Origin of the sequence: Mesorhizobium amorphae CCNWGS0123 (genome assembly GCF_001686985.1) — a bacterium.
Lineage (GTDB): Bacteria > Pseudomonadota > Alphaproteobacteria > Rhizobiales > Rhizobiaceae > Mesorhizobium > Mesorhizobium amorphae.
On record NZ_CP015318.1, the window covers coordinates 1,915,324 to 1,972,994 of the forward strand.

41 protein-coding genes (2 of these 41 only partly in view) are annotated in these 57,671 nt (G+C 63.9%); 18 read left to right on the forward strand and 23 right to left on the reverse strand.

Annotated features, from left to right (window positions below; all coding sequences use genetic code 11):
• The 3 genes from A6B35_RS09010 to A6B35_RS09020 form a co-directional block, all read right to left on the reverse strand.
• Positions 1 to 200 carry the beginning of an ABC transporter substrate-binding protein gene (locus A6B35_RS09010; protein WP_006200892.1) on the reverse strand. Its footprint begins 988 nt before the window's first position, so only the first 200 of its 1,188 coding nucleotides appear in the window; the start codon lies at positions 198 to 200; the stop codon falls past the left edge of the window.
• A 31-nt stretch (positions 201 to 231) separates the two neighbouring features.
• Positions 232 to 600, reverse strand: coding sequence for a hypothetical protein (locus A6B35_RS09015; protein ID WP_040582361.1), 369 nt, complete (start codon positions 598 to 600; stop codon positions 232 to 234).
• Between the two features lie 76 nt (positions 601 to 676).
• Positions 677 to 9,085, reverse strand: coding sequence for a DUF5801 repeats-in-toxin domain-containing protein (locus A6B35_RS09020; protein WP_065518171.1), 8,409 nt, complete (start codon positions 9,083 to 9,085; stop codon positions 677 to 679).
• Positions 9,086 to 9,508: 423 nt separating this feature from the next.
• On the opposite strand from A6B35_RS09020, the gene A6B35_RS09025 reads away from it, so the two are divergent.
• Positions 9,509 to 10,399 (forward strand): transglutaminase-like cysteine peptidase, encoded by an 891-nt coding sequence (locus A6B35_RS09025; RefSeq protein WP_006205968.1) that lies wholly within the window; start codon positions 9,509 to 9,511, stop codon positions 10,397 to 10,399.
• Positions 10,400 to 10,424: 25 nt separating this feature from the next.
• Here A6B35_RS09025 and A6B35_RS09030 read toward each other — a convergent pair whose 3' ends face one another.
• The 5 genes from A6B35_RS09030 to A6B35_RS09050 form a co-directional block, all read right to left on the reverse strand.
• Entirely contained in the window at positions 10,425 to 11,021 is a 597-nt protein-coding gene (locus tag A6B35_RS09030; protein ID WP_006205969.1) for a ribbon-helix-helix domain-containing protein, read from the reverse strand.
• 34 nt (positions 11,022 to 11,055) lie between these two features.
• Positions 11,056 to 12,345 (reverse strand): HlyD family type I secretion periplasmic adaptor subunit, encoded by a 1,290-nt coding sequence (locus A6B35_RS09035; RefSeq protein ID WP_006205970.1) that lies wholly within the window; start codon positions 12,343 to 12,345, stop codon positions 11,056 to 11,058.
• A gap of 46 nt (positions 12,346 to 12,391) precedes the next feature.
• Positions 12,392 to 14,524: a type I secretion system permease/ATPase gene (locus tag A6B35_RS09040; RefSeq protein ID WP_083209833.1), complete on the reverse strand. Its 2,133-nt coding sequence runs from the start codon at positions 14,522 to 14,524 to the stop codon at positions 12,392 to 12,394.
• Positions 14,525 to 14,554: 30 nt separating this feature from the next.
• Entirely contained in the window at positions 14,555 to 16,012 is a 1,458-nt protein-coding gene (locus tag A6B35_RS09045; protein ID WP_006202738.1) for a TolC family protein, read from the reverse strand.
• A gap of 409 nt (positions 16,013 to 16,421) precedes the next feature.
• Complete coding sequence (locus tag A6B35_RS09050) at positions 16,422 to 17,195, reverse strand: SDR family NAD(P)-dependent oxidoreductase (RefSeq protein WP_006202739.1); 774 nt, start codon at positions 17,193 to 17,195, stop codon at positions 16,422 to 16,424.
• 199 nt (positions 17,196 to 17,394) lie between these two features.
• Here A6B35_RS09050 and A6B35_RS09055 point away from each other — a divergent pair, with 199 nt between their 5' ends.
• Entirely contained in the window at positions 17,395 to 18,711 is a 1,317-nt protein-coding gene (locus tag A6B35_RS09055) for an NAD(P)H-dependent oxidoreductase (protein ID WP_006202740.1), read from the forward strand.
• Positions 18,712 to 18,714: 3 nt separating this feature from the next.
• Here A6B35_RS09055 and proC read toward each other — a convergent pair whose 3' ends face one another.
• From proC to A6B35_RS09070, 3 genes are all read right to left on the reverse strand, one after another.
• Positions 18,715 to 19,530, reverse strand: coding sequence for a pyrroline-5-carboxylate reductase (gene proC / locus A6B35_RS09060; RefSeq protein ID WP_006202741.1), 816 nt, complete (start codon positions 19,528 to 19,530; stop codon positions 18,715 to 18,717).
• 73 nt (positions 19,531 to 19,603) lie between these two features.
• Positions 19,604 to 20,920: an O-antigen ligase family protein gene (locus tag A6B35_RS09065; RefSeq protein WP_006202742.1), complete on the reverse strand. Its 1,317-nt coding sequence runs from the start codon at positions 20,918 to 20,920 to the stop codon at positions 19,604 to 19,606.
• Positions 20,889 to 21,887: a glycosyltransferase family 2 protein gene (locus tag A6B35_RS09070; protein WP_006202743.1), complete on the reverse strand. Its 999-nt coding sequence runs from the start codon at positions 21,885 to 21,887 to the stop codon at positions 20,889 to 20,891. The genes A6B35_RS09065 and A6B35_RS09070 overlap by 32 nt, the downstream gene beginning before the upstream one ends.
• Positions 21,888 to 22,057: 170 nt before the next feature.
• Between A6B35_RS09070 and A6B35_RS09075 the strand changes: the two genes are divergently transcribed.
• Genes A6B35_RS09075 through A6B35_RS09085 form a run of 3 tightly spaced genes read left to right on the forward strand, consistent with a single transcriptional unit; the run spans position 22,058 to position 24,947 of the window.
• Positions 22,058 to 23,230, forward strand: a complete 1,173-nt coding sequence (locus tag A6B35_RS09075; protein ID WP_006202744.1) for a glycosyltransferase family 4 protein — start codon at positions 22,058 to 22,060, stop codon at positions 23,228 to 23,230.
• Positions 23,227 to 24,021: a WecB/TagA/CpsF family glycosyltransferase gene (locus tag A6B35_RS09080; protein WP_006202745.1), complete on the forward strand. Its 795-nt coding sequence runs from the start codon at positions 23,227 to 23,229 to the stop codon at positions 24,019 to 24,021. The genes A6B35_RS09075 and A6B35_RS09080 overlap by 4 nt, the downstream gene beginning before the upstream one ends.
• Entirely contained in the window at positions 24,018 to 24,947 is a 930-nt protein-coding gene (locus tag A6B35_RS09085; RefSeq protein ID WP_006202746.1) for a DUF6492 family protein, read from the forward strand. Before A6B35_RS09080 ends, A6B35_RS09085 begins: the two co-directional genes overlap by 4 nt.
• Here the strand turns inward: A6B35_RS09085 and A6B35_RS09090 are convergent.
• The gene (locus tag A6B35_RS09090; protein ID WP_006202747.1) at positions 24,944 to 26,239 is read right to left on the reverse strand and encodes a lipopolysaccharide biosynthesis protein; all 1,296 of its coding nucleotides are present in this window, start codon (positions 26,237 to 26,239) and stop codon (positions 24,944 to 24,946) included. The two genes, A6B35_RS09085 and A6B35_RS09090, sit on opposite strands and share 4 nt — an antisense overlap.
• A gap of 200 nt (positions 26,240 to 26,439) precedes the next feature.
• Between A6B35_RS09090 and A6B35_RS09095 the strand changes: the two genes are divergently transcribed.
• From A6B35_RS09095 to A6B35_RS09110, 4 genes are all read left to right on the forward strand, one after another.
• Positions 26,440 to 28,818 carry a GumC family protein gene (locus A6B35_RS09095; protein WP_006202748.1) on the forward strand — a complete coding sequence of 793 codons (2,379 nt, stop codon included), beginning with the start codon at positions 26,440 to 26,442 and terminating at the stop codon, positions 28,816 to 28,818.
• A 208-nt stretch (positions 28,819 to 29,026) separates the two neighbouring features.
• Positions 29,027 to 29,926, forward strand: a complete 900-nt coding sequence (folD, locus tag A6B35_RS09100; protein WP_006202749.1) for a bifunctional methylenetetrahydrofolate dehydrogenase/methenyltetrahydrofolate cyclohydrolase FolD — start codon at positions 29,027 to 29,029, stop codon at positions 29,924 to 29,926.
• Between the two features lie 17 nt (positions 29,927 to 29,943).
• Complete coding sequence (locus tag A6B35_RS09105; protein WP_006202750.1) at positions 29,944 to 30,942, forward strand: GlxA family transcriptional regulator; 999 nt, start codon at positions 29,944 to 29,946, stop codon at positions 30,940 to 30,942.
• Positions 30,943 to 31,032: 90 nt separating this feature from the next.
• The gene (locus tag A6B35_RS09110; protein ID WP_040582921.1) at positions 31,033 to 32,697 is read left to right on the forward strand and encodes a vWA domain-containing protein; all 1,665 of its coding nucleotides are present in this window, start codon (positions 31,033 to 31,035) and stop codon (positions 32,695 to 32,697) included.
• 68 nt (positions 32,698 to 32,765) lie between these two features.
• On the opposite strand, the gene edd is transcribed toward A6B35_RS09110, so the two are convergent.
• The 3 genes from edd to zwf all read right to left on the reverse strand — a co-directional run bounded on the left by edd (position 32,766) and on the right by zwf (position 36,828).
• Positions 32,766 to 34,589 (reverse strand): phosphogluconate dehydratase, encoded by a 1,824-nt coding sequence (edd, locus tag A6B35_RS09115; protein WP_006202752.1) that lies wholly within the window; start codon positions 34,587 to 34,589, stop codon positions 32,766 to 32,768.
• A gap of 71 nt (positions 34,590 to 34,660) precedes the next feature.
• The gene (gene pgl / locus A6B35_RS09120; protein ID WP_040582922.1) at positions 34,661 to 35,377 is read right to left on the reverse strand and encodes a 6-phosphogluconolactonase; all 717 of its coding nucleotides are present in this window, start codon (positions 35,375 to 35,377) and stop codon (positions 34,661 to 34,663) included.
• The gene (gene zwf / locus A6B35_RS09125) at positions 35,359 to 36,828 is read right to left on the reverse strand and encodes a glucose-6-phosphate dehydrogenase (RefSeq protein WP_006202754.1); all 1,470 of its coding nucleotides are present in this window, start codon (positions 36,826 to 36,828) and stop codon (positions 35,359 to 35,361) included. The genes pgl and zwf overlap by 19 nt, the downstream gene beginning before the upstream one ends.
• A 280-nt stretch (positions 36,829 to 37,108) precedes the next feature.
• Here zwf and A6B35_RS09130 point away from each other — a divergent pair, with 280 nt between their 5' ends.
• Positions 37,109 to 37,855 carry an SDR family oxidoreductase gene (locus A6B35_RS09130; RefSeq protein ID WP_040582923.1) on the forward strand — a complete coding sequence of 249 codons (747 nt, stop codon included), beginning with the start codon at positions 37,109 to 37,111 and terminating at the stop codon, positions 37,853 to 37,855.
• Between the two features lie 67 nt (positions 37,856 to 37,922).
• Here A6B35_RS09130 and A6B35_RS09135 read toward each other — a convergent pair whose 3' ends face one another.
• The 3 genes from A6B35_RS09135 to A6B35_RS09145 form a co-directional block, all read right to left on the reverse strand.
• A complete protein-coding gene (locus tag A6B35_RS09135; protein ID WP_244897078.1) occupies positions 37,923 to 38,615 on the reverse strand; it encodes an SH3 domain-containing protein in 693 nt (230 codons plus the stop codon).
• 438 nt (positions 38,616 to 39,053) lie between these two features.
• On the reverse strand, positions 39,054 to 40,340 hold the full coding sequence (locus tag A6B35_RS09140; protein ID WP_006202758.1) for an NAD(P)/FAD-dependent oxidoreductase: 1,287 nt from the start codon (positions 40,338 to 40,340) through the stop codon (positions 39,054 to 39,056).
• A gap of 6 nt (positions 40,341 to 40,346) precedes the next feature.
• Positions 40,347 to 41,783 carry a glutamine synthetase family protein gene (locus A6B35_RS09145; protein WP_006202759.1) on the reverse strand — a complete coding sequence of 479 codons (1,437 nt, stop codon included), beginning with the start codon at positions 41,781 to 41,783 and terminating at the stop codon, positions 40,347 to 40,349.
• A gap of 157 nt (positions 41,784 to 41,940) precedes the next feature.
• On the opposite strand from A6B35_RS09145, the gene A6B35_RS09150 reads away from it, so the two are divergent.
• The gene (locus tag A6B35_RS09150) at positions 41,941 to 42,657 is read left to right on the forward strand and encodes an HAD family hydrolase (protein WP_006202760.1); all 717 of its coding nucleotides are present in this window, start codon (positions 41,941 to 41,943) and stop codon (positions 42,655 to 42,657) included.
• A 42-nt stretch (positions 42,658 to 42,699) separates the two neighbouring features.
• On the opposite strand, the gene A6B35_RS09155 is transcribed toward A6B35_RS09150, so the two are convergent.
• From A6B35_RS09155 to aceA, 3 genes are all read right to left on the reverse strand, one after another.
• The gene (locus A6B35_RS09155; RefSeq protein WP_006202761.1) at positions 42,700 to 43,161 is read right to left on the reverse strand and encodes a DNA-binding transcriptional response regulator; all 462 of its coding nucleotides are present in this window, start codon (positions 43,159 to 43,161) and stop codon (positions 42,700 to 42,702) included.
• A 244-nt stretch (positions 43,162 to 43,405) separates the two neighbouring features.
• Positions 43,406 to 43,648: an SMc00767 family acetate metabolism repressor gene (locus A6B35_RS09160; RefSeq protein ID WP_006202762.1), complete on the reverse strand. Its 243-nt coding sequence runs from the start codon at positions 43,646 to 43,648 to the stop codon at positions 43,406 to 43,408.
• Between the two features lie 56 nt (positions 43,649 to 43,704).
• On the reverse strand, positions 43,705 to 44,994 hold the full coding sequence (gene aceA / locus A6B35_RS09165) for an isocitrate lyase (RefSeq protein WP_006202763.1): 1,290 nt from the start codon (positions 44,992 to 44,994) through the stop codon (positions 43,705 to 43,707).
• 246 nt (positions 44,995 to 45,240) lie between these two features.
• Here aceA and A6B35_RS09170 point away from each other — a divergent pair, with 246 nt between their 5' ends.
• From A6B35_RS09170 to A6B35_RS09195, 6 genes are all read left to right on the forward strand, one after another.
• Positions 45,241 to 46,689 (forward strand): helix-turn-helix domain-containing protein, encoded by a 1,449-nt coding sequence (locus A6B35_RS09170; RefSeq protein WP_006202764.1) that lies wholly within the window; start codon positions 45,241 to 45,243, stop codon positions 46,687 to 46,689.
• Positions 46,690 to 46,836: 147 nt separating this feature from the next.
• Positions 46,837 to 47,787, forward strand: coding sequence for a DMT family transporter (locus A6B35_RS09175; protein WP_040582927.1), 951 nt, complete (start codon positions 46,837 to 46,839; stop codon positions 47,785 to 47,787).
• A 361-nt stretch (positions 47,788 to 48,148) separates the two neighbouring features.
• A complete protein-coding gene (locus A6B35_RS09180) occupies positions 48,149 to 49,246 on the forward strand; it encodes a polyamine ABC transporter substrate-binding protein (protein WP_006202767.1) in 1,098 nt (365 codons plus the stop codon).
• A 76-nt stretch (positions 49,247 to 49,322) separates the two neighbouring features.
• A complete protein-coding gene (locus A6B35_RS09185; RefSeq protein ID WP_006202768.1) occupies positions 49,323 to 50,462 on the forward strand; it encodes an ABC transporter ATP-binding protein in 1,140 nt (379 codons plus the stop codon).
• 9 nt (positions 50,463 to 50,471) lie between these two features.
• On the forward strand, positions 50,472 to 51,443 hold the full coding sequence (locus A6B35_RS09190; RefSeq protein ID WP_065518173.1) for an ABC transporter permease subunit: 972 nt from the start codon (positions 50,472 to 50,474) through the stop codon (positions 51,441 to 51,443).
• Positions 51,440 to 52,258: an ABC transporter permease gene (locus A6B35_RS09195; protein WP_006206211.1), complete on the forward strand. Its 819-nt coding sequence runs from the start codon at positions 51,440 to 51,442 to the stop codon at positions 52,256 to 52,258. The genes A6B35_RS09190 and A6B35_RS09195 overlap by 4 nt, the downstream gene beginning before the upstream one ends.
• A 53-nt stretch (positions 52,259 to 52,311) precedes the next feature.
• On the opposite strand, the gene A6B35_RS09200 is transcribed toward A6B35_RS09195, so the two are convergent.
• On the reverse strand, positions 52,312 to 54,165 hold the full coding sequence (locus tag A6B35_RS09200; RefSeq protein ID WP_040584157.1) for an AsmA family protein: 1,854 nt from the start codon (positions 54,163 to 54,165) through the stop codon (positions 52,312 to 52,314).
• 223 nt (positions 54,166 to 54,388) lie between these two features.
• Here A6B35_RS09200 and A6B35_RS09205 point away from each other — a divergent pair, with 223 nt between their 5' ends.
• Complete coding sequence (locus A6B35_RS09205; protein WP_006206213.1) at positions 54,389 to 56,347, forward strand: acetoacetate--CoA ligase; 1,959 nt, start codon at positions 54,389 to 54,391, stop codon at positions 56,345 to 56,347.
• A gap of 301 nt (positions 56,348 to 56,648) precedes the next feature.
• On the opposite strand, the gene A6B35_RS09210 is transcribed toward A6B35_RS09205, so the two are convergent.
• Positions 56,649 to 57,671 carry the 3' end of a histidine kinase dimerization/phospho-acceptor domain-containing protein gene (locus A6B35_RS09210; RefSeq protein WP_040584158.1) on the reverse strand. It continues 2,844 nt past the right edge of the window, so 1,023 of the gene's 3,867 nt are visible here — the last part of the coding sequence; its start codon lies off the right edge, out of view; it ends in the stop codon at positions 56,649 to 56,651.

Consider the following 57,671-nt stretch of genomic DNA (forward strand, 5'->3'; position numbering starts at 1 on the left):
ATGGTGATCTTCGTCGAGCCCGTGCCGAGCGATTGCGTCGCCTGCGGCGGGCCGGCCGCAGCGATGCCCGCCGGCGCATTGGGCGCTGCGATCTGGGCCGGGTCGAGCACCTCGCTCACGCTGCCTTTCGACTGGCAGCCGGACAGGGTCGCCGCGAGCGCCAGCGCGATCGCCCTCGACAGCTTTTTCTTGGCTCTCATCGACTGCTGGCCGGTGTCCTGGCCTTTCCGGTCAGTTCATGTATTCGACCATGCGGTCGTGAAAGCACTCGCATTTGTTGAGATAGTCTTCGTCGCGGTAGTTCGTCTTCAGATAGCCATAGGCCTTGCCGCAGGCGACCTTGGCTTCCGATGCCCAGACGAAGGCCGGGCGGGTCGAATGGATCCACTCCGAGCTGTTGGCGACGGCGACCGATTCGTCCATCAGCTTGACCACTTCGGCCTTGAGATCGACGATGTTTTCGGTCAGCACCAGATTGGACGTGCCCACGACACGGCAATAGTCGCCCGTCGGTCCGTCGATGATGTCGGCGGCAAAGCCCGTCGATCCGGCCAGCAACAGCGCGGCGGTGGAAACCAATAGTCTTGCAGAACGCTTCATCATGAATGCCCCTCCATATCCCCAATATATGACCGTGCTAATACATAGCACGGTCCAATGGCTTAGCGCCACGCCATTAGACCAGATTTGCTGTGGTCGTGTGCGTGGTTGTTCCGTCGTCGTAAAGCAGCGTGATCGTGTTGGCCGCGGGCAGGTTCTGCAGCGTCGCGACGTCGACGAAATTGGCGCCGTTGGCCGTGCCGTCGGTATCGACGCTGAGCGTGCCCGTTCCCGCATTGTAGTTCACGAAGTCGCCGACATTGGCGCCGCCGGGTGCCGTGTCGAACAAGGCCGACAGGTCGATCTTGTCGCCGTGCCCGCCAAGACCGCTGTAGTCGACGATGAGATCCTTGATGTCCAGGCCGTCGAGCTTGAACGTGTCGGCTCCCGCGCCGCCGGTCATGGTATCCTGGCCGAGACCTCCGATGAGAAGGTCGTTGCCGTCGCCGCCATTCAGAATATCGGCTCCGGCAAACCCTTGCAGGATATCGTTGCCGCCGTTGCCGGTCAGCGTGTCGCCACTGGCCGTGCCCTGCATGGTCTCGGCATCCGCCGTGCCGGTATAGGTAACACCGTTGACAACGTGAACGTCGAGTTGCTGTGCAGGTGATGTATCGCCGTCCGCGTCTTTCACGGTGACGTTGAAGGTCAGATCGGCATTCTGGGCCGTCGTCGTGGTGCTGACCAGACCGATATCGGAGATCTTGAACCCGAGATCATTGGCATCGGAGCTCAGGTTTTGGGTTGTGGTGCTCGCCCCGCCGGCGCCGATGGCACCGTTGAGATTGATGGCCGTGCCGGTGATGCCTTCATCGGTCGGTGTGACTTGTGCGCCCACCAGCACATAGTGCTGACCAGCAGCGTTGTAATCATTCGATTCGATGATCAACAGACCGTCATTGTTGTCGAGGGTTACACTCGAGTAGGCGCCAGGACCGGAGCCCGGGCCCCTGAAGATGTCGGCGTTCTCTACGAACATTGCCTTGGTTGTGTATTCGTTGGTCGTCGGATCGTAGAGTTTCAGGATGACGATGAAGTCTTCCGTGTTCCCGATGCCATCGAACTTCAGGAACATCGAACTCACCTGGGCGTCGGGCGTCAAACCCGTAAATCCAGTCGGGTTCGTGGTGAAGAAGTCCATGTCGATGACTTCTCCCTTGCCCATTGTATCGCCGGCGACGCCATTTGCCGTGCCGGAGATGGACACGAATGCCGAACTCTGGGTGAGCAGTTCTCCGTTCACATAAGTAAGCGTGCTGCCGTCAATCGAACCCGATTGCAGGTTGTTGGCTCCGGTGCCGGCACCCGGTTCGGCATAGCCGGTGAACTGGATGAACAGGTTTGTATTGACCTGGGCCACCGCCACATCCGGCTGGCTGTTGTCAACCGTCGAGGATCCCGGCTGATAGCCGACGATAGAAGACGAATTGCTCACTGTGCTGATCGTTACAGCAGAGATCGGGTCGGCCAGATCCACAGTGTAAGTTCCGGCCACCTTGTCGAAGGTGATGGTGCCGGTTTCCTGGGTAGACACGCCGCCGGTGAGATAGCTGAAGCTGACGTTGAAGACAGCCTCTGTTGACGTCTCGGAAGCCCAGGTTACGGTCGGCGACGTGATCGCGTTTCCTGCCACGGTGCCGGCCAATGTGATGGCGGCAAAGTCAGAATTGACGCTGCTGTACGACGTACGTCCGTCAGCACCGATGGAGTAGTCGAACACACCGGTGCCGCTGACGGTCCCGCTGTTGGCGAAATAGAGATCCGTCTTGTCGAGAACCGTCGGGCCGTCGTCGAGGAAGGTCAGGTTCTGGCCGATGTTGAGGGTGGCCGCGGAGCTGTCGCCGTCCTTGTCGGTGATGGTTGCCGTCAGCGTCACCAGATTGTCGGCGGTCAGGCTGACCGGCTCGTTCGGGTCCGACGTCGGATGGACGACCGCTCGTTGCTGGTCGAGCGTCACATTGCCCGAGGCATCGGTCGAGACCGTGAACACGATCGCGCCGCCGGCGCCCGCCCGGCCGATCACCTGGCCGGCCTCGAGGCTCAGCACCACCGCCTGGCCGCTCAGCGTGTCGACCAGTCCGGTCGACCCGGCATTGAAGCCCAGTGCATAGGTGATCGCGCCGGCGCCGTCGGCGCCGTAGCTGGAGGTGAAGGCGCTGGCGAAGGCCTTCGTGTCGTTGGTCAGGAGAACCGTCTCGTCCACCGTCAGCGACGCGCTGGTGCCCGGCGCCGAGATCGTCGGGCCGTCGTCGAGGAAGGTCAGGTTCTGGCCGATGTTGAGGGTGGCCGCGGAGCTGTCGCCGTCCTTGTCGGTGATGGTTGCCGTCAGCGTCACCAGATTGTCGGCGGTCAGGCTGACCGGCTCGTTCGGGTCCGACGTCGGATGGACGACCGCCCGTTGCTGGTCGAGCGTCACATTGCCCGAGGCATCGGTCGAGACCGTGAACACGATCGCGCCGCCGGCGCCCGCCCGGCCGACCACCTGGCCGGCCTCCAGGCTCAGCACCACCGCCTGGCCGCTCAGCGTGTCGACCAGTCCGGTCGACCCGGCATTGAAGCCCAGTGCATAGGTGATCGCGCCGGCGCCGTCGGCGCCGTAGCTGGAGGTGAAGGCGCTGGCGAAGGCCTTCGTGTCGTTGGTCAGGAGAACCGTCTCGTCCACCGTCAGCGACGCGCTGGCGCCCGGCGCCGAGATCGTCGGGCCGTCGTCGAGGAAGGTCAGGTTCTGGCCGATGTTGAGGGTGGCCGCGGAGCTGTCGCCGTCCTTGTCGGTGATGGTTGCCGTCAGCGTCACCAGATTGTCGGCGGTCAGGCTGACCGGCTCGTTCGGGTCCGACGTCGGATGGACGACCGCCCGTTGCTGGTCGAGCGTCACATTGCCCGAGGCATCGGTCGAGACCGTGAACACGATCGCGCCGCCGGCGCCCGCCCGGCCGACCACCTGGCCGGCCTCCAGGCTCAGCACCACCGCCTGGCCGCTCAGCGTGTCGACCAGTCCGGTCGACCCGGCATTGAAGCCCAGTGCATAGGTGATCGCGCCGGCGCCGTCGGCGCCGTAGCTGGAGGTGAAGGCGCTGGCGAAGGCCTTCGTGTCGTTGGTCAGGAGAACCGTCTCGTCCACCGTCAGCGACGCGCTGGCGCCCGGCGCCGAGATCGTCGGGCCGTCGTCGAGGAAGGTCAGGTTCTGGCCGATGTTGAGGGTGGCCGCGGAGCTGTCGCCGTCCTTGTCGGTGATGGTTGCCGTCAGCGTCACCAGATTGTCGGCGGTCAGGCTGACCGGCTCGTTCGGGTCCGACGTCGGATGGACGACCGCTCGTTGCTGGTCGAGCGTCACATTGCCCGAGGCATCGGTCGAGACCGTGAACACGATCGCGCCGCCGGCGCCCGCCCGGCCGATCACCTGGCCGGCCTCGAGGCTCAGCACCACCGCCTGGCCGCTCAGCGTGTCGACCAGTCCGGTCGACCCGGCATTGAAGCCCAGTGCATAGGTGATCGCGCCGGCGCCGTCGGCGCCGTAGCTGGAGGTGAAGGCGCTGGCGAAGGCCTTCGTGTCGTTGGTCAGGAGAACCGTCTCGTCCACCGTCAGCGACGCGCTGGTGCCCGGCGCCGAGATCGTCGGGCCGTCGTCGAGGAAGGTCAGGTTCTGGCCGATGTTGAGGGTGGCCGCGGAGCTGTCGCCGTCCTTGTCGGTGATGGTTGCCGTCAGCGTCACCAGATTGTCGGCGGTCAGGCTGACCGGCTCGTTCGGGTCCGACGTCGGATGGACGACCGCCCGCTGCTGGTCGAGCGTCACATTGCCCGAGGCATCGGTCGAGACCGTGAACACGATCGCGCCGCCGGCGCCCGCCCGGCCGACCACCTGGCCGGCCTCGAGGCTCAGCACCACCGCCTGGCCGCTCAGCGTGTCGACCAGCCCGGTCGACCCGGCATTGAAGCCCAGTGCATAGGTGATCGCGCCGGCGCCGTCGGCGCCGTAGCTGGAGGTGAAGGCGCTGGCGAAGGCCTTCGTGTCGTTGGTCAGGAGAACCGTCTCGTCCACCGTCAGCGACGCGCTGGCGCCCGGCGCCGAGATCGTCGGGCCGTCGTCGAGGAAGGTCAGGTTCTGGCCGATGTTGAGGGTGGCCGCGGAGCTGTCGCCGTCCTTGTCGGTGATGGTTGCCGTCAGCGTCACCAGATTGTCGGCGGTCAGGCTGACCGGCTCGTTCGGGTCCGACGTCGGATGGACGACCGCCCGTTGCTGGTCGAGCGTCACATTGCCCGAGGCATCGGTCGAGACCGTGAACACGATCGCGCCGCCGGCGCCCGCCCGGCCGACCACCTGGCCGGCCTCGAGGCTCAGCACCACCGCCTGGCCGCTCAGCGTGTCGACCAGCCCGGTCGACCCGGCATTGAAGCCCAGTGCATAGGTGATCGCGCCGGCGCCGTCGGCGCCGTAGCTGGAGGTGAAGGCGCTGGCGAAGGCCTTCGTGTCGTTGGTCAGGAGAACCGTCTCGTCCACCGTCAGCGACGCGCTGGCGCCCGACGCCGAGATCGTCGGGCCGTCGTCGAGGAAGGTCAGGTTCTGGCCGATGTTGAGGGTGGCCGCGGAGCTGTCGCCGTCCTTGTCGGTGATGGTTGCCGTCAGCGTCACCAGATTGTCGGCGGTCAGGCTGACCGGCTCGTTCGGGTCCGACGTCGGATGGACGACCGCCCGCTGCTGGTCGAGCGTCACATTGCCCGAGGCATCGGTCGAGACCGTGAACACGATCGCGCCGCCGGCGCCCGCCCGGCCGACCACCTGGCCGGCCTCGAGGCTCAGCACCACCGCCTGGCCGCTCAGCGTGTCGACCAGCCCGGTCGACCCGGCATTGAAGCCCAGTGCATAGGTGATCGCGCCGGCGCCGTCGGCGCCGTAGCTGGAGGTGAAGGCGCTGGCGAAGGCCTTCGTGTCGTTGGTCAGGAGAACCGTCTCGTCCACCGTCAGCACCGGCTCTGCGGCCGTCGAGGGCGCCGCCGACGGGGCATCGTCATTGAAGGTGATGGTCAGCGTGCCCGGTGCGGTCGAACCGTCGGCGTCGGTGATGACGTAGCCCAGATTGAGCGTCGCGTTGTTCTCGTCATTGGGGCCCTGCGCCTGCAGCACGTTGTCGAGCAGCGTCACAGTGTAGGCGCCGGTCGCCGGGTCGGTTACGTGGACCGTGAACAGCGGGGTACCGATGCGATCGCCGCTGGTGGTCGTCGCCGTCAATGTGTTGGTGCCTGCGTCCCAGCTGTAGGTGACGTTCTCCTGGCCGACCGTGCCGCCGGTGCCGTTGAGCGTCGCGAACGAGAAGCCGTTGGCGCCGGCGCCGTCGCCGCCGAGGCTGCCGCCGAGCGTACCCGAGAACGTCGCTTCGTTGTTGTCGCCATCTGTGTTTGGAACCGCGATATCGCCCGTCGTGCTCGCCGCATTGCCGCCGGTAAGCGCGTCATCGTCGACAGAGGCGGCCGCTGAGCCGCTCGTTGGCGTATTGGCGTCGGTCACTACAAAGCTGATGCCGGCCGTCGCGGTATCGCCGTCGCCGTCCGTCACCGTGTAGGTCGCCGATGCCGCGCCCGTACCGGCAACCGGACTGTTGGCGGTGAACGAGTAGCTGCCGTCGGCCTTGACCTTGATGAAGCCATCGCCGATGTCGATCGCCTGCGAGTAGTTGCTGTCAGCAGGATTGAACACCAGTGCCGTGCCGTCGATATGCGTCACCGTGGCGCCGTCGGCGCCGGCGACGAAGTCCAGCGTGCCGGTCAGCGTCGTGCCTTCGGCAACGTTCTGCGAGGCTTCCGTGCTTGCGGTGGGAGCATCGTCATTGAAGGTAACCGTCAACGTGCCCGATGCCGTCGAGCCGTCGGCATCGGTGATGACGTAGCCCAGGTCGGCCGTCGCGTTGTTTTCGTCATTGGGACCCTGTGCCTGCAGCACGTTGTCGAGCAGCGTCACCGTGTAGGCGCCGGTCGCCGGATCGGTCACATGAACCGAGAAGAGGTCGCCGCGCGGGCCCGTCGCCGTCAGCGTATTGTTGAGGGAGTTCCAGCTGTAGGTGACGTTCTCCTGGCCAACCGTGCCATTGGTGCCGTCCAGCGCTGCAAATGAGAAGCCGCCGGCGCCGTCGCCGCCGAGACTGCCGCCGAGCGTGCCGGAGAAAGTGGCTTCGCTGTTGTCGCCATCGGTGTTCGGAACCGCGATGTCGCCCGTCGTGCTTGCCGCATTGCCGCCGGCAAGCCCGTCGTCGTCGACAGAGGCCGCCGCCGTGCCGGTTGTCGGATGGTTGGCATCCGTCACCGCAAAGCTGATGCCGGCCTGCGCCGTGTCGCCGTCGCCGTCGGTCACCGTGTAGGTCGCCGATGCGGCACCCGTGCCGATGACCGGATTGTCGGCGGTGAACGAGTAGCTGCCGTCGGCCTTGACCTTGATCGAACCATCGCCGATGTCGATCACCTGGGAGTAGCCGTCGCCCCCGAAGATCAGTGCCGTGCCGTCGATATGCGTCACCGTGGCGCCGTCGGCGCCGGCGCCGAAGTCCAGTGTGCCGGTGATCGTCGCGCCCTCGGCGACGTTCTGCGAGGCTTCCGCACTTGCCGTCGGCACATCGTCGACAATGTTGGCGACGAGCGTGCCGTTGACGCTCTGGCCGTCCTGGTCGGTCAGCGTGACGGTTAGGTTTTCGAACAGGCTGTTCTGGTCGAGGGCGTTGGCATGCGCCTCATTGTCGTTGAGCGTGTAGGTGTAGCTCACTTCGCCTGTAGCTTGATTGTAGGCCGTCACCGACAGCGTGTTGCCGAGCGCGGTCGTGAACGAGCCGGCGGTGAACGCCCCGTTGGTGATGAAGTTGTGGCCCTCGATTGTCAGCGCGGCGATGCCGTCCGGCGAGGAGATCGTGAAGGTGCCCGCACCGGTCTCGGCCGTGCTTGCCGGATTGGAGCCGGGTCCGCCCGGCGTGCCGACGTTCAATGCCTCTTCATCCACCGTCACGTCGCCGCCACCGGCTTCCGGCGTCAGGTCGGTGATCACAGGCGGTGAGTTGCCGATCGAGATGGTCAGCGTGGTGTGCGAGGTGTCGCCGTCGCCGTCCTTGATCGTATAGGTGAAGACGTCATTGACGCCGCCGGCGGTGCCGGCGTCGCGGACATAGGAGTAGGTGCCGTCGGCATTGAGCGTCAGCTTGCCGTAAGTGCCCTGGATCTGCACGCCGAGCGTGGCAGCATTGTCGACATCGGTATTGGTGTTGCCGGCCGCAACGCCAACCACGGCCGCGCCATCGGCGCCCTCGGTATCGGCATTGCCGTCCGTTGCGTTGGCGTCGGCGCCATCGGTTCCGCCGGCCAGCACATTGCCGGTCGCCGGGTCGAACTGGCCGGCCGCGATGCTGTCGATGTCGGCGACCGCTGTCGGCACGTCGTCGATGATGGCGACGGCAAAAGTGGTGCTGGCCGAATCGCCGTCGACATCCGTAACCGTGATGCTGAAATTGTCCGGAACCGTATCGTTCGGATCGAATCCGTTTGTCTGCTCGGGATGGGTGACTGACTCGGTGACAGTGTAATTGTATTCGATAGCACCGGTACCCGGATCGAAGGACACGATCGTGATGTAGCCGAACTGGCCCGGGATCTGCTGCCCGACGCCGGTCACGGTGACGCCGTTGATGACGATCGAGCCGATACCATCCGGCGCATTGATGTTGATCGTTCCGACGCTGGACGTTTCCGCGTCGCTCGGTGCGTCGCTACCTGGCGATTGGGCCGGGCCCCCGTCCAGGCCGGTTTCGCTGGCCGCCTCGTCCGGGGCAAGCAATGACGTGGCCACCACGGAGACCTGCTTGTCGACAACAGACGGGAAGAGCTCGCGCCGGTCCAATAGCCCAAACTGCAAGGCAGTCGGAGGCAGCAATGCCGAGAGGTCGAACCCGTCGCCGATGCCGCCCGGAGGAACCGCGAAGTTTCCACCGGCGCTGTCCGGGCCGTTGCCAGGTCCTGCCGAAATCGAGCCATCGGCGCCGAAGGCGACATCGACATGGCTTGCTTCCAGCGCTGCGATCAAGGCAACGCGCGGCACCTCGACATCGCCGAGGATGAAGGTCGGCACGTTCAGGGCGCCGTCCTTGATGACGATCACCGACCCATCTGGCTGTTCGAGCACCAGATTGCGGCCGTCGACACGGATGTTGTCGATCGAGACATTGGCCGGAAGCCTCACCACGTTGCTGGCGTCTGCCACATAGTCATGCGGCGCAGGCGCTGCCGCCGCAGCCGCTGGTGGATTTGCCGCCGCTGCCGCGGGCACTTGCGGCTGCACGGGTGCGCCGCTGCCAACATCGACCGGAACCGGATCGGCAACTGCCGGGGCTGGCTCCCCCGTCGCCGCCTGGGCGACCTGCATCTCTGCCGGTGCCGTTGCGCCATTGTGTTCGCTGGAAGCCGAATGCTCGTTCCGGGAACCCGAAAAATTGTCCAACTCGATATTGGTGGTCATCTCTGAAACCCCTCCGGTATTTCCCGGAAAGAGACAGGGGTGGCCCCTCCTTTGCAACAGTCCTTCAATCTATTTCATATACTAGACTATACAGGCATGAGCATTTTTTACGCATGGTAAACCGCCGCCATATATCCAGCTATATCTTGCCTTTCGCGAGCGCTTTTCGGCGGCCGGCGGGTTGCGGCCGTCTGATCAATATAAGTATAAATTAAATTAGAATTTTAAATAAAGTAGACAAAACCAATTGCTGGAAACTTATCCACCTTCATTTCCAATAATTTGAGACGAGATTGGTAGCGTCCACAGTCAAAGGTGGACGTTATGACAATAAAAAAATCTTCTCCGGCATCGGCCCCGTTTAGGATTCTCCTACTGGCGCTCGGCCTTGCGGGCGTGCCGCATTCGTCGTTGGCAAGCGCCATGTCGGGTGATTCGGTGCCTGCCGGTGCGCCGCTCGAAAGGCTCCAGGCGCCGTCCAGCCTGGGCGGCGTTTCGTTGGCGAGGCCTCAGCCCTGGCAGCCTGCCGCGCCCTACCGCGTTGGCTCCGTCTCCGGCAGTTACGCTCCTGCCGAGGCGGATGGCGCAAACACCTCTTCGATGGCAGAAGCCAATACCGGCATCGACCCGATGCAGACGGCAGCGATCATCCCGGGCGTGTTCGGCTCGGTTGCCCTTTCGATGCGCAACTTCCCGGTCGCGGCCCGCTGGGCGCCTGTCTACAAGGCGATCGTCGGCTGTTCGGCGGGTAGTGCGTGCGAGCGCAAGAACGCAGCGTTCGTCGCGATGGTGGACGCGGCCAAGGCCAAGGGGTTCAGCGACAAGCTGGCCTTTGTCAACACCAGCATCAATCGCCTGATCGCCTACCGCAAGGACAGCGCCGTCTACGGCAAGCTGGACTATTGGGCGAAACCTTCGGAAATCCTCGCGCGGCGCGCCGGCGACTGCGAGGATTTCGCCATCCTCAAGATGACGGCGCTGCTGCAGGCGGGCATTCCGGCGCAGAGCATGTCGCTCGTTGTCCTTCAGGATCGCAAGAGGAAGTTCTTTCACGCTGTGCTGTCGGTAAGCACGTCCAGCGGCGCCTTCATCCTCGACAGTCTTGGCAATGCCGTCCGGCGCGACAGCGATCTCCCCGACTATGTTCCGCTCTATTCCTTCAGCATGGATCGGGCCTGGATCCATGGCTCCAGAACCGGTGGCGCCGAGATGGCCGACATCAAGGGTGGTTTCACGACGATCGCCCCCGGCGAAGGCTTGCAGCCGGACATGGTTCTTGCGGACACGATTTCGGACCGCCTCGGCCCGCAGTGAGCGGCGCACTTTTCCTGGAATTGCTTTAGCCGTTGAAGACGAACGCCATCAGCAATTCAGGTTCGGCCACCGGCGCGCGCACCGCGCTCAGCTGACCCCGGTAGCGGCGCTCGCCGGCGCCGATGACGAAGCCGGTCGCGACCGGCGTCTCGCCATTGGTATCGAGCCGCGCGAATATATCGGCAACATTGAGGTCCAGCGCCAGCTTTAGGTCGTGGCGCGCATCGTCGTTTGGTGCTGTCGGCAGCTGCCGCTTGACCAGCTGCTGGAAGGGCGCGTTGAACGTCAGGATTTTCTTCGACGATGACAGCGCGAAGGCCGGCGACGGACAGGCGACCAGAATGGCGTTGATCGTCCTGATCGAGGCGAGCTTTCGCAGCATCAGATTTTCTTCCGCCATGCCGCGCATGCAGGCGACCCGGATCGCCGACGTCAGGTTCCCCTGATCGGCATGGCTTTCGGCGATCTCGTCGACCAGCATGCCGATCGTGCATTTCCGGGCTTCGGCCATCTGCTTGAGCGACACCCAGAACACGCGTTCCAGGCGAATGCCGCGGCGTATGCCGCCTCGTGCGACGACCCGGAACTCCGGGCCGAAATCGTCGGCCGTAAGCGGCAGCATCGGCCGCTCGCCTTGGGTGGCGGGAAGGGCGGAGCTATCGTTCACTCATGGCCTCCTGGCGCGCTTTGTTGATCGGCTTCAGCAGGTAGTTCAGGATCGTCTTGCGCCCGGTCTTGATATCGACTGAGCAGATCATGCCCGGGATGATCGAATAGGCCTTGCCGTCCCTTTCCAGCGTCGACGTGTCCGTCGCGACGCGCACCTGGTAGTAGGGTTCGCCCGTCTTCTGGTCGACCAGGCTGTCGGCGGTGATGTTCGAGACCTTGCCTTCGATGCCGCCGAAGATCGAGAAGTCGTAGGCGGTGACCTTGATCAGCGCATCCTGGTTCTCACGAATGAAGGCGACATCGCGTGGCGAAACCCGCGCTTCGACCAAAAGGGTCTCGGAGGTGGGCACGATGCCGGCCACGACGGCGCCGGGCTGCACGAAGGCGCCGACCGTGTTCAGCTCCATCGTGTTGACGATGCCGTCTACCGGCGAACGGATGTCGGTGCGCGCGACCTTGTCGGTGGCGCCGCGAATGGTCTCGTCCACCACCGAAAGCTCGGCCAGCGCCTGGGTCAGGTCGTCCAGCGCTTCCTGTTGCAGCTGGAGACCGAGCTCGTCGACCTGCAGCTGCGCTTCGGTGATGGCACCCTTGGCCTTCTTTATCGTCTCGCCGGCCAGGTTCAGCTGGCCATTGAGCTCAGCTTGCTGCCCATCGACGCGGATCTGCTCGGTCTTTGCCATCAGGCCTTTTTTGACCATCGCTTCGACCAGCTTTGCCTCCTGGTCGCTGATCACCAGGTTCTTGGTCAGGCGGTCGGCATTGGCGGTTGCTTCGTCCAGCTCCTTCTCGCGCTGGTCGAGGCGCGATTTGAGCACCGACAGCTTGATGTCGAAATTCTGGCGCCGGGCGATGAGCAGTTTCTGCTCGTTGTCGCAGATCTCCGGTGCGACCGACTGGATTTCCTCCGGGCACGGAAAGGGGCCGGAAAGGCTGCCGGCCTGCTCGAATTTGAGCCTCGCGATGCGCACCTGCAATGCGCGCGCCTTGGCCTGCTGTTCGCCGAGGCTGGAGGTGTTGACCGTGTTGTCGAGCCGGATGATGAGGTCGTTCTTCTTGACTACCTGGCCGATCCTCACCGCGATTTCCTGAACCACGCCGGCCTCGCTTGACTGGATGATCTGGGTCTTCGATGCGGGTATGACCTTGCCGTCGCCGCGCGCGATTTCATCGACTTCGGCGAACGACGCCCAGCCTACGAACGAGACGAACAGCGCCCCGATGATGAATATGGACGCCGACGCAAACAGCGGTGGGCGGTCTTCCCTTGCAAGCATTTCCCACGTCCTATTATATTGAAATGGTTCAATATAATCAGTTTTGTCAGGCGCTGTTCTTCTGCAGCGCCTGTATGACTTGTTCCTTCGGCCCGTCAGCGACGATCCGGCCTTGATCGATGACGATGAGGCGATCGGCGAGTTCGAGCATGCTGAAGCGGTGGGTCGAGACGATCAGCGTCGTGTTCCGCTCGAAAGCCACCTTGAGCTGCCTGATCAACTGCCGTTCCGAGGCGAGGTCCATCGACCCCGACGGCTCATCCAGAAAAACGATCTTCGGCTTGGTCAAAAGCAGCCGCGCGATCGCCACCGCCTGTCTCTGGCCGCCCGAGAGATTGGTGCCGCGCTCGCCGACATTCATGTCGTAGCCGCGTGGGTGACGGGAGACGAATTCGTCGACGCCGGCAGCCTTCGCGGCGTCGATGATCTCATCGTCCGTCGCTTCCGGGGCCGCCATCAGGAGGTTCTCCTTGATGGTTCCTGAAAACAGGTCGCCGGCCTGGGCGACGATCCCCACCGCGGCGCGAACCTCCGAAGGGTGGTACTGGCGGATGTCGATGCCGTCGAGCAGCAGCTCTCCCGAGGTCGGCAGGAAAAGCCTGCCGATCAGGCGTCCCATCGTCGTCTTGCCGGATCCGATGCGGCCGATGATGCCGACCCGCTCGCCCGGTTTGACCGAGATGTTCAGCCCGCTCAGAACCTCGTTCTCCGAACCCGGATAGACGAAGCCTACATTCTTGAACACCATCGCGCCGTTGCGGATCGGCCGGTTGACGAAGCCGACCGTGTCCGGCCGGTCCTCCGGCTGGGACATGATCGCGTTGACCATTCTGAGCGACAGCATGGCCTGGCGGAACCTGGACAGGGTGATGGCGATCTGGCCAAGCGGCGCCACGGCCCGGCTGGCCAGCATGACCGTCCCGATGATCGCCCCCGTCGACACATAGCCTTCGGAAAAGGCATAGGCGCCGGCCACGACCAGCGCGACGGTGACCAACTGCTGTATGGATCCGGCGATGTTGCCGGCGGCGGCCGAAAGCTGCTTGATCTTTTCCGACGTGTTGGCGGCGTTCTTGGAGTGCTCGCCCCATTTGCGCAGCAGATAGGCCTCCGCGCGCAGCGACTTGATCGTCTCCAGCGTCGAGATGGATTCGACCAGCAGGGCCTGGCGCTGCGCGGCCTCGTTCATCGAGGCGGCGACGCGCTTGCCGATGCGGCGCTGCGTGACCAGGCCGACGATGACTGAAATCACAAAGGCTAGCGCCGGTATGATCACCAGCCAGCCGCCTATCGCGTAGATGACCAGCAGGAAGATGAAGACGAAGATCGTGTCGATGAAGACGCTGATCGTGTTGGAGGTGAAGAACTCCCGCACGAACTCGTATTGGGTCACCCGGTTTGCGTATTCACCCGTCGAGCCGGGTCGCGCCGACAGTGACGAATTGAGCACTTTCTCGAACAGCAGATACGAAATCCGCAGATCCGCCTTGCGCCCGGCATAGTCGATGAGCGAGGCGCGGGCCGTCTTCAAGAGCAGGTCGAACACGATGACGGCGCCGATCCCGAGCGCCAGGACCCAGAGTGTCGCGACCGCTTTGTTCGGCAGGATCCGGTCGTAGACGTTCATGGTGAAGATCGGCGAGGCGATGGCGAGCAGGTTGATGAAGATCGCCGACAGCACGACCTTCGAATAGGTGCGCCAGAACGCGCCCATGGTTCCGGTCAGCCAGTGCCGTCTTTCGATCTTCGCCGCCGAGCCGACCTTCATCGCCTCGGTGGTGTTGGCATAGGTGATCGAGAAAGAGGCGCCGCCGCTGATATAACTTTCGACCAGTTCGGATTTGCCGATCGTGGTGCGGCCGTTCTCCTGGGGAGCGGTCAGATAGTCGCCGCCTTCGATTTCCGCGAGCAGGGCGACCGGCAGCTGGCTGGCGCGAAAGACGATGGCCGGAAGGTCGAAGCGACCGCGCACGAAATCGCGGTGGTTGAATTCCGCGACCTCCAGGCCGATGCGCTCGGCCAGATGCCTGATGTCGCCGGCCTCGATGCGCGTCTCCGCGATCGGAACGCCGGCGAACAGCACGGTCTCCGCGCTCGGCCTGCCGAGATAGGCGGCAACGGCCGAAAAGCAGGCCTTGAAGGCCTCTTTGGGCGACAGGATATTGGGCTGCTGGTTCACGATCCGCTCCCGAAGGACCCGCGATCGATCTTACATCGGCTGCTTTTTCCGGACTGGAGCGAGGATGTCGAAGGGCAGATCGTTCTTCTGTTCCGACGGCGTCCGCGCATAGGTTTCGGTGTCGGCGGTTGCCGGCACGGCGAATTCGGACCGCGCATAGGCCGCGGTCTGTTTGGCCGGCTGGATGTTCATCGTCTTCAGCAACTGTCCCGTTGCCGCCAGCAGCCGATACTGGGCGAAAAGCGACGCGTAGGATGCGGTATCCGCCAGCGTCGCCGTGTTGAACCGCGTATTCTGCGCGTCGAGCACGTCGAGCAGCGATCGCTGGCCAACCTTGAACTGTTCGCGATAGGACGCGACCAGCCTTTCGTTGGCGGCAGCCTGTTGCCGCAGCGTCTTGGCCAAGTCGGCTTGCCGGAAGCGGCGATCCCATGAGATCCGCACTGCTTCCTCGATCTCGCGCAGGACCTGATGCAAAGCAAGGCGCTGTTCGCTGGTGCGGCGGATCTGTTCCTGCTCGTTGGCCTTGTCGATGCCGCCGCGGTAGAGGTTCCAGCGCAGCACCAGCCGCGCCTGCAGGTCGTTGGTGTCGCCGTCGGTGCCGTCGATGTCGGTACCGGCCCGGGCGCGGCCTTCGGCGATGATCGAGGGGCCGAATTTCGCCCGTGCTGCATCGACAAGGGAGGCCGCCGCGTCGATGTCGCTGTTGGCCATATGCACGCGCGGATTGCTTTCGCGCGCCAGCCCGATTGCTTCATCGAGCGACCTCGGCAGTGCGGCGGAGACATCGCCCGGCCTTGAAGCGTTGGTGAGCGGCTTTCCGACGGTCTTGAAGAAGCGTATCTTGGCCGCTTCCAGTTCCTCGGTGGCTTCCTGCATGCGCGCCTTGGCGGCGAACAGCCGCTCCTCGGCCTGTTGCCGGTCGGCGTCGTTCAGCGCCCCGCCGTCGATGCCCTGCCGGATATCGCCGAGTATAGCCTGGTGGAAGCCGAGGTTTTTCTTCGCCTCGACAACGATCGAAGCCTGCAGCATGTATTCCAAATAGTCCTGGACGACGGAGAGCCCGATGAATTCGGACCGTTCCAGCACCCGGAACGAAGCGCCGTCGACGCGGGACGCCTGACGGGTCAATTCGGCTCGCCTTGCACCGCTGTCATAGAGCGTCTGCGAAATCGTAAGATCGGTTTCAGCCGGATAGAGCGCATCGTCCTCGGTGGAAAGCGCGCGCCGGGATGGATTGTCGAGGCGCCGGGCGCCTGCCGACGCTTCCAGATCGACGCTGGGAAGGTAAAGACCTTTCGCCTGGCGCAGCTCGAATTCGATTGCTTCGCGGTTTTCAATCGCCTGGCCGATCTCCGGATTGGATTCGACGGCGACTGCCATTGCTTCTTTGAGAGTGAGCGCGCCGGCGCTTCCGCAAGCCAGCATTGACACCGTCACGGCAAGCGCAATACGCCAGCCGACGGTCACTTTACCCGTCCTGTTCATGTCTACCCCGTGACTTTCCCCGCGCCTTGTTATTTTTTTGGCGCTTAATTGCCCAAGCCTGCCACCGGAGCTTGCGGCGAGTATCTATCAGATTTTCAAAGGATGTGAGTACTTAATGATTTAGAGGCCTCTAAAAGCGGGCGTTCGCGCCATTAGACCCAATAGATGTAGCAAAAATGGCACATAGGCCTTGCGTCGCCGCACTGGCATTCAGCGCGAATCGGGCCAGAAGCACGAGTCTCCTGGAAAACTGCAGGCCCGCACCCGCGAAGCCGCCCGGTCGCCGTTACTGACCCTGCTGCAGCATTTCAGCAGTAATGCGCCCCGTTGGTAAACAAGTCGGGAGTGCAATGATTTCTCTCGGCGTCAGCTCAATCCTTAGAGACGATTGGCCTGCAAGCCTGGTCGCTCACGCCACCGACCACCCGCCATCGACCAATATATTGGCGCCGGTGATCATCGACGCCGCCGGCGAGGCCAGGAACACCACTGTTCCCGCGACATCGATCGGGTCGCCGATGCGGCCAAGCGGAATGTGCCCCAGCACATGCGCGTGAAAGTCGGGCTCGGCCAGCGATGGCCGTGTTCCGTCAGTCCAGATGAAGGTTGGCGCGACGCTGTTGACGTTGATCCGGTGTTGCGCCCATTCGGCGGCCAGGCAGCGCGTCAGGTGGTTGATCGCGGCCTTGCTCATGCAATAGATCGCCTCGCCCTTCAGCGTCACCGTACCGGCCTGCGAGCTGATGTTGATGATGCGCCCGGATTTCTGCGCGATCATCAGCTTTGCAACTGCTTGCGTGGTGAAGAACGTGCCCTTGAGGTTGACGTTGACGGTGAGGTCGAAATCTTCCTCGGTGACGTTCTCGGCCAGGTTTTCCGGCCCGAGCCCGACATTGTTGACCAGCACGTCGATGCGGCCGAAGGCGGTGTGCGCCTCGGCGACAGATTTTCGCACCGTAGCGAGATCGGTGAGATCCATCCGCACGGCCAGCGCCCGGCGGCCGATGCGCTCGATTTCGGCGACAAGCTCCGCGCCGTCGGCAACGCTGCGCACACCGACGATCATGTCGGCGCCGGAGCCGGCGCAGGCCAGCGCGCAAGCGCGCCCGATGCCGCGCGAGGCGCCGGTGACCAGCACCACCTTGCCGGCCAGATCGAATTTCGGCGTGAATTCCGCTGTCATCTCGTCCTCCCTGGAAGTCTCCCTTCCCGAACATTAGCCGGTCGCGCTACGAAAGCCAGAAGCCTGCAAATCGCTGCGCGAAATCTGTTCGGGTTCTGCAAAGTGTGCGCAACAAATTGCCACGAGCGGCTGGTTTTGTTGGCAAACGGGGATCGTTCCCTGTATTGCGGGCCAAAGGCAAAAGCGTGGACGTTCTTGTATGACAAATGTCGCCCTGACTGGGCTTGCCCGCGACCTCGCCAGGCGCGCTACCGAGGGTAAGCCGGTGCGCATCGGCGTCATCGGCTCCGGCGAGATGGGCACCGATCTGGTGACACAAGGCATGCTGATGCCGGGCATTTCGGTCTGCGCGGTGTCGACCCGGCGTCCGCACACCGCTCGTGACGCCATCCGCATCGCCTATGGCGACGAGGCGATGGCGGTGGAAGCAGACACGGCCTCGAAAGTCACCGCCGCGATCGAGAATGGAAAAATCGCCATCACCTCGAACGAGATGCTGGTGACAAATCCACTGATCGACGTGGTCATCGACGCCACGGGAAAACCCGGCGTCGCCGCCGATTTCGACCTCAAGGCCATGGAGCACGGCAAGCATCTGGTGATGATGAATGTCGAGGCCGACGTCACCATCGGCTGCTATCTCAAGCAGCAGGCCGACCGGCTCGGCGTCGTCTATTCCGTCGGCGCCGGCGACGAGCCGTCGAGCTGCATGGAGCTGATCGAGTTCGCCTCAGCACTTGGCTATACGATCGTCTCGGCCGGCAAGGGCAAGAACAACCCGCTCAACCATGACGCCGTGCCGGACGACTATCGCGAGGAAGCGATCCGCCGCAACATGAACCCGCGCATGCTGGTCGAGTTCGTCGACGGTTCGAAGACCATGGTCGAGATGTGCGCCATCGCCAACGCCACCGGCCTGGTGCCCGATGTTCCGGGCATGCACGGCCCGAAGGCCGACCGCGATGAACTGGCCAAGGTGCTGATCCCGAAGGCTGATGGCGGCATTCTCTCCAAAAAGGGTGTCGTCGACTACACGGTCGGCAAGGGCGTCGCGCCCGGTGTCTTCGTCATCGTCGAGGCGACGCATCCGCGCGTCATCGAGCGCATGGACGATCTCCATGTCGGCCACGGCCCCTATTACAGCTTCTTCCGGCCCTATCACCTGACCTCGCTGGAGGTGCCGCTGACCGCCGCCCGCATCGTGCTCTACGGCCGGCCCGATATGGTGCCGCTGCCGAAGCCGGTGGCCGAGGTCTGCGCGGTCGCCAAGCGCGATCTCGCCGTCGGCGAGAGTTTCGACGCCATCGGCGAGACCTGCTACCGATCCTGGACCATGACCGTCGGCGTGGCCCGCGCCAACCGCGCCGTGCCCGTCGGACTGCTCGAGGGCGGCAAGGTGCTGAAGCCGGTCAAAAAGGGCGAATTGCTGACCGCCGACAACGCCGCGCCCGACCAGACGACCAGGCTGTTCGCCCTGCGCCGGCTGCAGGACGAGATGTTGTACGGGTCAAACTAAGGGTTACTTCCCCAACTCTATCGACCTCAGCCGCGCCGCTTCCACTGCCTCGGTTATGAGCTTGGTCAACCGCTCCTCGCCCATCAGCACGGCAAGGGCTGCGGCCGTGGTGCCGTTGGGGCTGGTCACCTGCTGGCGCAGCAGGCCCGGTTCCTCACCGCTTTCGGCGGCCAGCGATGCGGCGCCATAGACGGTCTGCATGGCGAGCAGCTTGGCGGTTTGGGTCGGCAGCCCGGCCTTCTCTGCCGCCAGGGTCAGCGCCTCGATGAAATGGAAGATATAGGCCGGCCCTGAGCCGGACACCGCCGTCACCGCGTCCATCAGGCTCTCGTCGTCGATGGTGGCCACTTCCCCGCTCGCCGACAAAAGGTCGGCGACGAAACGCCTGGCGTCGTCGGAAACCAGCGGGTTGGAAAACACCACCATCATGCCCTTGCCGATCGCCGCCGGCGTGTTCGGCATGCAGCGCACGATCGGCGCGCGATGGCCGAGGATCGCCTCGAAGGTGGCGACAGGTGTGCCGGCGGCGATGCTGACGAAGGTGGTGCGGCCGTCGCCAAAGCGCTTGTAGGCGGCGGTCACGTCGCGGATCACCTGCGGCTTGACGGCGATGACGACAAGCCCTGGCACCGCATCCGCCGGAATTGCAGCGGCATCGGCCGCCGCGCCGCATCCCAGTGCTTCGGCACGCTTGCGCAGATCGTCATTGGGTTCGACAACGAAGACTGCTGCCGGAGGAAGCTTGCCGGATTTCAGCCAGCCCGAAAGCATGGCGTAACCCATATTGCCGCAGCCGGCGAGAACGAGCCTGATCGTCATTGAAGAACCTCCGCGAAGATGGCTCTCAATAGACGCTCGCGGCGGGACGGGAAAGCCCTCGCCGGAGGAGCGATCAGGAAGGCCGCACCGCAATCGGCCGCAGCGACACTTGCCTCAAACCAAGCACGCCGAGCACGAAGAACAGCCAGACCGGGTCGCCGCGGTGGAAGAAGAAGCTTTCCAGGAAGGCGTTCAGCGCCGCGAACAGCACCACCATCATGAAGAAGTCGCCGAGGTAGATGTTCTCCTTGCGCAGCGGGATGCGCATGTAGTCGCGCAGCGGCGCAATGAGGAAGGTGTAGACCGCCACGCAGAGTGCCGGGATGCCCATCAGCACGGCAATGTCGAGATAGCCGTCATGGCCGTGCACGATGGTTCTGATGTCCCAGGGCCGGTCGAAGGGCTGGTCCTGGTTGAGCAGCAGCGGCGTGCCCCAGAAGCTCTCATAGCCGTAGCCGGTCCAGGGCTTCTTCGCCAGCATGTCGCCGGCGAACTCCCACAGCGTGGTGCGCCCGGTATAGGTCAGGTCGGGAAAATAGATCGCCGCCAGATGCTTCACCGGCGGCAGGAAGACGATGCCCAGCGTGCCGACCGCCGTGGCGATGATTGCCGCCGCAAACAGGATCGGCGTGCCGAGCCGCATGCCGATCAAGCTCGGCAGCACCACGATCAGGATCGAGAACGGCACCAGGCCCGCCGTCGTCTTGGAGCCGGTATGCAGCATGAAGATCATCGCCGCGCAGAAGATTATCGCGCCCCACCAGCGTTGCCCGCGCCGGTAGAGATAGAGGCCGGCAAAGCTGAAGCAGGCCATGATCGGCCCGGCGATGTTCTTGTGGGTGAACACACCGCGCCACAGGCCGGCATGCTCCGGCTCCTGCGAGTCGGCCGTGTGCATTGCCTCATGCGGAAACACGATGAGGCCGAGGTAGGAGAGGCCCATGACGACGATGGCGGTGAAGATGATGACTTTCGAGAAAGCCTCGCCGTCGCGCGGCAGCACCAGGATCGTCGCCATCGTCAGGATGCCGATCAGCGTGAAGGATGCCGCGCGCATCGCCGACGGCGGATCGGTCGCCAGTATGACCGACAGCATGAAGCAGCCCAGCATCAGCACCCAGGACGGGCTGAGCAGCGAGCGTACTACACGCGGGTCGGCGAAGGCCATCAGCGAGAAGATCGAGATCGCGCCGAGCGACGAGAAGCCGAGCTGGTTGACGATGTCGCCGCCTTCGCCGGTGAGCTGGGCGCCGGCCGGCTGAAAGGGGCGGAAGGACACCAGGATCGTGGTGAACAGCAGCGCCGCGATCGCCGTCGCCACGCCCTCGCGCGTGAACGCCGCGCTGAGCGGTACGCGCTCAGTTCTTCTCAGGCTGCCGGTATTGCTCATTGGCATATCCGAATTCGGCGAGCACGCGGCCGAGCGCGACATGGATGGGGTAAAGTGCCGTCGCCGGCGATCCGGTCCGCATCAGCCGGACCGCGCCGCGCAGCGGCGAGGCGGCAAGCAGTGCCAGGCTCTTCGCAAACACTTTGGCGCCGGCAAGCGGCGTGCCGGCACGTTTCTTCTTTTCGACCAGGGTCGAGATCACGCCGTTGCGCAGGCTGCGGGCGCGGATCCAGTCGGCCGCGACACGACGGGCCGGAACGGTCTCCTGTACCTTCGCCTCGGCGCACCAGCCGAGCACGAAGCCCCTCTGCGCTGCCCGGCTGAGGAAATCGGAATCGCCGCCGCCCATGAAATTGAATCTGAGATCGAGGAAGGGCGGCCCCATGGCGGTCAGCACGTTGCGCCCGACCAGCAGATTGCCGGAGGAATAGAGCGCCGCAACAAGCCCGGTTTCCCGGTAGGGTGGCGCGAAGACCGGGTGTTCCGCCCATCTCGCATGCGCCGGTTCGGCAAACACGGGCACTTGCGGGCCGCCGACAATGTCGGCGCCGAGCGTCTCGGCCGCCTTGCACATGTTCTCCAGCCAGAACGGGTCGGCGATCTCGTCGTCGTCGATAACCAGCAGATGCTCAAAGTCGGGGAAATGCACGATCGCGGTCTGCCAGCCGGCATTGTAGGCGCTGCAATTGCCGCGCTCATGCGCGATGATCACCATACCGGCGATCTCGCCGCGCTCGAACAGCGGCAGCGCCGCCTTGGCGCCGTCGCGCGCCTCGGCCTCGTTTTCCATGACGATGACGGCGAAGCGCCTGGCGGTCTGTTGCGCCTTGAGCGAAGCCAGCGTCGCGAGCACCTGTTCGGGCCGTTTGAAAGTCGGCAGCGTGACGACGGCTTCGATGGTCTCGGCGGCGAGCCCCGGAGACCGTCCCGCGATCGATACCGAACCGTCCGATGGCAATGGGATCATCCGTGTCCAGCCGCCTGGTGATTTTGGTTTTCGATAGCACCCCGATGATAACGTTTCGTTAATCACCTTTCGCGGCGAAGCCCGCAAAACCGAGACTCCCGGCCTCGATTGCGTTCACTTAATCAAGGGTTCACCCCGCTTTGCTATCTGGGCTGCACTGGATAGGTGAGATGCATCTGCTGTTCGCCACATCGATCGTGCCCGACGGCGCTCTCGCTTCGGGCTACGAAATCGCCAACGCGGCGATCATCGCTGCTTTGCGGCGCGCCGGCGCGCGCGTCACCGTGATCGGCTTCACCTGGCCGGGAAAGCCTGCCGCCGATCCGGAAAACACAATCGTGCTTGGCGCCGTCGACGTGCGCACCGAGAGCGCCTCGCCGCTGCAGAAGCTCGCCTGGGTTGCCAGGGCGGTGCTGTCAGGTCTCACCTTCGCATCGGTCAAGCTGCGCGTGGTCTCCGACGCGGAAGTCCGCGCCGCCGTCGAGCGCGCCGGGCCCTTCGACGGCTATGTTCTCAATTCCGTGCAATTCGCCGGCGCCTTCGAAAAGCTGTTCGGCGACCGTCCCTCGATCTTCGTCGCCCACAATGTCGAGCATCGCTCGGCGCAAGAAAATGCGACCGCCGCGGGCAGCATTCTCCAGCGCCTGCTGTTTCGCCGCGAGGCACGGCTGCTCAAGAGCGTGGAAGACCGGCTTTGCCGCCGGGCTCGCTTCGTTTTCACCCTGGCCGATGAAGACCGCGTAGCGCTTGGCGTCGCCTCCGACGATCGCTCGGTGGTGCTGCCGCTGGTGACCCGTGCCGATGCGCCGGCAGGAACGGGCCAGCGCCGCATCGAATGCGACGCAGCACTGATCGGCACCTGGACCTGGCAGCCGAACCGCATCGGGCTCGACTGGTTCCTGGGCAAGGTGGTGCCGCATCTGAGGCCTGGCTTCCGCATCAGGATCGCCGGCGGTATGCCGTCCGGCATCACGTCCACGCATCCCGGTGTCCAATTCGTCGGCCGCGTGCCTGACGCGCAAGCCTTCGTGCGCGCTGCGGCCGTCATTCCGCTGATCAGCACGGCCGGCAGCGGCGTGCAGTTGAAGACCATCGAGACCTTCGAGCTCGGCCTGCCTTCAGTCGCCACCAGCCGCTCGTTGCGCGGCATCGATCACCGGCCGGACAATTGCGTCGTCACCGACGATCCCGTTGCCTTCGCCGCGGCACTCGAAACTGCTGCTTCCGCTGTCAGCGATGTCGATGGCGGCGCTTTCCATCGCCGCCAGGTGAGGGCGCTCGACGCCGCGATCAGGCTCGGACTGAACAAGCTTGGCCCGGTCAGGCAGGAGGTGTTCGCATGAATATGCACACCGCCCGCGCCGCCATCGGGCGCGACACGTTGAAGACGATCCTCGGCATTCCGGTTCTCGCCATCCGTTGGGACGACGCCATCGCCTTGCTTGCACAACTGGTCGCCGAGCGGCGCTTCACCAAAGTCAGCTTCCTCAACGCGCACAACGCCAACATCGCCTATACCGACCCGACCTTTGCCGAAGTGCTCGATGATTTCCTCATCCTGCCTGACGGCGTCGGTGTCGACATGGCGTCCAAGCTGCTCTACGGCGCGCCGTTCCCGGACAATCTCAACGGCACCGATTTCATCCCGGCCTTCCTGCAGGCATCCTCCCGGCCGCTGACTGTCGGGCTGCTCGGCGCGACGCGCGTCAATGCCGAGGCGGCGTCGTCGAAGCTTTCGGCGCTCGCCGTGCAGCACAAATTCGTCGTCATCCATGACGGCTATTTCTCGGCCGCCGAGGAGCCGGCGATCATCGACCGAATAGCGAAACTGCGGCCCGACGTGCTGCTCGTCGCCATGGGCGTGCCGCGCCAGGAACTGTGGATCGCGCGCCACATCGACCAGCGCCATTGCACTCTGCCGATCGCCGTCGGAGCGCTGCTCGATTTCCTCAGCGGCACCGTACCGCGGGCGCCGCTGTGGATGCGTCGTCTGCGGCTCGAATGGCTGTTTCGCCTGTGGATCGAGCCCGGCCGCCTCTGGCGTCGCTACGTGGTCGGCAACCCTTTGTTCCTGTGGCGCGTCGTCGGGCAGAAATTCTCGGGCGCCGAAGCAGGCCCCGGAGCAAACCATTGAACAGCCGGTTCGTGCCTGACGCCGCCACAAGGTCCGATCCGCTGCGGCAGACGCCGACGGCCGCGGTCGTGACCGCCAGCTATGCGCCGGATTTCGAGCGCTGCCGTCTGTTGTGCGAAACGATGGACCGCCAGGTGTCGGGTGTCGCGCATCACTACATCCTGGTCGAGCACCGCGACGTGGCGCAGTTTCGCCAATTGGAGACCGGCAGCCGCACCGTCGTCGACGAGCGGGACCTCCTGCCGCGTTGGCTGCGTGTCGTCGACGATCCGGCGAGCCTGTTTCGCCGCCGCGTCTGGCTCAGCCTGAAGACCCAGCCGCTGCGCGGCTGGCATGTGCAGCAGCTTCGCCGCATCGCCATCGCGGCGCAGGCGAAGGAAGACGTGCTGGTCTTCTGCGATTCCGACGTTGCCTTCGTCAGGCCGTTCGACCTGAGCGCCTTCTGTCGCGACGGCAAGGTGAGGCTGTTCCGGCGTGACGGCGTCTTGTCCGGCGAAGGGCATGAGGAGCATCGCATCTGGTCGCGCAACGCCGGTTCGGCGCTAGGCATCGACAGATCCAAGGTTTCGACGCACGACTACATCTCGACGCTGATCGCCTGGCGCCGGCAAACCGTGACGGCGATGTGCGCCCGGATCGAGAAGGTGCATGGCCGCAGCTGGGTCGAGGTCGTCGGCTCGAAAAGAAAATTCTCCGAATGCATGATCTACGGCCGCTATGTCGACGAGGTTCTGGAGGGCGCCGGCCATTTCCACGGTTCGGAAGAGTTCTGCCGCGTCCACTGGACCGGCGAGGCGCTGTCGGACGACGAGTTCCGCCGCTTCGTCGCTGCCATGGCGCCGCAACAGGTGGCGATCGGCATGCAGTCCTTCATCGGCACCGATATCGGCCGCATCCGCCGCCTGATCGGGCTGGGTAGGTCTTAGATTGCCTTCGCCGGCCTGCGCATCGCCGAATAGGTGAGCAGCGCCGACACGAGATAGAGCAGCAGGAACACGATGTTGAGCGACAGCACCAGATTGGGCGTGTCGGCGATCGCGGTCAGCACATAGGTCAACAGCACCGCCTTCAGCCCGGCCAGCAGGCCGAGGTTGAGCGCCCTGACCGCCGTCTGGCCGCGCGCGAACAGAAGCTCAGCCTGGTATTCAACCAGGTTGCGCAGTCCTGGAACGCAGATCGCCAGCGCCACCAGCGGCGCTGCCTCCGCGACATTCCTGCCCAGCGCATTGGGGAAGAAATGCAGCACGATGCCGAGCGCCGCCAGCGCCAGCGTCGAGACCAGGAACACGCCGCCTTCTATGCCGCTCTTGACCGCCAGCCGCGACAGCAGTTCCGGCGCCCGCATCATTCGCTGCACCAGCATCATCGAGAAGGTGCGGATCGGGATCGCCGTCAGGTCGACCAGCCGCATGATGATGGCGTAGATACCGGCAAGATGCGGCCCGCCGATCGCCAGCACCAGGAGCTTGTCGAACTCCATCTGCAAATAGAACAGCACTTCGGCGCCGGCGACGTAGATCGAATCGGCGAGCCGCCTGAGATAGAGCTCGGTGCGCAGTCTCAGCCGCTGGCGCGGATAGAAGAAGCCGAAGGCGATGATCAGCGAAACGGCATTGGCGCCGATATAGTACCAGGACCAGACGCCGATCGTGTGTTGCGCCGCAAACATGAACAGCACGGCGCCGGCGGCCCGCAACGCTGTCGCCAGGATTGTCAGCACGGCGGCGCGGCCGAATTTGCCGAGGCCGTTGTTGACGATCAGCACCACCTCGACCGGCCGCCACAAAAGCGCCTCGGCAAAGACGATGGCCGCGAAGACCGAAAGCGGTACGGTGCTGGCAAAGAAGACCAGGTAGACGCCGTACGAGGCGGCGGCCAGCAACGGCAGCGACACGACGCCAAGCAGCAGGAAGCCGGCGGTGAAGGTGCCGATCAGATTGGGGCGGATGGTGGCGGTGCGGTACAGCGCCGAGATGAAGCCGAAGGCGAGAATGCGCGACAGCATGACGCCGGCCGCCGATGCGGTGGCGAACATGCCGAACTCGGCGATGGACAGCGTGTTGGCCAAGGCGATGAAATAGGCGAGCGAGAACACCAGCCGCCCGCCGGCGCCGCTGATGGCGGAGAAATAGTCGATGACAAGCTTCCGCCGTGCGGCCACGAAGGTGCCGATCCGGGCGAAGGTCCGCCTTTGCGGTATGTCACTGGCTTGGGTCATATGTCCGGCAGAACATAGGCCGGAAAGCTTAACGTGCGGTTCTGGACGCCTCGATCGCACCTGAGAACGATGCAATCAAAGCGCGAAAACTCTGCCTTCCTCATCCGAAAATTAACCATTTGTTTCCTATGCCTGTTTAGCGTGGCTTAACGATTGGCCGACGCCTTTCCCAAGCCGCCGAACAGTAAAGTTCCAAGAAAATGGTCGACAGGGAAAACCGAGACGACTGGAGGCGTGAGCGCTCTCTGCTGGCGCTCGGTCAGGCCATGCGTGGCGAGGACGAGGCCGACGCGTCGCTGGTGTCGATCGGCGACCGGGCAGACCCGGCATGGCACGAGGATGCCGCCGCACGCCACCGTCTGGCCCGCTCACAACGCGAGGCGCGGTCGAACCCGTCTGCGGCCACGGCAGAGCCCGGCCAGTATCAGCCCGGTGGCGGCCCCGTTTTGGAAGAGGCCTCGCCCGAGGACGGTTGGGCAGCTCGAAACAGTTACGCGCAGGCCGGGCCGCGCGAAGAGCCAGTTGTCCGCCCCTCCCAAGACTACCGCGCCAAAGCCGCCTTCGAGCCTCGATACGCCAGCGAAGAGCGGCGGCCCGCAGGGGCTGATGACGACGGGCAGGAATGGAAGCCGCTGATCGATCCGGCGCATGTCGTTCGCGGCATTGCCCGTTCGAAGCTGCTGATCCTGTCGACGACAATACTGGGTGCGGCGCTCGGCATCGCCATCGCCCTGTCGACGCCGAAGAAATACGAAGCCACCACCCAAGTGGTCATCGAGCCGGGCGACCTGAAGCTTTCCGACAACGATCTCACCCAACCGGTCGGGCAGCCCGATGCCGCGCTGGCCGTCGTCGAAACCCGGATCAAGATGGTGTCGTCCGGCAAGGTCCTCGACCAGGTCGTCAAGGATCTCAATCTTGTCAACGATCCGGAGTTCAACGGGCAAGGTTCCGGCGGCCTTGGCGTCATGTCGCTGATCCGCTCGATCCTGTCACGCCAGGATGGACCTGGCGGCGACGATGACATTCGCCGCCAGGCGCTGGCGGTTGGCAATCTGGCCGAGAGCCTGTCGGTCGAGCGCAGCGGCAAGACTTTTGTCGTTTCCATCAGCGCCACAACCCAAAGTGCCGAGAAGTCGGCGAACATCGCCAACACGACGAGAACCGTCTTCCAGGAGGAGGCGGCCAACTACCAGTTCGACATGGCCGGACGCGCGACGAACCAACTGACGTCCAAACTCGATGACTTGCGCAAGGGTGTCGAGGCGGCCGAGCGCAAAGTCGAGGATTTCAGGGCCACGCATGGTCTTATCGACGCGCAGGGCCATTTGATCAGTGACGACCAGATGCTGAAGCTCAACGAGCAACTCTCCGTTGCCCGCGCCCGCACGCTGGAGCTCAATGCGCGAGCGGCGTCGACGCGTTCGATCAACGTGAATTCGGTTCTCAACGGCACCTTGCCGGAAGAAATCAACTCCAACATGATGAGCGAACTGCGCTCGCAATATGCGACGCTGAAGCAGGAAGCCGACCGCGCCGCGGTACGGCTTGGGCCGCGCCATCCCGAATTCCAGGCGCTCAGTGCCCAACTCGATGGCGCGCGCGAGCGCATCGCCGGAGAACTGCGTCGTATCTCCTCTTCACTGCAGGTCGACCTCAAGCGCGCGGTCCAGGTCGAGCAGGATCTGGCTTCGCGCCTGGCGCAGGCAAAGGTCCAAAGCGGCGACGTCAACAACGACCTGGTCAGCTTGCGCGAACTGGAGCGTGACGCCGCGGCCAAGCGTTCCGTCTATGAGCGCTATCTTCTGCGCGCCAAGGAGACCGGCGAACAGGAAAACATCAACACCACCAACATCAATCTGATGACCGAGGCTCGACCCCCACTCGAACCAAACGGGCCGTCGCGCGCCGTGATTGCGCTTGCCGGACTGCTCCTCGGGCTGGCCGCCGGCATCGGCCTCGGCGGCATGCGCGGCGCCTATGAGAGCGTGCGCGAAACCGCGGCGTTCCGGTCCCGGAGCAAGACCGACAAAAGCAGGCCTGCTTTCGACGACAAGGCCTATCGCGCTGCACCGCCGCCGGCCGCGCGGCCACCGGCTGCACCGCAAGTTTCGAGGCCCCAGGCCGTCGACGTTGGGACCGAACGGTCCGGACCGATTGGCGCAGTGCTTTCAGCCATAGGCGGGCTTCTTCCAGGCAAACAGCAGAAGCCTGCCACGATGCGCGCCGACAAGCCCGTCTCGCCCCCCGTCGCCCAGGCGACAAAGCCGGTACGGAACGCCTATCCGCAACCGAAGTACCAGCAGGAGACTCCGCGCCAGTCGATGTATCCGGCTCCTCGGGCGGAGGCCTACTCCCATGCCAGCCAGCCTGAATACCCTCAGGATCGGTATGCACAGACACCGCCGAGCCCCACTCAACAGCCAGTGATGCGTCCGGTTGGGCAGGGACCGAATCCTCCTCAGGAACCGGACGCCGATCAGCAGACCCAGATCGATGAAATCCGCGACAGCCTGCGCGAATTCCGCGATGCGGTGCGCGAACTGACCGAAAGCCGTTCAAACCGCCGCTATTTCTAGAACTCACGGCAAGCGATAAAAGCGGCCGGTTTCGAGTTTACGGCATGTGACGGCGTTTTGACGGGATTGCCCGCTGGAATTTTCGTGAAAATGCCGCGCTGCATGGTGCCCGAAACCGCAAGGCGTTTTCGGGTGCGTCGATGTGCAACCAGAGATCGAGCGTGCACGGATAGGCGCGCTCCAGGCAGAACAGTGTTGAAGGTGGTCCATGGCTGAAGTGATTGACGGAAAAAGCGTCGCCGAAGACGTGGTTCAGAGGGTCAAGGCCCTGACCACGGAACTGGTGGGCAAGGGTGCCGAGAAGCCCGGCCTGGCAGTGGTGATCGTCGGCGAGGATCCGGCAAGCCAGGTCTATGTCGCCTCCAAATCCCGCACCGCCAAGGAATGCGGCTTTCATTCGCTCCAGCACACGCTGCCGGCCGACACCTCCGAACAGGCGCTGCTCAAGATCATCGGCGATCTCAATGCCGATCCGGCCGTCAACGGCATACTGGTGCAGCTGCCGCTTCCCGGCCATATCGATTCAGGCAAGATCATCCAGGCCATCGCGCCGGAAAAGGACGTCGACGGTTTCCATTTCATCAATGTCGGCAAGCTCGGCACCGGCGAACTCGAGACGGCCTTCGTACCGTGCACGCCGGCCGGCTCGATGCTTTTGATCGAGCGCGTGCGCGGCAAGGACCTGTCCGGCCTCAATGCGGTCGTCGTCGGCCGCTCCAACATCGTCGGCAAGCCGATGGCCAACCTTCTGCTCGCCGCCAACTGCACGGTCACCATCGCGCACAGCCGCACCAGGGACCTGCCGGCGCTCGCCCGCACCGCCGACATTCTGGTGGCTGCCGTCGGCCGACCCGAAATGGTCAAGGGCGACTGGGTCAAGCCGGGCGCTACCGTCATCGATGTCGGCATCAATCGCATCGCCGCGCCCGAAAAGGGCGAAGGCAAGACCCGACTCGTCGGCGACGTCGCCTATGCTGAGGCGGCGCAAGCGGCCGGCGCCATCACCCCGGTTCCCGGCGGTGTCGGACCGATGACCATTGCCATGCTGATGGCCAACACTGTAGCTTCCGCCTACCTCGCGGCCGGGATGAAGCGGCCGTCCTTCTGACCCGGAAAGCTTGAGCGTTGCCAAACCTTACTGCTTCCGTCGAACGGCCGCTCACGAACGATCCCGTTCAAGGCGGCCGGCAGTTCGCCTTCCTGCTCGTCGACAAGTTTTCGATGTTTTCGCTGGCTGCGGCGATCGACACCTTCCGTTCGGCCAACCGCCTGCTTGGCCGCGATTTCTATGGCTGGACGACGGTCTCGGCCGACGGCGATGCCGTCATGGCTTCCAACGGCCTGCCACTCAAGATCGATTATGCCGTCGCCGACTTGCCTCCCGTCGACATCCTGTTCGTCTCGGTCGGGCTCACCACCGAATTCCCCGGCAAGAGCAAGGTGCTGGCGGCGCTGCGCAGCTGGGGCCGGCGCGGCAACGCGCTCGGCGCGCTCTCGGTCGGTTCCTATCTGCTCGCCGAAGCAGGACAGCTCGAAGGCTATCGCTGCACCATCCATTGGGAGAACCGCGCCGGCTTCATGGAGCGCTTCCCCGACATCAACTGCACCGGCAACGTCTTCGAAATCGACCGCAAACGCTATACCTGCGCCGGCGGCACCACCTCGATCGACCTGATGCTGGAGATCGTGCGCGGCGATTTCGGCTCCAACCTTGCCAATGGCGTCGCCAACCAGTTCCAGCACGAGCGCATCCGCTCCGCCGGCGACCGCCAGCGGGTCGGGCCGGAGCGCGATCTGACCGGCAAGTCGGAGAAGCTCAGGCGCATCGTAGAACTGATGGCCGATCACCTCGACGAGCCGCTGTCGGCGGTGCAGCTCGCCAAATCGGCGGGCCTGTCGGTACGCCAGGTCGAGCGCCTGTTCCTGCGCCATCTCAGCGTCACGCCCGGCCGCTACTATATGCGGCTGCGGCTCGAGCGGGCGCGCGAATTGCTGCGCCAGACCAATATGCCGATCCTCGACGTGGCGATCGCCACCGGCTTCACGTCGCACTCCTATTTTGCCCAGAGCTACCGGCTGCAATTCGGGCGCCCGCCTTCCGAAGAGCGCCGCACGACCTATTGACCTGCGGTTCTCGCAGTCTCGGACTTGTGTCCTGACGCCGGGTCAAATACCTTTTCGGCGCGGACCAAAGGGCGATCTCGGGAGATTTTGATGGCGGGACTTTTGCGGAGCGTCGCTGCGGCGATCCTCCTTTTGTTAATGACTTCGGTTGGCTTTGCCGCCGGCAAGGTCGTCATCGTTCTCGATGCATCAGGCTCTATGTGGGCCCAGATCGACGGCAGGCCGAAGCTAGAAATCGCGCGTGAATCGCTGCGCAACGTGCTGCAGTCGGTGCCGGCCGACGCGGAAATCGGCTTCATGGCCTATGGCCATCGCCAGAAGGGCAGCTGCGACGACATCGAACTCATCGTGCCGCCGCAGGCAGGCTCGGCCAGCGCGATCTCCGCCGCCGCCGACAGCATGAAATTCCTCGGCAAAACGCCGCTCACCGCCGCCGTCAAGCAGGCGGCCGAGGCGCTGAAATACACCGAGGACAAGGCAACCGTCGTTCTCATCACCGACGGGCTTGAAACCTGCGGCGGCGACCCTTGCGCGCTCGGCAAGGAGCTGGAAGCGTCCGGCATCGACTTCACCGCCGACGTCGTCGGCTTCGGGCTGACCGCCGATGAGGGCAAGCAGATCGCCTGCCTCGCGGAAAACACCGGCGGCAAATACATCCAGGCCTCCGACGAGAAAGCGCTGCAGGAAGCGCTGGTCGAGACGGTGGCGGCGCCGGCACCGGCGCCCGAACCTGCTCCGGCCCCTGAGCCGGCGCCCGCGCCGGAGCCTGTCAAACCGGAGTTCAATTTCATCCCGACCGTCGTTATGGCCGAAGGCGGCGAGCCGCTCACCGACGGCAATGCCTGGGAGATCTACAAGGCTGGGTCCGACGGCACGCGCGGCGCGTCCGTCACCACCCAATATGGCGCCTACAAGGGCAATCTGGAGCCGGGCGACTACGTCGTCGTCGCACAGGACGGCGAGGCCAGGGTCGAGCAGAAGGTCAAGATCGAGGCCGGCCAGGTCTCCAAGCCGCTCTTCACCTTGAATGCCGGCACGCTCATCATTCATCCGCGACCAAGCCCGGGGGCGGATGTCGTCGATGGCGCCGCCGTCGTCATCGACTATCCGGGCGCAGATCACCCTGCGACCTACTATGGGACCACGAAAATCGTGTTGCCGGCCGGTGACGAGAAAGTGACCGTCACGATCGGGCAGGGTGAGGTCACCGAGACGATTGCGCTGGCTGCAGGCAAGACCGTGGAAAAGGACATGATCGCCGGTGTCGGCCATGTCGTTGCCAATGCCTACTATACCGCCGGCGGTGACAAGGCGGACGCTTCAGGCATCGGCTTCAAGGTGGTCAAGGCGAAAAAGAAGATCGACGGAACCAGGGACGAGGTGACCTATTCCTACGGGCCCGACAGCAAGTTCGATCTGCCGCCGGATGACTACGTGCTGATTGCGACAGTCGATCTCGCCGTGGTCGAGCAGCCGTTCACTGTCAAGGTCGGCGAGCTTCAGGACGTAAAGGTTGCGCTGAATGCCGGCGTGCTGGCGATCACCGCGCCCGGAGCCTCGAAGATCGAGATTTTCGAGATGGAGAAGGACATCAACGGCAACCGCAAGTCGCTGGGCTACGCCTATGACCAGAAGTATCAGGCGGCGATACCGGCGGGCGACTATACTGTCGTGTCGGAGAAATCGGACAACAGCTCGAAGGAAGGCACCGTAACGGTCAAGGCCGGCGAGCGATCCGAACTGACGGTGCAATAGGATCCTATGGGCGAACGCAAAAGAGCGGCCGCAAGCCGCCCTTTTTCATGAGGAGGACAAGGTGTCCTTCAAGCCGTCCCGAAGGCGCTGGCGCCATGGTCGGCGCGGCCGACCAGTTGCCGGAACCCGGCGAACAGCTCGCGGCCGAAACCGAATTCATTGCCGATGAGGTCGGCATCCGCCGTGCGGCGCAAGGCAAATTCCGTCCCCGGCACCAGCACTTCCAGCGTTCCGGCATCGGCATCGAGCCGGATGATGTCGCCCTCGTGGATCCTGGCGATAGGGCCGTCTTCGACCGCCTCCGGCGTCACATGGATGGCCGCCGGCACCTTGCCGGAAGCCCCCGACATGCGCCCGTCGGTCACCAGCGCCACGCGCTGGCCGCGATCCTGCAGGATGCCGAGCACGGTGGTCAATTTGTGCAGTTCCGGCATGCCGTTGGCCTTCGGCCCCTGGAAGCGGATGACGGCGATGAAGTCGCCGGTCAAAGTCCCGGCCTTGAACGCCTCGTTCAACCCTTGCTGGCTATCGAAAACCTTGGCCGGCGCCTCGATGACGCGCCGTTCCGGCTTCACGGCGGACGTCTTGATGACGGCGTGGCCGAGATTGCCTGAAAGCACTTTCAGCCCGCCGGTCGGCTGGAATGCCTTTGCGAACGGCGCCAGCACCTTCTCGTCGCCGCTGTCCAGCGGCGAGGCCTCGCGCACCACGCTGCCGTCTTCGCCGAGCCTGGCCTCGACCGCATAGGGCCTCAAGCCGTCGCCCCACACCGTCTGCACGTCCTCGTGCAGTATGCCTTCGTCGAGCAATTCGCGGATGAGGAAGCCGAGCCCGCCGGCGGCGTGGAAATGATTCACGTCGGCAAGGCCGTTCGGATAGACCCGTGCCAAGAGCGGCACGGCTTCCGACAGGTCGGAAATATCCTGCCAGGTAATGGCGATGCCGGCGGCGGCAGCCATGGCGATCAAATGGATGGTGTGGTTGGTCGAACCGCCGGTGGCGTGCAGGCCGACGACGCCGTTGACGATCGAGCGCTCGTCGATCATGCGGCCGACCGGCGTATAGGCATTGCCGAGCGCGGTGATCGCCAGCGCCCGCTTCGTCGCCTCGCGGGTCAGCGCATCGCGCAGCGGCGTGCCGGGATTGACGAAGGAAGCGCCCGGCGTATGCAGGCCCATGATCTCCATCAACATCTGGTTGGAGTTGGCGGTGCCGTAGAAGGTGCAGGTGCCCGGCCCGTGATAGGATTTGGACTCGGCCTCGAGCAGTTCCGCCCGCCCGGCCTTGCCCTCGGCATAGAGCTGTCGGACCTTGGCCTTTTCGTCGTTGGGCAGGCCTGTCGTCATCGGTCCGGCCGGCACGAACACCGCCGGCAGGTGGCCGAAAGTGAGTGCGGCGATTACCAGCCCCGGCACGATCTTGTCGCAGACGCCGAGATAGACGGCGGCGTCGAACATGTTATGCGACAAGCCGACCGCGGCGGCCATGGCGATCACGTCGCGCGAAAACAGCGACAGCTCCATGCCAGGCTGTCCCTGCGTGACGCCGTCGCACATCGCCGGCACGCCGCCGGCCACCTGGGCGATACCGCCGGCCTCGCGCGCCGCTTCCTTGATCAGCGCCGGAAACGTCTCGAACGGCTGATGCGCCGACAACATGTCGTTGTAGGAGGTGATGATGCCGAGGTTCGGTACCTGGTCGCCGCCAAGCGCCACCTTTTCCGATGGGCTGCAGACGGCAAACCCATGCGCGAGGTTGCCGCAGGACAGCACCGCCCGGTTGGCGGTGCGGTTCGACGCCTCGGCGATGCGGCCGAGATAGCGTTCGCGGCCAGGCTTGGAGCGCTGGCGGATCCGTTCGGTGATGGCTTCGATGTCGCGTCTGGCTGTCATGGCGGTCGGTCCTTTCAAGTCCCGGAAAACATCCTCCCACCGTCTGCCGGGACCATTTGGCGAGTTGAAAATCAGGGTGCCCAGAAAACCTCTACGGCCCTGGGCGCTGCCTCGAGCACGGCACGGATCGGCTTTTGCGGTCCCGGCGCCATGGCGTTCTCGAAGGCGCTGCGTTTTTCCTGGCCTTCTATATGGAGCGCGATGAAGCCGGCGGCGACGATACGCGCCAGCGACAGCGTCAGCCGCGGCTCGCCGGCGCTCGCCGCGTGGACCGGCAGAACGATCCTTGGCGAGGACGGGTCGAGCAATGTCGCCAGGTCGTCCGCGTCGGGAAAGAACGACGCGGTGTGGCCGTCGCCTCCCATGCCGAGCACGACGACGTCGAGCGGCCAGGGCAGCGACCGCAATGCCGCATCGTCGGACGCCGCGGCGGTCTCGATGCTTGTCGCCTCATGGTAGAGCGGCACGAAACGTGCCGCCGCGGCCTCGTTCTGCAGCAGGTTGGCGGCCACCAGTCCGGCATTCGAGCGCGGCGAGGAGGCCGGCACGAAACGCTCGTCGACCAGCGTCACCGTGACCTTATCCCAGGCGATCGGAATATGAGAGAGCGCGGCGAAGAACTTCGCCGGCGTCGTGCCGCCGGAGACGGCGAGCAACCCGGTGCCGCGCTCGGCGATCGCCTTGGTCAGGCGGCCCGCGACATGGCCGGCGAGTGCGGCCGCCAGCTCCGCGCGATCGGCAAAGCCGTTCCAGCTAAAGCCGGCGTCGCTCAATTGCTCTCGTGCCATGTCCGCCCGTCGCGTTCGATCAGCGCAATCGAGGCCGATGGCCCCCATGTGCCGGCCGTATAGCCCTGCGCCTCCTGCCTGGCGCTCTCCCAGGCGTTCTGAATCGGGTCGATCCATTTCCACGCGGCCTCGACCTCGTCGCGGCGCATGAACAGCGTCTGGTTGCCGCGCACGACATCCATGATCAGCCGCTCATAGGCGTCCGGCGCGCGTCCGTCGAAGGATTGCGCGAAGCTCATGTCGAGCGGAATCTGGCGCAGCCGCATGCCGCCCGGACCGGGATCCTTGATCATGATGAACTGCTTGACGCCTTCGTCGGGCTGCAGCCTGATGACCAGCTGGTTGGCGAAGATCGGCCCGGCGCTATCGCCGAAGATCGAGTGCGGGATCGGCTTGAACTCGATGACGATTTCCGAAACCCGGGTCGCCAGCCTTTTGCCGGTCCGCAGATAGAACGGAACGCCCGACCAGCGCCAGTTGCCGATCTCGGCCTTGATGGCGACGAAGGTCTCGGTGTTGCTGTCCTTGCCGAGTTCCTCGACATAGCCTTTCACCGGCCCGCCGGCCGAGGCACCGGCGCGATACTGGCCGCGCACCGTGTGCTTCGGTGCCTCGTTGCCATTGACGCGCTTCAGTGCCCTGAGCACCTTCAGCTTTTCGTCGCGGACCGCGTCGGCGTCCATCGACGACGGCGCTTCCATCGCGACGAGGCAGAGCAGCTGCAGCATGTGGTTCTGCACCATGTCGCGCAGCGCGCCAGCCTTGTCGTAATAGGTGACGCGGTCTTCCAGTCCGACCGTTTCGGCGACCGTGATCTGCACATGGTCGACATTGGCCGAGTTCCACAGCGGCTCGTAGAGCGCGTTGGCGAAACGCAGCGCCATCAAGTTCTGCACCGTCTCCTTGCCGAGATAGTGGTCGATGCGGAAGATCTGGCTTTCGTGGAAGTCGTCGCCGACCAAATCGTTGAGCGCCCGTGCCGAGGCGAGATCGCGCCCGATCGGCTTCTCCAGCACGATGCGCGAATTCGGCGTGATCAGATTGTGCTCTTTCAGCTTGTGCGAGATGTCGCCGAACAGTGCCGGCGCCACCGCCAGGTAGAAGGCGCGGATGCGGTCGCTGTCGCCGATCGCCTTCTTCAACTTGTCGAAGCCGGCGCCCGTGGTGGCGTCGGCCGAGACATAGGAGAGCCGCGCCAGAAAGGTTTTCAGCTCCTTGGCGTCGATATCGGCTGGTTTCACATGATCCGAAATCGCCTGCTTGGCGAAGGCCTGGAATTCCTCGTCGGTCATCTTCGAGCGCGAGGTGCCGATGATCCGCGTCGGTTCGGAAAACTGGTGGTCGCGCTGGCGATGGTAGAGCGAGGGAAGCAGCTTGCGTTCCGACAGGTCGCCGGTGCCGCCGAAAATGATAAAGTCGAAAGGATCGACGGGAATGATCTGGCTGGTCATGGTCTGTCCGCTTTGACGCCGGTCGCATTGACGGGGCTGATATAATCTAATCGATTTAAATTTTCCAGTGCCATGGTGTCACATCTAAGTGCTGGAGTGTGCCCCTTGACACTGGCACAAGCCGGAGGTCTGTCGACGGACGACGGTTCCGGGAAGCCTTCGCACCTGCAACATAGAGCGGGATTGTGACGAAAGCCAAAGAAGAAATTGGCGTTTGCCGCACATCTTTCGAGGGTTGTGGCCGGCGCAATGGGTTGTCTTCATCATGAGTGAGAAAAGCATGCGCCTGGAAAACAAGGTCGCCATCATCACGGGTGCGGCGTCTGGCTTCGGCGAAGGCATGGCCAGGCGCTTTGCCGAGGAGGGCGCCAAAATCGTTGTCGCCGACCTCAATGCCAGGGGCGCGGAACGCGTCGCCGCCGAGATCGGCAAGGCCGCGATCTGGACCCAGACCGACGTTTCGCTGCGTTCCGAGTTCGATGAAATGGTCTATGCCGCAAAGAGTGCCTTCGGCCGCATCGACATCATGGTCAACAATGCCGGCTACACCCATCGCAACGGCGACATGCTCGATGTCAGCGAAGAGACTTTCGACCTGATCACCGCCGTCAACATGAAGGCGATCTACCACGCGGCGCTCGCCGTGGTGCCGATCATGGAGCGGCAGGGCGGCGGCGTCATCCTGACCACCGCCTCCACGGCCGGTCTCAGGCCCCGGCCCGGCCTCACCTGGTACAACGCCTCGAAAGGCTGGGCGATCACAGCGACCAAATCGATGGCGGTCGAACTGGCGCCGAAGAACATCCGCGTCAACTGCCTCTGTCCCGTCGCCGGCGAGACCGGCATGCTGGAGAAATTCATGGGCGCCGACACGCCCGAAATCCGCGAGAAGTTTCGCGCCTCGATCCCGCTCGGCCGTCTCTCGACGCCGCTCGATATCGCCAACGCTGCACTCTGGCTTGCCTCGGACGAGGCCGCCTTCATCACCGGCGTGGCGCTGGAGGTCGATGGCGGGCGCTGCATCTGAACCGCGACCGCCGGAAGACTGATCGCCCGCCGGCTGCTACCCGGCGCTCAAACGCCACTGCCGATCGTCAGGCGCCGGTCTTGATGTAGGTCTTGTAGATCCAGCCGCGTTTGCCGTTATAGACGATCTGGCACCATTTCTTGCAGCTTATGACTTGCACCGAAGTCTTGGCTGGCACGGTGAGCATCGCGGCCGCTTTCTGTTTCGGGCCGGCCCGCATCGTGACGGCCTTGAGGATGCGTCCGGTGGCAGCGCTCGCTTTTTGTGGTTCGGTCTTGGCCTGGCTGTCGTCGGCTTCGCTCGCGGCCGCCGCCGCAACCTGCGGCTTTGGCGTGGGAATTGCGGCGGTCTGCGCGCCGTCCATGTCTTCGGTCGCCGCGTCCTTTGATGCGGCGACATCGGACAGCGCAGTCGTTGCGTCGCTTTTCGCTGCCGTCTCGGCGAAGGCCGCCACCGACGGTTTGGCGTTATCGTCCGCAGGCTGGCTTGCCGCCTGCTCGGAAGTGGCGGCTGCCGTGCTGGCGGAGGCCGCTTCCGGGTTCGCATCGGACCAGCGCGGATCATTGGCCGCCAGCGCCGGGATATTGGCTTCCTTGGCCGCCACCGCGGGTGAAACCGCGTCGGCCTTGCGCGCTGCCTGCGGTGCGGCCGCAGCCACCGTCGCGTTCGCGGTCGGGGGCGCAATCTTGGTTGTTTTCACCGGAACGGCAGGAACAGTCTGCGCGGGGCTCGCGATGGCTTGCCGGTCGTTGGCCGGCAATGCCAGCCATAACGCCACGCCTGCGACGCCAAGCAGCGCGGCAGTGCCGACCGCTGCAATCACCAGATGTGCGTTCGAGCGGACTCCCTGCCAGAAAGAGGGCCGCATCTCATAACCGAACTGCATGGCGAAGCGCCGCCGTTCCGGCGCACCGAAACTGAAGGGCTCGTTCACTCCACTACCTCCAACATACGGGCCGACGTTCTTTCGATCGGCGCCGGAAATGCGGCTTTCGATCGGCATCGGTCCCAAAACCTAAGCGGGCAAGCCCGCGGAAGTCCCCGTTTGATAGCCCAGAACCGCTACCTTTTGCCGGCGATTGTGGCATCAGTGCGCCCTAACCGGGAATTTTGCACACTTGTTAAGGATTCTGCAACGTGTCGCTGGGGCAAGCCAACAGCAGACTTAACAGTCTGATTCCGCGCGGAGATGCCTTTTCTAGATCCTGTCCCGCAGCGCAAACCAGTTGAGCGCCAGGAACAGCAGCGGCGTGCGAAAACGTCGACCGCCGGGGAAGGGCGGTATCTTCAGGTCCTCGATCAGCTTCAGCCGGTCGCGATTGCCGGCGATCGTCTCGGCATAGAGCTTGCCGAAGAAGTTGGACAGCATGACGCCGTGGCCGGAATAGCCGCCGGCCGAGATGACGTTCGGCATCACCTCGCGCACGAACGGTTTGCGCGGCACCGTGATGCCGACATAGCCGCCCCAGCCATGGGTGATCTCGACATCCTTCAACTCGGGATAGAGCTCCGATATCTGCCGGCGGATGTGGATATGGATGTCCTTCGGATCGTTGACGGCATAGATCTCGCGCCCGCCGAACAGCAGACGGCCGTCCCTGGTCTTGCGGAAATAGCGCACGACGAACCGGGAATCGTCGACGGCTTCGCCGCCCGGCAGCACTTTTGAGTCAGTCCCGAGCGGCACAGTAGCGCCGATGAAGGAGCCGATTGGCATGATGTGCGCGGCGCTCACTGGCTCGAGCGTGCCGCCATAGGCGTTGACGCCGATCAGGCATTTTTCGGCAGTGATCGTGCCTTTCGGTGTCGTGACCCTCACCTTGCCGCCACTGGAGCTGATGCCGGTCGACGGCGTTTGCTCGAACAGCTGGGCGCCCGCTTCCGCCGCCACCATTGCCGTGCCGATCACCAGCTTCAGCGGGTGGATATGCCCCGTGCCGGTGTCGCGCGTGCCGCCGAAATAGGCGGCCGAGCCCAGTCGCTCCGCCGTCTCACCGGCGTCCATGAACGTCATGTGCGGATAGTTGAAGCGGTTCGCCATGATCTCGGCATGCGCCTTGTAGTCGTCGACGTAACGCTGCTTGTGCGCCACCGACATCTGGCCGGGCATGTAGTCGATTTCGATGTTGTTGACGGCAGCGAATTCAAGGAGGTGCGCCTTGGCCTCTTCGGCAAGGTCGAACAGCGCCTTGGCGCGGGCAAAGCCGTATTCCGCCTCCAGTTCCTCGGCCCAGGCGCGCTGGCCGGTACCAAGCTGGCCGCCATTGCGGCCCGACGCGCCGTCGCCGAAACGATGCGCCTCGATCAGCACGACATTGGCCCCCGCCTTGGCCAGATGCGCCGCCGCCGACAGCCCGGTGAAGCCGCCGCCGACAATCACGACGTCGCATGTCCGGTCGCCATCGAGCGCCGGGTACTCGGGCCTTGGTCCGGCCGTGTCCTCATACCAGGACCGCCCGGGCGAAATCGGAGATTGATAATTCATGATCGGTCAGACGTTGAGCAGCAGATACTCCCGCTCCCACGGGCTGATCACTTCCATGAAGGTCTCGAATTCCGCCCGCTTGATCGCCGCATACGTTGCGGTGAACGACTTGCCGAGGAGCGCACCGAGCTCCTCGTCCGCCTCGAACAGGTCGACGGCCTCGAGCAGGCTGCGCGGCAGGTCGATCTCGGCCGCGTTCGCGGTGGTCAGCACCGGCGGCTCGGCCTTGACCTTGTTGATCATGCCGATCAGCCCGCAGGCGAGCGACGCAGCGAGCGCCAGGTAGGGATTGGCGTCGGACGAGGGGATGCGATTTTCGACGCGCCGCGCCGCCGGGTCCGAGCGCGGCACGCGGAAGGCCGTGGTGCGATTGTCGTAGCCCCATTTGTTGTTGACCGGCGCCGAGGCCGCCTGCGTCAGCCGGCGGTAGGAATTCACATAGGGCGCGAACATCACCAGCGCGTTCGGCACATGCTTCTGCATGCCGCCGATGAAGTGGAAGAAATCGTCCGTTTCCGAACCGTCCTCGGCCGAAAACACATTCCTGCCGGTCTTCTTGTCGATGATCGACTGGTGGATATGCATAGCCGAGCCGGGCTGGCCCTGGATCGGTTTGGCCATGAAGGTGGCATAGATCTCGTGCTTTAGCGCCGCCTCGCGGATGGTGCGCTTGAACATGAACACCTGGTCGGCGAGCTCGATCGGATCGCCGTGGCGCAAATTGATCTCGAGCTGGCCGGCGCCCTCCTCGTGGATCAGCGTGTCGATCTCCAGGCCTTGGCCTTCGGAGAAATGGTAGATGTCGTCGATCAACTCGTCGAACTCGTTGACGCCGGCGATCGAATAGCCGGCGCCGCCGCCGATCGGCCGCCCCGAACGCCCGACCGGCGGCGTCAGCGGATAGTCCGGATCGGGATTCTTGCGCACCAGGTAGAATTCGATCTCGGGCGCCACCACCGGCTTCAGGCCGCGCTTGTCATAGGCCGCGAGCACGCGCTTCAGCACATTGCGCGGCGTGAATTCGACCGAGCGGCCGTCCTGATGGACGAGGTCGCAGATCACCGCGGCCGTCGGATCCTCTTCCCAAGGCACCACGGTCAGTGTCGAAAGGTCGGGCATCAGCTTGAGGTCGCCGTCGTCCTCCGGATAGTGGAAGCCGTTGCCGTCCTCCGGGTAACCGCCGGAAATCGTCGTCATGAACACCGCCGAAGGCAGCGCCAGCGAGGTGTTGGAGGTGAACTTCTTCGACGGCATCATCTTGCCGCGGGCGACGCCGGCCTGGTCCGGGGTGATGCATTCGATGTCTTCGATGCCGCGCCATTCCAGCCAGGCGCTGACTTCCTTCCAGTTCTTGACGCCACGTTGGTTTTTCACAAAGGCAGGCGTACGGACACGTCCTCCGCGGCTCGACGGACGGACTTCCTTTTTCGCAGGCGGCATCATTCACCAGATTGGGTTGCGGATTGCCGAGTATAGCCGTGGCCGGCGATGGAAGGGAAGGGGAGCCGGTTGCCGTACGCCCCGCCAGTTGAAAATCGCTGCAGGCAGCTTAGGTTTTGGCCACCCGCAGACTCGGGCGGTCCGAGGTGAAAGGTGTCGAATGCAAGACAGGCCAAAACTGACGACAATCGGCTTCGATGCCGACGACACGCTGTGGCAGAACGAGCAGTTCTTCCGCATGACCGAGAAGCGCTTCGCCGGGCTGCTCTCCGATCATGGCGAGCCGGAACACATTTCGGCAAGATTGCTGGAGGCCGAAAGGCGCAACCTTGGCGTCTACGGTTTCGGCATCAAGGGGTTCACCCTGTCGATGATCGAGACGGCGATCGAAATCACCGAGGGTCGCGTGCCGGCGCCCGTCATCGCTGAAATCCTCGCCGCCGGCCGTGAGATGCTGAGCCACCCGATCGAGCCGCTTCCCCATGCGCGCGAGACGGTGGAGAGGCTCGCCGGCGCCTATCGCCTAGTGCTGATCACCAAGGGCGATCTCTTCGACCAGGAGCGCAAGCTGGCGCAATCGGGCCTGGGCGATCTGTTCGACGCCGTCGAGATCGTCAGCGACAAGAGCGCCGCCACCTACACCAGGATCTTCGGCCGTCATGGCGACGGGCCCGAGAAGAGCATGATGGTTGGCAACTCGCTCAAGTCCGATGTGGTGCCGGCCATCGAGGCCGGCAGCTGGGGCATCCACGTGCCGCATGAATTGACCTGGGTGCTCGAACATGTCGAGCCGCCGTCGGCCGCGCCGCGCTTTCGCCAGATCGCCGATCTCGGCGAACTGCCCGCTCTGGTGGAGAGCATCACGACACCAGGCTGATGACATCGCGGCCATTGAACCGGCCGCCGAAAATTCAAGCCGTCAGCTACGGCACAATCCGATCAACCGGTCGATCACCGGTTGTAGCCTTTCGGGTGTGATCGGCTTGGCGACCACGACATCGATCACGCTCGACAGGCCGAGGCTCTCGGGCGTGCCATTCCTGGTTGAAAGCAGGATCACCGAGGGTAGTGCCCTGCCCGAGATCCGCCGCAGCGCGTCGATGCCGGCCAGCAGCGTGTCGCAGTCCTTGTTGTCGGCTCCGCCGTCCAGCACGATCGCGCCGGGGATGAGGGAACGCAGCGCCTTTGCCGCCGTCTCGGGCGACTCCGAGATCGGCTTGAGCCCGGATTTCTCGACGATTTTCGAAACCACGACCCGGTTGATCGGTGATTTCCCAACGACGAGCACCTGTGAGAAGTCCGTTACCATCTCGATGCTCGCGCCGCGTTCCGACAGATCGAGGTGTTTTACAGTCCTGGTCTCGCGATTCAAAGGGGACATGGGCGGGCGGGCACTCATCTCTGTTTCAATGCAGGGTTGAAACCTGCGGCACAAATGGCGTGAGATCAATGCCGGTGTCAAGCTGAAATGGCAGGCGTCTACAATATTGCAAGAAAAGCTAAAATTTAGTGCAAGTTCTATTCCTGGCAGTAGTGCTGGAACGAAAGTCGCCCGCGCGTAACCGCGCGGGCGAGACTGCGTTCGACCAAGCACGCCCGCGAAGCGAGCGCGCTGTGGAATCTGGTCAGCCGTGGCTCTGCTGGGTGACGATCACCGGGATCAACAGGTCGCCCCAATTGCCGTCGCCGCCATGGTGCCGTGCCGAGCGCACGAGCTCGACCGAGACGCCGGCTTCGACCGCCTTCATCACCGACTGATTGAGCCTGTGCAAATCATTGGCCAGCATGCGGATGGTCGCCTGCTGGTCGACGCTCATCGTGGTCGACTGTTCTTCAGCTCGTTCCTTGACGCGGCTTATTGATGCCATTGGTCTTCTCCTTGTTCCTTGCCCTCTCGGGCGCTTCCTCTGGTTGTTTTGCCTTGTTATTCCGCTGCCGGCTTGAACTGGGCGTGCTCGGTCGATTCATGCATGGCCGTGGTCGACGACTGGCCACCGGTGATCGCCATCGACACGGCGTCGAAATAGCCGGTGCCGACCTCGCGCTGGTGCTTGGTCGCGGTGTAGCCATGGACCTCCGCCGCGAACTCGGCCTCCTGCAATTCCGAATAGGCCGCCATCTGCCGCGCCTTGTAGCCGCGAGCCAGTTCGAACATGCCGAAATTGAGCTGGTGGAAACCGGCCAGCGTGATGAACTGGAACTTGTAGCCCATGGCGCCGAGTTCCCGCTGGAACTTGGCGATGGTCGCGTCGTCGAGGTTCTTCTTCCAGTTGAACGACGGCGAGCAATTATAGGCGAGCAGCTTGCCTGGGTGATGCTTGCGCACGCCCTCGGCGAACTTCTTGGCCTGGGCCAGGTCGGGCTTCGAGGTCTCGCACCAGATCAGGTCCGCGTAGGGCGCGTAGGCGATGGCCCGCGCAATGCAGGGCTCGATGCCGTTCCTGACGTGATAGAAGCCTTCCACCGTGCGGCCGGCATCATGGTCGACGAAGGGCTGGTCGCGCTCGTCGATGTCCGAGGTCAAAAGCTTTGCCGCTTCGGCATCGGTGCGCGCGACGACCAGCGTCGGCGTGCCCATGACGTCGGCTGCCAGGCGTGCCGCGTTGAGGTTGCGGATATGCGCCGCGGTCGGGATCAGAACCTTGCCGCCGAGATGGCCGCACTTCTTTTCCGATGCCAACTGGTCCTCATAGTGGACGCCGGCAGCACCCGCCTCGATGAAGGCCTTCATGATCTCGAAGGCGTTGAGCGGTCCGCCGAAACCGGCTTCCGCGTCGGCGACAATCGGTGCGAACCAGGTGTCGACCGAAAGCCCCTTGCCTTCCGAGGTCTCGATCTGGTCGGCGCGCTGCAAGGTGCGGTTGATGCGCTTGACGAGTTCGGGTGCGGCATTGGCCGGATAGAGCGACTGGTCCGGATACATCGCCGACGCGGTGTTGGCGTCGGCCGCCACCTGCCATCCCGACAGATAGATCGCCTTCAGCCCGGCGCGCACCTGCTGCATGGCCTGGTTGCCCGACATGGCACCGAGTGCGTTGACGAAGTCCTCCTCGTGGATGAGCTTCCACAGCCGGTTGGCGCCCATTTCGGCAAGGCTCTGGCGGATCTGGACCGAACCGCGCAACCGCTTCACATCCTCCGGCGAATAGGGCCGTTCGATGCCGTCGAAGCGGCCTTCGGGCGCGGATGGGACGAGATTGTAAAAATCGGTCATTGGTCACTCCAAATCGTCAGATGCTGGTTTCGAAACGTCGCGTCATGAAGGTTATAGCGCCGTCTGTGTGTGACATCATTTACATTGCAGCGCGAAACATGCGAGGGAAACCGCCGTCATGAGCGAAAAATAAGAGAAAACCTGTGTTGTGTTTGACTGACGGTCGCTGTAAATTTGTCATGATTGTAAAAGTGAGATGCGCCGCCTATCGCGCTGTGTTTGTGTAAATTCTGTCAAGGACAGTCGATGGCTGACCAGAAAATCTTCGCCGGGCCGCGCATCCGCCGCATCCGCAACGCCAAGGGCCTGACCCAGACGGCGATGGCAGAAGGGCTTGGCATCTCGCCGTCCTATCTCAACCTCATCGAGCGCAACCAGCGGCCGCTGACGGTCCAGCTGATCCTCAGGCTGGCATCCGTCTACAAGGTCGATCCGCATGAATTGCAGGGCGAGGCGAGGGGATCGATATCGGCCTTGAAGGAAGTGTTCGGCGATCCGCTGCTTTCAGGCGAACTGCCCGGCGACCAGGAATTGATCGAGCTGGCCGAGGCCGCCCCCAACGCCTCGGCCGCGATGATCAAGCTTTTCCGCGCCTATCGCGAGCAGGCCGAGCGGCTTTCCGATCTCAGCGAACTTCTGGCGCGCGAAGGCCGGTCCACCGCGCTTTCCGGCGCCCGTCTTCCGGTCGACGAAGTGCACGAGATTTTCGAGCGCCGGCCGAACCACTTTTCCGCGCTCGAGGAGGAGGCCGAGGCCTTCACTGCGTTGCTCGATCCGGGCGACGACCTGTTCGGCGCGCTGAAGGCCTGGCTGAGGCGCGAATACGGCATCGTGGTCAAGGTGCTGCCGGTCGCCACCATGCCGAACTGGCGGCGCCGCTACGATCGCCATTCGCAGCGCCTGTTCCTGTCCGAGCGGCTGTCGCCATTCGACCAGTTGCGCGAGGTGGCGATGGAGGCTTGCCTGATCCGCATGACGGTCGCGGTCGCCGGCGAGATCCAGTCGCTGAAGCTGACCACCGACGAGGCCCGAAGGCTCGCTCGTTTCGAACTCGGCCGCTATGCTGCCCACGCCTTGATGATGCCCTATCAGGCCTTCCATTCGGCGGCGGTGCGCGCCCGCTACGACGTCGACGTTTTGCGCTCGCGCTTCGGTGTGTCCTTCGAACAGGCGGCGAACCGGCTGACCATGCTGCAGCGGCCGGGTGCGCAGGGCGTCCCGTTCTTCATGCTCGAGGTCGACAACGCCGGTAACCGCTTCCGCAAGGCGGGCAGCCAGGGCTTTCCGCAGAGCCGTTTCGGCGGCGGCTGCCCAAAGCTTCCCGTCCACGCCGCCTTCACGCTGCCGGGCCAGATCCTTGTCGAGGCGGTGGAGATGCCCGATGGCGCCGAATTCCTCTGCATCGCCCGCACGCTGGAAGGTCCGCAAGGCTCGTTCTCGGAACGCCCGCGACGCACCGCCCTGCTCCTGGCCTGCGACATCGGCTTTCGCGACGAGATCGTCTATGGCGCGGCCCTTCCGGGGCCGGCCGCAAGCGGCAAGGCCGGACAGGGCCATGCCCCGGCCACGCCGGTCGGCCCTGCCTGCCGGCTCTGCGAACGCATCGGCTGCCTGGCCCGCGCCGAGCCGCCGGTGACACGCCCGCTCGGCCTCGACGAGATGGTGACCGGATTGAGCGCTTTCGATTTTCAGTGAGGCGGTTCGCGACGGCATTTCCGTTGTCATAACCGCCGCCATTCGGTGGACCTCGCCCGACCTTCGTCTTTGGCCTACGCAAATGAAGCACGTTTCTGTCGTCCATCGCGCATCGTGCCGCCCTGAAAATTGCCGACAGTCGCAACCATGACCGATACCGCATCGCCAAGTGCCTCTTCGCCGGTCGCCTCGCCACGCGAGGAACGTATCGGCATGATTCTGGTGTTCCTGTCGGCGCTGATGTGGAGTTTTGGCGGCACCATCGCCCGGTTCATCGACATCACCGACAACTGGACGATTGTATTCTGGCGTTCGGCCTGGGCCGCGGCCTTTCTCATCGCATTCATGGCCTGGCGCGACGGCTGGCGCGGTATGCTGAAATTGTTTCGCGACATGGGCCTGCCTGGCTTGGCCGTGGCCTTCTGCTTCGCCATCGCATCGACCTCGTTCATCGTCGCGTTGGCCCACACCACAGTCGCCAACATCCTGTTGATGCAGGCCGGCGTGCCGCTGCTGGCTGCGCTGCTTGCCTGGCTGCTGTTTCGCGAGCGGGTGACCAGGGCGACCTGGCTGGCAATCGCCGCCGTCATTGCCGGCGTCGCCATCATGGTGTCGGAATCGCTTGGCGGCACCGTGTCTCCCATCGGCGACGGTCTGGCGCTGCTCATCGCCTGCGTGTTCTCGATCGCTACCGTCATCACCCGGCGCTTCGCCTATGTGCGCATGACGCCGGCGACCTGCCTTGGCACGATCCTGGCCGGCGCCTTCGCTGCGTCTCAGGCATCGGCATTCGCCGTTTCCAGCCACGACATGGGTCTTCTGTTTGTCTTTGGCGTCATCAATCTCGGCGTCGGCCTTGTCTTCTTCGCCACCGGCGCCCGACTTGTTCCGGCAGCGATCGCCGCCCTGCTCGGCACCTTCGAGCCGATCCTTGGTCCGATCTGGGTCTGGCTTGTCCATTCCGAGGTGCCGTCGGCGCGCACCATCATCGGCGGCACGGTCGTCGTCACGGCGCTGCTCGTTCATATCGGACTCGAGTTCAAGCGTCAGGCGCGACCCGAGCGGCCGGGCGTCACTGGCCTGCCCTCGCCTAATTGATGCGGCATCGATGCGGCGCGCGCGTTTGCCATTGACAATGGTGTTGCGGCGCGGGCACGTTGCGGCCACGGCAACAACAAGACAGGCGTATCTTGCCAAGTGTCTCCGCCGGTCCGATCGGGACCGGACAACATCATCGTCTCCCTGCCCGCGCCGTGGCGAAAGCTTCTGACGGCGGCCAAACGCCCTCAAGATCCTGGCATGGGTACGCGAGCTCTCCATCCGATCGGACATCGAGCCAGGCCTGCTGCGCCAACTCTGGCTTGCCGCTCTCCGGCAAGCCCAACAATCTGAAACAAAAGCCCGGCCGCGCGGACGTCGCGACGGACCTGCGATGGAACACTCACCAAAGGAGAATAGCATGATCCGCAAAGCGCTCTGGCTTTCGGCGACTTCGGCATTTTTGACACTTTTCACCATAGGCGCTCATGGCCAGGACCGCGTCGTCAACGTCTTCAACTGGTCCGACTATATCGACAGCTCGATCATCGACGACTTCACCAAGGAGACCGGCATCAAGGTTGTCTACGACACCTTCGATTCCAACGAGATCCTCGAAACCAAGCTCCTGGCCGGCGGCAGCGGCTATGACGTCGTCGTGCCGAGCGGCAATTTCCTCGCCCGCCAGATCCAGGCTGGCGTGTTCCAGAAGCTCGACAAGTCGAAGCTGCCGAACATCTCTAACATGTGGGACACCGTTCTGGAACGGACCGCCAAATACGACCCCGGCAACGAATATTCGATCAACTACATGTGGGGCACCGTCGGCATCGGCTACAACATCAAGAAGGTGCAAGCCGCGCTCGGCACCGACAAGATCGACAGCTGGGACGCGTTCTTCAACCCGGAAAGCCTGGCCAAGCTGAAGGATTGCGGCGTCTATGTGCTGGACTCGCCGGCCGACATCATCCCGGCGGCGCTGAAATATCTCGGCCTCGATCCGAACAGCACCTCGCCCGACGACATTGCCAAGGCCGAGGAGACACTGCTGAAGATCCGGCCCTACATCAGAAAATTCCATTCGTCCGAATACATCAACGCGCTCGCCAACGGCGACATTTGCCTGGCGGTCGGCTGGTCGGGCGACGTCTTCCAGGCCCGCAACCGCGCCGTCGAGGCCAAGCAAGGCGTCGAGATCGGCTATGCCGTGCCGAAGGAGGGCGCCCAGATGTGGTTCGACCAGATGGCGATACCGGCCGATGCGCCGCATGTCGCCGAGGCGCTCGAATTCCTCAACTACATGATGAAGCCCGAAGTGATCGCCAAATCGTCGAACTATGTGCTGTACGCCAACGGCAACAAGGCCTCGCAGCAGTTCATCGACAAGGCGGTGCTCGAAGATCCGGCGATCTATCCGGATGCGGCGACCTTGGAGAAGCTCTATACCGTCCAGCCTTACGATCCAAAGACCCAGCGCCTCATCACGCGCACCTGGACCAAGATCGTCACCGGTCAGTAGGCGATCAGACACGACCCCGGCAGCCAGCTGCCGGGGTCAAATCTTTTTCGGGGAAAGCAGCAGACGGAGTGGGGATATGAAATCGCTTGGCAGCATCCGCAGGGATTTCGCGCCATGGAATGATCCGAACGCCAAGCCGTATATCCAGTTTGACAATGTCACCAAGAAGTTCGGCGACTTCACCGCCGTCAACAATCTGTCGCTGACCATCTTCGAGCGCGAGTTCTTCGCGCTGCTCGGCGCGTCGGGCTGCGGAAAGTCGACGCTGCTCAGGATGCTTGCCGGTTTCGAGGAGCCGACCGCCGGCCGCATCCTGCTCGACGGCCAGGATCTGCGCGGCATCCCGCCCTACCGCCGGCCGGTCAACATGATGTTCCAGTCCTATGCGCTGTTCCCGCACATGACGGTCGAGAACAACATCGCCTTCGGCCTCAAGCAGGACGGCATGCCGAAGCCCGAGATCGCCGCGCGCGTCGCCGAGATGCTGAAGCTGGTCAAGCTCGAGCAGTTCGCCAAGCGCAAGCCGCACCAATTGTCGGGCGGCCAGCGCCAGCGCGTGGCGCTCGCCCGCTCGGTCGCCAAGCGACCCAAGGTGCTGCTGCTCGACGAGCCGCTCGGTGCGCTGGACAAGAAGCTGCGCGAGGAAACGCAGTTCGAGCTGATGGACCTGCAGCAGAAGCTTGGTCTGACCTTCGTCGTCGTCACCCACGACCAGGAAGAGGCGATGACCATGGCCGATCGCATCGCCATCCTCGACAAGGGCGAGGTGATGCAGGTGGCGACGCCGCCTGAAGTCTACGAGGCGCCTGCCTCGCGCTTTGTCGCCCACTTCGTCGGCAACGTGAACATGTTCGAAGGCAAGGTTGCCGAGCGGACGGCGCAGACGACGCGTATCGCGGGTGCCACCGGAGCCCAGATCGTCGTCGAGAACGCCGGCGATGCCGCGGCCGGCGCCGACATCGTCTTCGCCATCAGGCCGGAGAAGATCAGGATTTCGTCGAGGAAGCCCGCCGACGCGGTCAATGCGCTCGAAGGCGAAGTCTACGACATCGCCTATCTCGGCGACATGACCGTCTATCACGTCAGGCTGGACGACGGACAGATGGTGCGGGCGAGCACGATGAATGCGGCGCGCGTCACCGATGATCCGTTGAGCTGGAACGACCGCGCCTGGGTTTCTTTCCGGTCAGATGCCGGCGTCGTGCTTACACGGTAGGGGGCGATCATGTCGAACGCCACCGCCGCCGCAGCAACGTCCCCATCGGCAGATGCCGCCCAGTCCCCACTGGCCAGGCTGGGAGCGGCCTTCGTCGGCCGTCTGGTCATCATCATCCCCTATCTCTGGCTGCTGTTCTTCTTTCTCATCCCCTTCATCATCGTCTTCAAGATATCGCTGTCGCAGACTGCGATCGCGATGCCGCCCTACACGCCCGTGCTCGATTTCAACGGCGGCATTTCCGGCTTTCTTGATCAGCTCAAGCAGCTCAGCATCGACAACTACACCTGGCTGACCGAGGACGCGCTCTACTTCAACGCCTATGTGACCAGCGTCATCATCGCCGCGATCTCGACGCTGCTGACCCTGCTCGTCGGCTATCCGATCGCCTACGGCATGTCGCGCGCCCCGGCAACGATCCGCCCGACACTGCTGATGCTGGTGATCCTGCCCTTCTGGACCTCGTTCCTGATCCGCGTCTACGCCTGGATCGGCATCCTCAAGCCCGAGGGGCTGCTCAATCAGCTGCTGCTTGCCACCGGCGTCATCAGCCAGCCGCTGATCATCCTCAACACCTACACGGCGATCTTCATCGGCATCGTTTATTCCTATCTGCCGTTCATGGTGCTGCCGCTTTATTCGTCGCTGGAGAAGATGGATTACTCTCTGATCGAGGCGGCCAAGGATCTCGGTTGCCCGCCGACCAGCGCCTTCTGGAAGATCACCTTTCCGCTGTCGCTGCCCGGCGTCATCGCCGGCTGCCTTCTGGTGTTCATCCCGGCCGTCGGAGAGTTCGTCATCCCCGACCTGCTTGGCGGCTCGCAGACGCTGATGATCGGCAAGACGCTGTGGAACGAGTTCTTCGCCAACCGCGACTGGCCGGTGTCGTCGGCCGTCGCCGTCATCCTGCTGTTGCTGCTGATCGTGCCGATCATGCTCTTCCAGCAGGCCCAGGCGCGCGCCCAGGAGCAAGGCAAATGAACGCCACCTGGAGCCGCTTCAACATCACCTCGATCGTGCTGGGCTTTGCCTTTCTTTACCTGCCGATCGTCCTGCTCATCGTCTTCTCGTTCAACGAGTCGAAACTGGTTACCGTCTGGGGCGGCTTCTCGACCAAATGGTACGTCTCGCTGTTCCACAATCAGGGCCTGATGGACGCCGCCTGGGTAACGGCCCGCGTCGGCGTCATCTCGGCCACGGTGGCCACCGTGCTCGGCACTTTGGCGGCGCTCACCTTGACCCGCTACACGCGCTTCAGAGGCCGGGTGCTGTTTTCCGGCATGGTCTTTGCCCCGCTGGTCATGCCGGAGGTCATCACCGGCCTGTCGCTGCTGCTGCTCTTCGTCGCTGTCGGCCTCGACCGAGGCTTTTTCACCGTAACCCTTGCCCACATCACCCTGACCATGTGCTTTGTCGCCGTCGTCGTGCAGTCGCGCCTCATCAGCTTCGACCGTTCGCTGGAAGAAGCCGCGATGGATCTTGGCGCAACCCCGGTGAAGACCTTCTTCCAGATCACGCTGCCGGTCATCATGCCGGCCATCGTCTCGGGCTGGATGCTGGCCTTCACACTGTCGCTCGACGACCTGGTCATCGCCAGCTTCACCTCGGGCCCTGGCGCCACAACCTTGCCGATGAAGATCTACAGCCAGGTTCGCCTCGGCGTGACGCCGGAAATCAACGCCGCCTGCACCATTCTGATCGCCGTCGTCGCCATCGGCGTCATCATCGCCTCGCTCGCCAACAAGCGGCGCGAAGTGCAGCGCCAGCTCGATGAGCGGGCGGCGCAGCGCGGCTGATCGTTAAGGCAGGCAGCCGCAAGTGCTGGCTGCCTGACGGGAGAAGGGGCTGTCTATTCGCCCGAAATGCCGCGGCTGATCGGCGAGATGAACGGCGTGCTCCAGGTGCCGCCGACGAAGAAGGACGACTGGTTGGGTCCTTGCTGCCCATCCGGCTGCTTGGCGGCCGGCTCCGGCTGGATGACGCCGCCCGACAGCGCCAGCCCCCGTCCGGCATAGGAGGCGATGCCGGAAAGCCAGATCTTGGACTTCGCCGAATTGGCCTCGGCCTTGTCCAGCCGCGCCACGCCCTTCGAGATGCTGGCCTTGATCTCGGCGCCGTCGATCGGCAGCGTCCCGTTGGAGACGTCGTCGAGCGCGAAGAACCCGCCCTGTTCGGTGCGCTTGAGGAAGGCCGGCAGGTTGAGCCCGGTGAGCGCGCCCGGCCCGAACGTCGCCGTGACCGAGCCGTCGGCGTTTTCGAAGATCGAATCCCAGGATTTGCCCGGCCCTTTCAGGATGACCGAGACGGTTGCGGTTCCGACCGGCACCAGCCGCGTCATGCCGGCCGCGGTGGCGAAGGCGCCGCCGTCGACGTCGGATGCCAGAAGCCGGATCTCGACCTGCGTGCCTTCGGGTTTGCGGTCGAAACGCAGGCTGCTCTGGATGTTGCCGCCGAACGCCGAGGCATCCGAAATGTCGAAGACGGCAAGCCCGTTCTTGACCTGCGCCGTGGCGGCGACGTCGGCAAGCTGGACGGGTCCGGCCGTGGCGTGAGCCGCCGACAGCCTGAGGTCGAGATTGACCTTGTCGGCGAAGCTGGTGTCGATCTCGCCGGGGCCGGACTCTCCGGTTGGCGCCAGCGGGGTGAAAGCGGACAGAAACGACCGGAGGTCGAGCGTGTCGAAGGCGAGTGTGCCGGAGATGACCGGCAGGGCCTCGCCGAAGGAGAAGTCCAGCGCCCCCATGCCCGGATTGTTGTCGAGCGCCACCGTGGTGTTTTCGAATTTCACCCGGCCGGCCGACGCCGTCACCTTGCTCGCCACCGAGACCGAGCCAATCGCTGCACTTGGCGCGATGCCGGCCTGCGACCACTCGAGCACGCGCCGCAGCGAGGGTGCTGCAAACTTCGCCTGGCCATCGAAATAGCCGTTCTCCGACATCGAGGCCATGCCGTCGAAGGAAAAGGTGGCCGGTGCGGCCTTGAAGGACAGCGTGATCGGCGCGGCGCCGCCGGCAAACAGCACCAGCGGGTTTGGCGACGCGAAATCGACGGCTACGCTTTCGCCGCGCCAGATGCCGGTCGCCGTCATCGTCGCATTGCTGTTCATCGCCGCCCAGTTCGCCTGGCCGGTGAGGCTGCTCAGGATCTCGGTCTCCTTGCCGCCGACCAGGGCCACCATGCGGCCGTCCCTGAATTCCACCGTGCCGAACGGATCGGCCGGCAGCTTGCTGAGATCGGGCTTGGCCGGATCGGCACTGACTACACCGCGCGCCGTGTCGATCGAGCGCGTGATGCGACCGCCGGTCGGAATGGCCGGCAGGTAGAAACCGTTTGTCGCACGCTGGACCCTGATCGTCGGCCGCACCAGCCGCGCGGTGGAAAACACCACGTCGCCGCGCAATGCCGCCATGGCGGAGAGGTCGACCTCGACGCGCTCGGCTTCGATCACCGGCGGGGCGTCGGTCTCGGTCCACTGCGAAAGCGTCACGTCGCTCAGGATGGCCCGGAATTTCGGCCAGACCTCGATGCGCGGCGAGCCCTGGATGGTGACCCTGAAGCCGCTCCAGGCGCTCATCTCCCAGGCGATGCGGTCTCGCACGATGCGGGTCGAGGCAAACAGCGGCAGGGCGGCGACGACCAGCGCGATCACGAGCACGGCAACGCCGATCGCCCATATTCCGCGCCGGATCAAAGATGATCGCATATCGCCCCGGTTGCTTCCATTGCCGACAAATCGCCCGACGGGTGTAACCCAGCGCTGACGCATTTCAAGTCTTTATGGCCCGGCGATGGCATTTGCGCACACCAACAGCCATGGACATCTGCTTTGCCGGCGATTTTCCCGATGCGTCATCGCTTGTCGGAACAAAATCTTGCCCTGCTGCAATGCAATATGCATAAGCGGTGCAGCCCGTGGAGGAACGATCATGGCTGCCGACGCACCACTCTGGACCCCGACGCAAGACCAGATCGACGCTGCGCCGATGACGACCTTCATGAAGGCGGCGGCGGCGAAAACCGGTCTCTCCTTCGCCGCCTACGCAGAACTGCACCGCTGGTCGATCGACGATCGCGAAGCGTTCTGGGGCCTGGTCTGGGATTCTTGCGGGCTCGTCGGCGACAAGGGCGATCGCGCATTGGTCGATGGCGAAAAAATGCCGGGGGCAGCCTTCTTCCCCGACGCGACGCTGAATTTCGCCGAGAACCTTTTGAAGAAAACCGGATCCGGCGAGGCGATCGTCTTTCGCGGCGAGGACAAGGTCGAGCGGCGGCTGTCCTGGAACGAACTCAATGCGCTGACTTCGCGCCTGCAGCAGCTTTTCCTGTCGCTGAAGGTGAAGAAGGGCGACCGCATCGCCGCCATGATGCCCAACATGCCGGAGACCGTCGCCGCCATGCTGGCGGCGGCCTCGATCGGCGCCGTCTGGTCGTCCTGCTCTCCCGATTTCGGCGAGCAGGGCGTGCTCGACCGTTTCGGCCAGATCGAGCCCGTCGTGTTCATCGCGCCCGACGGCTATTGGTACAATGGCAAGGCGATCGAGGTCGCCGACAAGATCGCGGCGGTGTCGGCAAAGCTGCCTTCCGTCCGCAAGGTCCTGATCGTCGACTATCTCGGCACCTCGGCGGATGTGGCAGTGACCATCGACAGGGCGGATGCCCTCGAGGAGGCGTTGTCTCCCTTTGCCGCCGAGCCGGTCAGTTTCGAGAGGCTGCCGTTCGCGCACCCGCTCTGCATCCTGTTTTCCTCAGGCACGACCGGCATCCCCAAATGCATCGTCCATTCGGCCGGCGGCACGCTGATCCAGCATGTCAAGGAACAGCGCCTGCATGCCGGCCTGCTCGACGGCGACCGCTTCTTCTACTTCACTACCTGCGGCTGGATGATGTGGAACTGGCTGGTCTCCGGCTTGGCCTCCGGCGCGACGCTGCTGCTCTATGACGGCTCGCCCTTCTATCCCGACGGCAACGCGCTGTTCGATTTCGCCGATGCCGAGAAGATGACCTATTTCGGCACCTCGGCGAAATTCATCGATTCCGTGCGCAAGGCCGGCCTCGAGCCGATCCGCAGCCACGATCTTTCCACGGTGCGCACCATCTCTTCGACCGGTTCGCCGCTGTCGCCGGAGGATTTCCGCTTCGTCTATGACGGCATCAAGAAGGACGTGCATCTGGCCTCGATCTCCGGCGGCACCGACATCGTCTCCTGCTTCGTGCTCGGCGTGCCGACTGAGCCGGTATGGATCGGCGAGATCCAGGGACCCGGCCTCGGCCTTGCCGTCGACGTCTGGGACGACGACGGCAGGCCGGTCCGGCAGGAGAAGGGCGAACTGGTCTGCACGAAAGCCTTTCCGGCAATGCCGATCGGCTTCTGGAACGACCCCGAAGGCAAGAAGTACAAGGCCGCCTATTTCGAGCGCTTCGACAATGTCTGGTGCCACGGCGACTTCGCCGAATGGACCGCCCATGGCGGCCTGATCATCCATGGCCGCTCCGACGCGACGCTCAACCCGGGCGGTGTGCGCATCGGCACGGCGGAGATCTACAACCAGGTCGAACAGATGCCGGAGATCCTCGAGGCGCTGTGCATCGGGCAGGATTTCGACAATGACGTGCGCGTCGTGCTGTTCGTGCGGCTGGCCGCCGGCGTGGTGCTGGACGCCGATCTGGAAAAACGCATTCGTGCCAAAATCCGCACCGGGGCGAGCCCCCGCCATGTGCCGGCAAAGATCGTCGCCGTCACCGATATTCCGCGCACCAAATCGGGCAAGATCACCGAACTTGCGGTGCGTGACGTCGTGCATGGCCGCGCCATCAAGAACAAGGAGGCGCTCGCCAATCCCGAGGCGCTGGAGTTGTTCAAAAATCTGCCGCAGCTTGCCGACTGATGCATGCCGCCCAAAAGTGTGTAGCGGTTTTGGGAGAACGGCATGCATCAACGATGGTTAACGAATTATCTCGGTCGAATTTACCTAGATTTCATGAGTGGTACACATTCGTAAATTTTCCGGCCGGCCGGTAAGGATTTGTTAAGGGCCGGCGCCGATAGTCGCATGTAACTTGAGGGAGAAATCCCGTCCTCGTCCCCTGAGGATCAGTTTCGCTCAAGCCCCGTTGTGACAGCAATCTCATTACCTAAGGCGTCCCATTGGACGCCTTTTCTTTTGCTGCAAAAGCAATGGATCAGGCCTACTCGGCCAGCACGCGGGTCGAGGGGAAGGCGACTTCGACGAGCGTGCCCTCGCCGGGCGTCGAATTGATGCTGAAGCGGGCCCGGTTGGCCTCCACCATCGCCTTGGTCAGCGGCAGTCCAAGACCGGTACCGTCGCCGCGTCCGCGCTTGAGTGCATTGATCTGCTTGAACGGCTTCAGCGCCTGCTCGATCTCGGCCTGGCTCATACCGATGCCGGTATCGCGCACGCGCATGACGACATCGCCCGAGGTCTCGTAGGCGGTCGAGACAATGACCTGGCCGCCGGCCTGCGTGTAGCGGATGGCGTTGGACAGGATGTTGAGCGCTATCTGGCGCACGCTGCGCAAATCGGCCACCACCTCCGGCAGCCGCGAGGCGAAGCTGGAGCGGATGATGACGCGTTCGCGATTGGCCTGCGGCTGCATCATCGCCACGGTTTCGGCCAGCGTGTCGTTGAGCGACACCGCCTCGTAATCCATCTCCTGCTGGCCGGCCTCGATCTTCGAAATGTCGAGCAGGTCGTTGACGAGGTCGAGCACGTGGTTGCCCGAGCGGTTGATGTCGCGCAAATAGTCGCGGTAGCGGTCGTTCGCCACCGGCCCGAATTTTTCGTCCACCATCAGTTCGGAAAATCCGATGATGGCATTGAGCGGCGTGCGGATCTCGTGGCTGATACGGGCTAGGAAATCCGTCTTCTGCGAAGAGGCGCGCTCGGCCACGGCCCGCGCCTGGGTCAGATCCTCCTCGGCCCGCTTCCACTGCGTGATGTCGCGCACCACGGCGCAGAAGCCGCTGTCGCTGGGCAGCCTGCCGATGGTCATGAACAGCGGAATGAAGCGACCCTGCGCCTCGCGCCCGATCACCTCGCGTCCGTCATTCATCACGCTGGCGACGCCGGGCTCGGAAAGCCCGTTGAGATAGTCGCGCGCCGCGCGCTGGCTCTCGATGGCGAACAGCGAGGCGAACGGCTTGCCGGCCACCTCGTCGCTGTCGAAGCCGAACAAGGCTTCTGCCGGACG

Bases quoted from the DNA above. Each gene is read 5' to 3' on its own strand.
- proC (WP_006202741.1), bottom strand. From the start codon at position 19,530: ATGACGATCAGGCTCGTTCTCGCCGGCTGCGGCAATATGGGTTACGCC.
- A6B35_RS09160 (WP_006202762.1), bottom strand. From the start codon at position 43,648: ATGGCATCAATAAGCCGCGTCAAGGAACGAGCTGAAGAACAGTCGACC.
- A6B35_RS09180 (WP_006202767.1), top strand. From the start codon at position 48,149: ATGATCCGCAAAGCGCTCTGGCTTTCGGCGACTTCGGCATTTTTGACA.
- folD (WP_006202749.1), top strand. From the start codon at position 29,027: ATGGCTGAAGTGATTGACGGAAAAAGCGTCGCCGAAGACGTGGTTCAG.
- A6B35_RS09190 (WP_065518173.1), top strand. From the start codon at position 50,472: ATGTCGAACGCCACCGCCGCCGCAGCAACGTCCCCATCGGCAGATGCC.
- A6B35_RS09175 (WP_040582927.1), top strand. From the start codon at position 46,837: ATGACCGATACCGCATCGCCAAGTGCCTCTTCGCCGGTCGCCTCGCCA.
- A6B35_RS09155 (WP_006202761.1), bottom strand. From the start codon at position 43,161: ATGTCCCCTTTGAATCGCGAGACCAGGACTGTAAAACACCTCGATCTG.
- A6B35_RS09170 (WP_006202764.1), top strand. From the start codon at position 45,241: ATGGCTGACCAGAAAATCTTCGCCGGGCCGCGCATCCGCCGCATCCGC.
- A6B35_RS09080 (WP_006202745.1), top strand. From the start codon at position 23,227: ATGAATATGCACACCGCCCGCGCCGCCATCGGGCGCGACACGTTGAAG.
- A6B35_RS09200 (WP_040584157.1), bottom strand. From the start codon at position 54,165: ATGCGATCATCTTTGATCCGGCGCGGAATATGGGCGATCGGCGTTGCC.
- A6B35_RS09090 (WP_006202747.1), bottom strand. From the start codon at position 26,239: ATGACCCAAGCCAGTGACATACCGCAAAGGCGGACCTTCGCCCGGATC.
- A6B35_RS09145 (WP_006202759.1), bottom strand. From the start codon at position 41,783: ATGATGCCGCCTGCGAAAAAGGAAGTCCGTCCGTCGAGCCGCGGAGGA.
- A6B35_RS09015 (WP_040582361.1), bottom strand. From the start codon at position 600: ATGAAGCGTTCTGCAAGACTATTGGTTTCCACCGCCGCGCTGTTGCTG.
- A6B35_RS09140 (WP_006202758.1), bottom strand. From the start codon at position 40,340: ATGAATTATCAATCTCCGATTTCGCCCGGGCGGTCCTGGTATGAGGAC.
- A6B35_RS09030 (WP_006205969.1), bottom strand. From the start codon at position 11,021: ATGCTGCCGCTTACGGCCGACGATTTCGGCCCGGAGTTCCGGGTCGTC.
- A6B35_RS09045 (WP_006202738.1), bottom strand. From the start codon at position 16,012: ATGAACAGGACGGGTAAAGTGACCGTCGGCTGGCGTATTGCGCTTGCC.
- A6B35_RS09205 (WP_006206213.1), top strand. From the start codon at position 54,389: ATGGCTGCCGACGCACCACTCTGGACCCCGACGCAAGACCAGATCGAC.
- A6B35_RS09025 (WP_006205968.1), top strand. From the start codon at position 9,509: ATGTCGGGTGATTCGGTGCCTGCCGGTGCGCCGCTCGAAAGGCTCCAG.
- A6B35_RS09065 (WP_006202742.1), bottom strand. From the start codon at position 20,920: ATGAGCAATACCGGCAGCCTGAGAAGAACTGAGCGCGTACCGCTCAGC.
- A6B35_RS09055 (WP_006202740.1), top strand. From the start codon at position 17,395: ATGACAAATGTCGCCCTGACTGGGCTTGCCCGCGACCTCGCCAGGCGC.
- A6B35_RS09195 (WP_006206211.1), top strand. From the start codon at position 51,440: ATGAACGCCACCTGGAGCCGCTTCAACATCACCTCGATCGTGCTGGGC.
- A6B35_RS09075 (WP_006202744.1), top strand. From the start codon at position 22,058: ATGCATCTGCTGTTCGCCACATCGATCGTGCCCGACGGCGCTCTCGCT.
- A6B35_RS09095 (WP_006202748.1), top strand. From the start codon at position 26,440: ATGGTCGACAGGGAAAACCGAGACGACTGGAGGCGTGAGCGCTCTCTG.
- A6B35_RS09070 (WP_006202743.1), bottom strand. From the start codon at position 21,887: ATGATCCCATTGCCATCGGACGGTTCGGTATCGATCGCGGGACGGTCT.
- A6B35_RS09020 (WP_065518171.1), bottom strand. From the start codon at position 9,085: ATGACCACCAATATCGAGTTGGACAATTTTTCGGGTTCCCGGAACGAG.
- A6B35_RS09130 (WP_040582923.1), top strand. From the start codon at position 37,109: ATGCGCCTGGAAAACAAGGTCGCCATCATCACGGGTGCGGCGTCTGGC.
- pgl (WP_040582922.1), bottom strand. From the start codon at position 35,377: ATGGCACGAGAGCAATTGAGCGACGCCGGCTTTAGCTGGAACGGCTTT.
- zwf (WP_006202754.1), bottom strand. From the start codon at position 36,828: ATGACCAGCCAGATCATTCCCGTCGATCCTTTCGACTTTATCATTTTC.
- A6B35_RS09110 (WP_040582921.1), top strand. From the start codon at position 31,033: ATGGCGGGACTTTTGCGGAGCGTCGCTGCGGCGATCCTCCTTTTGTTA.
- A6B35_RS09185 (WP_006202768.1), top strand. From the start codon at position 49,323: ATGAAATCGCTTGGCAGCATCCGCAGGGATTTCGCGCCATGGAATGAT.
- edd (WP_006202752.1), bottom strand. From the start codon at position 34,589: ATGACAGCCAGACGCGACATCGAAGCCATCACCGAACGGATCCGCCAG.
- A6B35_RS09035 (WP_006205970.1), bottom strand. From the start codon at position 12,345: ATGCTTGCAAGGGAAGACCGCCCACCGCTGTTTGCGTCGGCGTCCATA.
- A6B35_RS09150 (WP_006202760.1), top strand. From the start codon at position 41,941: ATGCAAGACAGGCCAAAACTGACGACAATCGGCTTCGATGCCGACGAC.
- aceA (WP_006202763.1), bottom strand. From the start codon at position 44,994: ATGACCGATTTTTACAATCTCGTCCCATCCGCGCCCGAAGGCCGCTTC.
- A6B35_RS09050 (WP_006202739.1), bottom strand. From the start codon at position 17,195: ATGACAGCGGAATTCACGCCGAAATTCGATCTGGCCGGCAAGGTGGTG.